General features: G+C 71.8%; 52 protein-coding genes (1 of these 52 only partly in view). 22 read left to right on the top strand and 30 right to left on the bottom strand.

Going from position 1 to position 55,983, the window contains the following annotated elements; all coding sequences use genetic code 11:
• From ACFUNE_RS36350 to ACFUNE_RS36330, 5 genes are all read right to left on the bottom strand, one after another.
• On the bottom strand, positions 1–1,988 hold the 5' portion of the coding sequence (locus ACFUNE_RS36350) for a polysaccharide pyruvyl transferase family protein (RefSeq protein ID WP_383577050.1). It extends 415 nt beyond the left edge of the window; the window shows 1,988 of its 2,403 coding nt (coding positions 1–1,988); its start codon is at positions 1,986–1,988; its stop codon lies off the left edge, out of view.
• Positions 1,985–3,274, bottom strand: a complete 1,290-nt coding sequence (locus tag ACFUNE_RS36345) for a hypothetical protein (RefSeq protein WP_383577048.1) — start codon at positions 3,272–3,274, stop codon at positions 1,985–1,987. Before ACFUNE_RS36345 ends, ACFUNE_RS36350 begins: the two co-directional genes overlap by 4 nt.
• A 58-nt stretch (positions 3,275–3,332) precedes the next feature.
• A complete protein-coding gene (locus tag ACFUNE_RS36340) occupies positions 3,333–4,679 on the bottom strand; it encodes a polysialyltransferase family glycosyltransferase (protein WP_383577046.1) in 1,347 nt (448 codons plus the stop codon).
• Between the two features lie 3 nt (positions 4,680–4,682).
• Entirely contained in the window at positions 4,683–5,648 is a 966-nt protein-coding gene (locus tag ACFUNE_RS36335; protein ID WP_383577044.1) for a glycosyltransferase family 2 protein, read from the bottom strand.
• 150 nt (positions 5,649–5,798) lie between these two features.
• Positions 5,799–6,443, bottom strand: coding sequence for a TetR/AcrR family transcriptional regulator C-terminal domain-containing protein (locus ACFUNE_RS36330; protein ID WP_383577042.1), 645 nt, complete (start codon positions 6,441–6,443; stop codon positions 5,799–5,801).
• 38 nt (positions 6,444–6,481) lie between these two features.
• On the opposite strand from ACFUNE_RS36330, the gene ACFUNE_RS36325 reads away from it, so the two are divergent.
• A complete protein-coding gene (locus ACFUNE_RS36325) occupies positions 6,482–7,906 on the top strand; it encodes an FAD-dependent monooxygenase (RefSeq protein WP_383577040.1) in 1,425 nt (474 codons plus the stop codon).
• An 18-nt stretch (positions 7,907–7,924) separates the two neighbouring features.
• Positions 7,925–8,383, top strand: coding sequence for a MarR family winged helix-turn-helix transcriptional regulator (locus ACFUNE_RS36320; RefSeq protein ID WP_383577038.1), 459 nt, complete (start codon positions 7,925–7,927; stop codon positions 8,381–8,383).
• A gap of 12 nt (positions 8,384–8,395) precedes the next feature.
• Here the strand turns inward: ACFUNE_RS36320 and leuE are convergent, their stop codons facing one another.
• Positions 8,396–9,055 (bottom strand): leucine efflux protein LeuE, encoded by a 660-nt coding sequence (leuE, locus tag ACFUNE_RS36315; RefSeq protein ID WP_383577036.1) that lies wholly within the window; start codon positions 9,053–9,055, stop codon positions 8,396–8,398.
• Positions 9,056–9,128: 73 nt separating this feature from the next.
• Entirely contained in the window at positions 9,129–10,709 is a 1,581-nt protein-coding gene (locus tag ACFUNE_RS36310) for a methylmalonyl-CoA mutase (RefSeq protein ID WP_383577034.1), read from the bottom strand.
• 252 nt (positions 10,710–10,961) lie between these two features.
• Here ACFUNE_RS36310 and ACFUNE_RS36305 point away from each other — a divergent pair, with 252 nt between their 5' ends.
• The gene (locus tag ACFUNE_RS36305; RefSeq protein ID WP_383577032.1) at positions 10,962–11,843 is read left to right on the top strand and encodes a L,D-transpeptidase family protein; all 882 of its coding nucleotides are present in this window, start codon (positions 10,962–10,964) and stop codon (positions 11,841–11,843) included.
• 178 nt (positions 11,844–12,021) lie between these two features.
• Here the strand turns inward: ACFUNE_RS36305 and ACFUNE_RS36300 are convergent, their stop codons facing one another.
• The 6 genes from ACFUNE_RS36300 to ACFUNE_RS36275 form a co-directional block, all read right to left on the bottom strand.
• Positions 12,022–13,098, bottom strand: a complete 1,077-nt coding sequence (locus ACFUNE_RS36300) for a hypothetical protein (RefSeq protein ID WP_383577030.1) — start codon at positions 13,096–13,098, stop codon at positions 12,022–12,024.
• Positions 13,098–13,781 carry an RNA polymerase sigma factor gene (locus tag ACFUNE_RS36295; protein ID WP_383577028.1) on the bottom strand — a complete coding sequence of 228 codons (684 nt, stop codon included), beginning with the start codon at positions 13,779–13,781 and terminating at the stop codon, positions 13,098–13,100. The genes ACFUNE_RS36300 and ACFUNE_RS36295 overlap by 1 nt, the downstream gene beginning before the upstream one ends.
• Positions 13,782–14,053: 272 nt before the next feature.
• Positions 14,054–14,629 carry a hypothetical protein gene (locus ACFUNE_RS36290; protein WP_383577026.1) on the bottom strand — a complete coding sequence of 192 codons (576 nt, stop codon included), beginning with the start codon at positions 14,627–14,629 and terminating at the stop codon, positions 14,054–14,056.
• Between the two features lie 117 nt (positions 14,630–14,746).
• Complete coding sequence (locus tag ACFUNE_RS36285) at positions 14,747–15,253, bottom strand: hypothetical protein (protein WP_383577024.1); 507 nt, start codon at positions 15,251–15,253, stop codon at positions 14,747–14,749.
• Between the two features lie 74 nt (positions 15,254–15,327).
• On the bottom strand, positions 15,328–16,077 hold the full coding sequence (locus ACFUNE_RS36280; RefSeq protein WP_383577022.1) for a DUF4328 domain-containing protein: 750 nt from the start codon (positions 16,075–16,077) through the stop codon (positions 15,328–15,330).
• 182 nt (positions 16,078–16,259) lie between these two features.
• Entirely contained in the window at positions 16,260–17,855 is a 1,596-nt protein-coding gene (locus tag ACFUNE_RS36275) for a family 20 glycosylhydrolase (protein WP_383577020.1), read from the bottom strand.
• Between the two features lie 372 nt (positions 17,856–18,227).
• On the opposite strand from ACFUNE_RS36275, the gene ACFUNE_RS36270 reads away from it, so the two are divergent.
• The 7 genes from ACFUNE_RS36270 (at position 18,228) to ACFUNE_RS36240 (ending at position 24,046) form a co-directional block, all read left to right on the top strand.
• Positions 18,228–18,788, top strand: coding sequence for a 2-oxo-4-hydroxy-4-carboxy-5-ureidoimidazoline decarboxylase (locus ACFUNE_RS36270; protein ID WP_383577086.1), 561 nt, complete (start codon positions 18,228–18,230; stop codon positions 18,786–18,788).
• A gap of 166 nt (positions 18,789–18,954) precedes the next feature.
• Positions 18,955–19,335, top strand: a complete 381-nt coding sequence (gene sdhC / locus ACFUNE_RS36265) for a succinate dehydrogenase, cytochrome b556 subunit (protein ID WP_383577018.1) — start codon at positions 18,955–18,957, stop codon at positions 19,333–19,335.
• Between the two features lie 5 nt (positions 19,336–19,340).
• On the top strand, positions 19,341–19,823 hold the full coding sequence (locus tag ACFUNE_RS36260; protein WP_383577016.1) for a succinate dehydrogenase hydrophobic membrane anchor subunit: 483 nt from the start codon (positions 19,341–19,343) through the stop codon (positions 19,821–19,823).
• A 30-nt stretch (positions 19,824–19,853) separates the two neighbouring features.
• Positions 19,854–21,608: a succinate dehydrogenase flavoprotein subunit gene (sdhA, locus tag ACFUNE_RS36255; protein ID WP_383577014.1), complete on the top strand. Its 1,755-nt coding sequence runs from the start codon at positions 19,854–19,856 to the stop codon at positions 21,606–21,608.
• The gene (locus ACFUNE_RS36250) at positions 21,608–22,375 is read left to right on the top strand and encodes a succinate dehydrogenase iron-sulfur subunit (protein ID WP_383577012.1); all 768 of its coding nucleotides are present in this window, start codon (positions 21,608–21,610) and stop codon (positions 22,373–22,375) included. Before sdhA ends, ACFUNE_RS36250 begins: the two co-directional genes overlap by 1 nt.
• A gap of 173 nt (positions 22,376–22,548) precedes the next feature.
• A complete protein-coding gene (locus ACFUNE_RS36245) occupies positions 22,549–23,139 on the top strand; it encodes a hypothetical protein (protein ID WP_383577010.1) in 591 nt (196 codons plus the stop codon).
• Positions 23,140–23,275: 136 nt separating this feature from the next.
• Positions 23,276–24,046 carry a TetR family transcriptional regulator gene (locus ACFUNE_RS36240; RefSeq protein ID WP_383577008.1) on the top strand — a complete coding sequence of 257 codons (771 nt, stop codon included), beginning with the start codon at positions 23,276–23,278 and terminating at the stop codon, positions 24,044–24,046.
• On the opposite strand, the gene ACFUNE_RS36235 is transcribed toward ACFUNE_RS36240, so the two are convergent.
• From ACFUNE_RS36235 to ACFUNE_RS36225, 3 genes are all read right to left on the bottom strand, one after another.
• On the bottom strand, positions 24,033–25,586 hold the full coding sequence (locus tag ACFUNE_RS36235; protein WP_383577006.1) for an ABC transporter substrate-binding protein: 1,554 nt from the start codon (positions 25,584–25,586) through the stop codon (positions 24,033–24,035). The two genes, ACFUNE_RS36240 and ACFUNE_RS36235, sit on opposite strands and share 14 nt — an antisense overlap.
• A 141-nt stretch (positions 25,587–25,727) precedes the next feature.
• On the bottom strand, positions 25,728–27,056 hold the full coding sequence (locus tag ACFUNE_RS36230; RefSeq protein ID WP_383577004.1) for a metallophosphoesterase: 1,329 nt from the start codon (positions 27,054–27,056) through the stop codon (positions 25,728–25,730).
• Positions 27,057–27,110: 54 nt separating this feature from the next.
• On the bottom strand, positions 27,111–27,356 hold the full coding sequence (locus ACFUNE_RS36225) for an SCO4848 family membrane protein (protein WP_383577002.1): 246 nt from the start codon (positions 27,354–27,356) through the stop codon (positions 27,111–27,113).
• Positions 27,357–27,477: 121 nt separating this feature from the next.
• On the opposite strand from ACFUNE_RS36225, the gene ACFUNE_RS36220 reads away from it, so the two are divergent.
• Complete coding sequence (locus tag ACFUNE_RS36220; RefSeq protein ID WP_383577000.1) at positions 27,478–28,722, top strand: D-alanyl-D-alanine carboxypeptidase family protein; 1,245 nt, start codon at positions 27,478–27,480, stop codon at positions 28,720–28,722.
• Here ACFUNE_RS36220 and ACFUNE_RS36215 read toward each other — a convergent pair.
• Positions 28,670–29,605: a YihY/virulence factor BrkB family protein gene (locus ACFUNE_RS36215; protein ID WP_383577084.1), complete on the bottom strand. Its 936-nt coding sequence runs from the start codon at positions 29,603–29,605 to the stop codon at positions 28,670–28,672. The genes ACFUNE_RS36220 and ACFUNE_RS36215 overlap by 53 nt on opposite strands.
• Positions 29,606–29,733: 128 nt before the next feature.
• Here ACFUNE_RS36215 and ACFUNE_RS36210 point away from each other — a divergent pair, with 128 nt between their 5' ends.
• The gene (locus ACFUNE_RS36210; protein WP_383576998.1) at positions 29,734–31,080 is read left to right on the top strand and encodes an FAD-binding protein; all 1,347 of its coding nucleotides are present in this window, start codon (positions 29,734–29,736) and stop codon (positions 31,078–31,080) included.
• Positions 31,081–31,292: 212 nt separating this feature from the next.
• Complete coding sequence (locus tag ACFUNE_RS36205; RefSeq protein WP_383576997.1) at positions 31,293–32,051, top strand: decaprenylphospho-beta-D-erythro-pentofuranosid-2-ulose 2-reductase; 759 nt, start codon at positions 31,293–31,295, stop codon at positions 32,049–32,051.
• 210 nt (positions 32,052–32,261) lie between these two features.
• Here the strand turns inward: ACFUNE_RS36205 and ACFUNE_RS36200 are convergent, their stop codons facing one another.
• Both ACFUNE_RS36200 and trpS read right to left on the bottom strand, forming a co-directional pair.
• On the bottom strand, positions 32,262–32,852 hold the full coding sequence (locus ACFUNE_RS36200) for a 2'-5' RNA ligase family protein (protein ID WP_383576995.1): 591 nt from the start codon (positions 32,850–32,852) through the stop codon (positions 32,262–32,264).
• A gap of 90 nt (positions 32,853–32,942) precedes the next feature.
• Positions 32,943–33,956, bottom strand: a complete 1,014-nt coding sequence (trpS, locus tag ACFUNE_RS36195) for a tryptophan--tRNA ligase (protein ID WP_383576993.1) — start codon at positions 33,954–33,956, stop codon at positions 32,943–32,945.
• Between the two features lie 45 nt (positions 33,957–34,001).
• Between trpS and ACFUNE_RS36190 the strand changes: the two genes are divergently transcribed.
• From ACFUNE_RS36190 to rocD, 4 genes are all read left to right on the top strand, one after another.
• Positions 34,002–34,742: an RNA polymerase sigma factor gene (locus ACFUNE_RS36190; protein WP_383576991.1), complete on the top strand. Its 741-nt coding sequence runs from the start codon at positions 34,002–34,004 to the stop codon at positions 34,740–34,742.
• Positions 34,717–35,592, top strand: coding sequence for a hypothetical protein (locus ACFUNE_RS36185; protein WP_383576989.1), 876 nt, complete (start codon positions 34,717–34,719; stop codon positions 35,590–35,592). Before ACFUNE_RS36190 ends, ACFUNE_RS36185 begins: the two co-directional genes overlap by 26 nt.
• 285 nt (positions 35,593–35,877) lie before the next feature.
• On the top strand, positions 35,878–36,543 hold the full coding sequence (locus ACFUNE_RS36180; RefSeq protein ID WP_383576987.1) for a hypothetical protein: 666 nt from the start codon (positions 35,878–35,880) through the stop codon (positions 36,541–36,543).
• 150 nt (positions 36,544–36,693) lie between these two features.
• Positions 36,694–37,899, top strand: a complete 1,206-nt coding sequence (rocD, locus tag ACFUNE_RS36175) for an ornithine--oxo-acid transaminase (RefSeq protein WP_383576985.1) — start codon at positions 36,694–36,696, stop codon at positions 37,897–37,899.
• A 39-nt stretch (positions 37,900–37,938) separates the two neighbouring features.
• On the opposite strand, the gene ACFUNE_RS36170 is transcribed toward rocD, so the two are convergent.
• The 3 genes from ACFUNE_RS36170 to ACFUNE_RS36160 form a co-directional block, all read right to left on the bottom strand.
• A complete protein-coding gene (locus tag ACFUNE_RS36170) occupies positions 37,939–39,120 on the bottom strand; it encodes a glutathionylspermidine synthase family protein (RefSeq protein WP_383576983.1) in 1,182 nt (393 codons plus the stop codon).
• Positions 39,121–39,127: 7 nt separating this feature from the next.
• Positions 39,128–39,403 carry a hypothetical protein gene (locus tag ACFUNE_RS36165; RefSeq protein WP_383576981.1) on the bottom strand — a complete coding sequence of 92 codons (276 nt, stop codon included), beginning with the start codon at positions 39,401–39,403 and terminating at the stop codon, positions 39,128–39,130.
• A gap of 128 nt (positions 39,404–39,531) precedes the next feature.
• Positions 39,532–40,932 (bottom strand): PLP-dependent aminotransferase family protein, encoded by a 1,401-nt coding sequence (locus ACFUNE_RS36160; protein ID WP_383576979.1) that lies wholly within the window; start codon positions 40,930–40,932, stop codon positions 39,532–39,534.
• A gap of 47 nt (positions 40,933–40,979) precedes the next feature.
• On the opposite strand from ACFUNE_RS36160, the gene ACFUNE_RS36155 reads away from it, so the two are divergent.
• On the top strand, positions 40,980–41,489 hold the full coding sequence (locus tag ACFUNE_RS36155) for a carboxymuconolactone decarboxylase family protein (RefSeq protein ID WP_383576977.1): 510 nt from the start codon (positions 40,980–40,982) through the stop codon (positions 41,487–41,489).
• Positions 41,490–41,627: 138 nt separating this feature from the next.
• Positions 41,628–42,365, top strand: coding sequence for an isocitrate lyase/phosphoenolpyruvate mutase family protein (locus ACFUNE_RS36150; RefSeq protein WP_383576975.1), 738 nt, complete (start codon positions 41,628–41,630; stop codon positions 42,363–42,365).
• Between the two features lie 84 nt (positions 42,366–42,449).
• Here the strand turns inward: ACFUNE_RS36150 and ACFUNE_RS36145 are convergent, their stop codons facing one another.
• From ACFUNE_RS36145 to ACFUNE_RS36130, 4 genes are all read right to left on the bottom strand, one after another.
• Entirely contained in the window at positions 42,450–43,439 is a 990-nt protein-coding gene (locus ACFUNE_RS36145; RefSeq protein WP_383576973.1) for a malate dehydrogenase, read from the bottom strand.
• Positions 43,440–43,615: 176 nt separating this feature from the next.
• Entirely contained in the window at positions 43,616–44,683 is a 1,068-nt protein-coding gene (locus tag ACFUNE_RS36140) for a DUF2690 domain-containing protein (RefSeq protein WP_383576971.1), read from the bottom strand.
• A gap of 446 nt (positions 44,684–45,129) precedes the next feature.
• Positions 45,130–45,789, bottom strand: coding sequence for a DUF3017 domain-containing protein (locus ACFUNE_RS36135; protein WP_383576969.1), 660 nt, complete (start codon positions 45,787–45,789; stop codon positions 45,130–45,132).
• A 19-nt stretch (positions 45,790–45,808) separates the two neighbouring features.
• Positions 45,809–46,687, bottom strand: coding sequence for a bifunctional methylenetetrahydrofolate dehydrogenase/methenyltetrahydrofolate cyclohydrolase (locus tag ACFUNE_RS36130; RefSeq protein ID WP_383576967.1), 879 nt, complete (start codon positions 46,685–46,687; stop codon positions 45,809–45,811).
• 235 nt (positions 46,688–46,922) lie between these two features.
• On the opposite strand from ACFUNE_RS36130, the gene ACFUNE_RS36125 reads away from it, so the two are divergent.
• Positions 46,923–47,525 (top strand): hypothetical protein, encoded by a 603-nt coding sequence (locus ACFUNE_RS36125; RefSeq protein ID WP_383576965.1) that lies wholly within the window; start codon positions 46,923–46,925, stop codon positions 47,523–47,525.
• Between the two features lie 66 nt (positions 47,526–47,591).
• Here ACFUNE_RS36125 and ACFUNE_RS36120 read toward each other — a convergent pair whose 3' ends face one another.
• From ACFUNE_RS36120 to purN, 3 genes are all read right to left on the bottom strand, one after another.
• Positions 47,592–49,052, bottom strand: a complete 1,461-nt coding sequence (locus tag ACFUNE_RS36120) for a DUF2079 domain-containing protein (RefSeq protein WP_383577082.1) — start codon at positions 49,050–49,052, stop codon at positions 47,592–47,594.
• Positions 49,053–49,249: 197 nt separating this feature from the next.
• Positions 49,250–50,803 carry a bifunctional phosphoribosylaminoimidazolecarboxamide formyltransferase/IMP cyclohydrolase gene (gene purH / locus ACFUNE_RS36115; protein ID WP_383576963.1) on the bottom strand — a complete coding sequence of 518 codons (1,554 nt, stop codon included), beginning with the start codon at positions 50,801–50,803 and terminating at the stop codon, positions 49,250–49,252.
• Complete coding sequence (gene purN / locus ACFUNE_RS36110) at positions 50,790–51,446, bottom strand: phosphoribosylglycinamide formyltransferase (RefSeq protein ID WP_329232001.1); 657 nt, start codon at positions 51,444–51,446, stop codon at positions 50,790–50,792. The genes purH and purN overlap by 14 nt, the downstream gene beginning before the upstream one ends.
• Positions 51,447–51,685: 239 nt before the next feature.
• On the opposite strand from purN, the gene ACFUNE_RS36105 reads away from it, so the two are divergent.
• The gene (locus ACFUNE_RS36105; protein WP_383576961.1) at positions 51,686–52,618 is read left to right on the top strand and encodes a hypothetical protein; all 933 of its coding nucleotides are present in this window, start codon (positions 51,686–51,688) and stop codon (positions 52,616–52,618) included.
• Between the two features lie 25 nt (positions 52,619–52,643).
• On the opposite strand, the gene ACFUNE_RS36100 is transcribed toward ACFUNE_RS36105, so the two are convergent.
• The gene (locus ACFUNE_RS36100; protein WP_383577080.1) at positions 52,644–54,521 is read right to left on the bottom strand and encodes a DUF6350 family protein; all 1,878 of its coding nucleotides are present in this window, start codon (positions 54,519–54,521) and stop codon (positions 52,644–52,646) included.
• A 149-nt stretch (positions 54,522–54,670) separates the two neighbouring features.
• Between ACFUNE_RS36100 and ACFUNE_RS36095 the strand changes: the two genes are divergently transcribed.
• Positions 54,671–55,921 carry a sigma factor-like helix-turn-helix DNA-binding protein gene (locus ACFUNE_RS36095; protein ID WP_383576959.1) on the top strand — a complete coding sequence of 417 codons (1,251 nt, stop codon included), beginning with the start codon at positions 54,671–54,673 and terminating at the stop codon, positions 55,919–55,921.
• Positions 55,922–55,983: the final 62 nt, after the last annotated feature.

Raw genomic sequence — 55,983 nt, 5'->3', positions numbered from 1 at the left:
CGGTCGTTGGAGAACAGGTACAGGGGCTCCACCGGGAGGGCCGTGCCGTGTTCGCGGCGCAGGTCGTGGACGAACTTCTCGTCGGCCGGCATGTGGGCGGCGTAGCGGACCTCGGCTCGCGCACCGATGGCGCGCACCGCGGCTGCCGTCTCGGCCAGGAAGTGTCCGTAGTCGTGGCCGAAGCGAAGACCGGCCCGGTCGTACGCGCAGTTGATCAGCACCGTGTCGTCCCGGTCGGTGCCGTCCTCCAGGCGGTCGTCCAGGGCGGGGTCGAGGTGCCGGGCCACGGTCGTCGGGCACGGCTGGTAGCGCACCCGGTCCCGCATCTCCTCCGGCAGGAGCTCCCTGACGCGGTCCACGGAACCCTGGTTGCGCAGCCCGAAGAAGGCCGACTTCCCGACGAGGGCGCGCAGGCTCTCCGCGAAGCGCTCCCGGCGGTAGCGCTGACCGTCGAAGACGTTGTAGCCGACCGCGAAGACGGCGAGCGGCGTCGTGATCCGGGCCAGGGCGTCGTCGGGGATGTTCCACTGCCAGCCGCTGTTGCTGTTGGGCGCGGTGTCCGGGAGGAACAGCCCGCCGCCCCCGACGACGATGCCGCGCCGCGCGTTCAGCTCCTCCAGCACGGACTCGTCGACCAGCCGGTGCACCGACCGCTCGTGCCAGCGGGCGGGCCCGGTGTCGGGGCCGAAGCACATCCGCACCGCTTCGGGGAGCACCTTGTCGCCGGCGTTCTCCTGACCGTCGGCGAACAGCGCGACATGGGCGAGCTGTTCGTGTGCGGGCGCCGGAGCGGCCTCGCCGTTGGGAGCGGGTCCCGGGGCGGCCTCGCCGACGGGAGCGGGCGCCGGGCGCGTACGCGCGTACCAGGCGTGGCAGTTGCCGTCGGTGGGGTCCGCGTCGAGCCCCTCGCGCGCGTAGGCGTGCGCGTCGTCCCCGCGCCCCAGCAGCCAGGCGAGCCGGGCGAGCTGTCCGTAGGCGCGGGCGGCGAAGTCGGGTGAGACGGTGGCCAGGAGGAGGTGCGCCTCGGCCTCCTCGTAGCGGGACAGGGCCATCAGGCTGATGCCCAGCGTCTCGTGGCAGCGCGGCAGGTCGGGCCGGTCCGCCACGGCCGGGGTCAGCAGGGCCACGGCCTCGTCGTAGCGGCCCTGCTGCCGGTGCACCTCGGCGACCTGGCGCACCAGGTCCACCGGCGCACGCCGCCCCTCGGGGAACGGCAGGGCGCAGTGCAGGAGCAGTTCGGGGTGCTTGGGCCCCGGCAGGGCGCAGTAGGCGGCGCGGAACGCCTCGTCGTCCATCTCGTAGCGCTCGCGCGCCTCCTGCGCCGGGGTTCCGGGCGCCGGGTCCGCACCGAAGTGGAGGACGACGGTGCTCCCGGGCACAGGGGTGTCGTCGTACGGCCGGCCCGCCGGGACGTCGTAGCGGGAGCCGAGCGGTTCGAGGAGTCCGGCCTCGGTCAGCGCACGGTCCACCGCGTCCTCGCCGCCTCCGGCCAATGCGTCCAGCAGGGTGTCCGTCACGTCCTGGCGCTGGACCACCAGCAGCCCGCCGTCCAGGACGGTCCGCCCGCCGCCCTGACCGGGCTGCGGGACCGCGGCCACCCCCGTGCGCAGGGTCAGCAGCGGGAGCAGGGATCCGAGGACGACCATGCCGGTGCCGAGCACCACGACCGTGTCGTAGTCCGCCGCCCGGAAGGCGTCGAGGCGGCTCCGCGCGTGACGCGGGACGAGCCGCGGGTGCAGCCGGCGGGCCGCGTCGAACGCGGAGTCGGGCAGGCCGGGGTGCAGCACGAGGAAGTCCTCGCAGACGGTGGGGTCGGCCAGCGCGAGGCTCCGCAGCAGCACCAGGAGACCGGGCATCCGGGCCTCGTCGGTCCAGGCGGCGAAAGCGGTCCTCCGCTTGCCGGTGACGGCGCGCCTGTCGTCGGCGTCGGGCACGGCGGCCGGTCCGCCCCCGGTGGGGTCGGTGCGTCTGTCGGCGGGGGTGGTCATCGCAGCGCGGTCCTCATCTCGGTCTCGTCCTCATGTGTCGCGCGGGCCGTGACCCACTCGCGCTCGCGCGGCTGCAGTTGCCCCGGCAGTCCGAAGCCGATGAGGTCCAGCCGGCCGGCCGCGTCCAGGAAGTCCAGGAGCCGGAGCACGGTGAACGCGGTGCCGGCGCGCGGACCCCAGCCGTCCTCGCCGAGCAGCGCCGGATCGTCCAGGGGGTGCCGCAGCGAGGCGTCCCCGATGCCGTCCTGCGCGCCGGGGACCAGGCGGGCGCGCAGCGACCGGCGCCAGTGCGGCAGCGGATCGCCGAAGACCAGCCGGGTGCCCGTCGGGCGGTGCCAGGCGGGGCCCGTCCACGGGGTGTCCCCGCGCAGGGTGACGGCGTGCAGGTCGGTGCGCGGGGCGGTGGGCGGCAGGGTGTCGCAGCGCACCACCAGGTCGTATCCGTCGATCAGTTCGGCGAGCGGGCTGCCCGGGACGCGTTCCTCGTCGGCGATCCGGGGTGCGCCGGAGACCAGGCAGACGGAGCGTCCGGCGACCAGGCGGCGCAGCGCGCCGACCCCGACCGGCTCGGCGCCCGCCAGCAGGGGGTCGACGAGCCTGTCCCGGTCGAGCAGCCGGCGGTGGGCGGCGTACAGGGCGGTGAGGCGGCGGACGTCCGGGTCGGCCATCCCGCCGCCCTCGGCGGTCCGCCGGCGGACCGCCTCGGCGAAGTCGGTGCGGACCTGTGCGGCGGGGGCGTTGTGCAGCGCCCGCAGCCGGGCGCCGTCCTCGCCGGGGAGCAGCCCGGCGGCCTCGTCCAGACAGGTGCGGAGGTCCTTCAGAGTGGCGATCCGGTGCGCGATGTCCTCGGCCGACGACGGGTTCTGCTGCAGCGCCAGATGCCGCTCGTAGGCCCCCACCGCCTCGTCGCGGTGGCCCAGTGCGTCCAGTGCGCCGCCTCGCAGCCGCCAGGCGCCCTTGGACCTGGAGCGCAGCGCGGTGGCCTCGACGGCGACGGCCAGGGCGAGCCATGCCTCGGCCTCCCCGCCGGTCTCCAGGGCGCGCCGACCGGTGCGCAGCAGGGCGTCGAACGGGTCGTCCTCGTCGGTGCCGCAGGCCGTCGTGAGGCCGCCGATGGCGGCGACGAGCCGGGCCTGCCGGGCGTCGCCCAGGGCCCCGCCCGCCGCGAGGCCCTCCAGGTAGTCACCGCACAGGCGCAGGGCGGCGGTCGGCGCGGGCCTCGCCGTGCCGCCCTGCCCGGTTCTCGCCCGTACCGCCTTGAGCAGCCCCGTGAAGGTCTGGCCCATGCTCGTTCCGCCGTTCTGTCATCAGTGGCCGGCCGGGGCACGCGCCCCGGTTCCGGGGTCAGAGGCCCAGGCTGCTGCGGGTGCGCCGTACGGTGCGGCGCAGCCGGATCGCCGCTCCTCGGGGGCCGCCGCCGGGCAGGGTGAGCTTCTGCAGGCGGCGGCGCTTGAAGTAGTGCTGCGTGGTGCTGTCCAGGTGGTCCCGCAGCCAGGCCTCGGCCTCGGCGCGCAGCGTGGGGTGGAGCCCGGACTGCATGCAGTAGCCGACCGTCCGGACCAGGGGCGCGAGGGTCTCCGGGGCGAAGGGAGGCAGTGCGGGCACCGGTTCGCCGGCCTGCTCGTCCAGGTCGGGCACGAGGTGGTCGACGATCGTCAGCGGGACGCGGTTGCTGTTCTCGTACGGGGTGATGCGGTCCAGGACGAGGCGGGTGCCGACCCGTGCGACGGGGATGCCGTAGTACACGGCGGCGGTGAACATCGCGGTCGAGAAGCAGCCGACGACGAGCGTGGGCGCGCACCGCTCGTAGAGGGTCTCGGCGAGCAGCGGGCCGTCCAGCGTGGTCAGCCGCACCCCGAGCTCGGTGGCGGCGTCGTCGAGTGCCCGGGAGTAGCGCGCCGGTGCGGTGGGGTGCGGCTTGAAGAGGACGGAGGTGTGGCCGGCCCGGGCCGCGCCGCGCAGCATGCGCAGGTGCAGGTCCTCCTCCTCCTCGGCCGTGAGGATGTTCAGGGCGGCGAGGTACTGGCCGAGGAGCACGGCCGTGGGCGCCTCGGCCACGGCCTCCGCGAGCCGGCGGTCGCCGTCCGCCGCCCCGGCGATCTCGCCGAGGACGGCGCGGAAGGCGTCGTTCGGTACGAGCTCGGGCTCGACGCCGGACTCGGCGAGGAGGAGCGGGCGCAGCCCCGGTACGAGATCCAGGTGGAGCACCCGCTGAACGCGGCAGGCGATGGAGCGCGGCACCTTGTTGCGGGTCGGGCCGTAGCTCATCAGGCCGTCCGCGTAGACGTGCACGGCGCTCTCGGAGAAGATCGCGGCCAGTGCGCGGGCCGGGTTGACCTGGATGGATTCGACGGCGAGATCGACGGGGCCGTCGGGGTCGATGTCCCAGGCGAGACGGAAGGCGCGCTGCCAGAGCTCGGTCTCCTCGGCGCGCGGGCCCCAGCCGCTCGGGTGGTGCGGGCTGATCGCGTCGTTCCAGTCGACGACCGAGTCGAAGCGGGCGGCGATGCCCCCGTAGCCCCGCATCTCCTCCAGCCGGAGGGCGGTTTCGGGGATCGCCGCGTTGTTGGAGACGAGCAGGACGCGGTGGCTGTCCTGTCCGGGACCGAACCGGCCGGCGTCCAGCGCCGCCGCGAGCGTGGCCGCCCCGTACAGGGTCGACACCTGGAAGATCTGGGTGCGCGTGGGCATGGGTCAGGCGGCCTTCTGCTTGTCACGCAGGCGGTTGAGCAGGGTGCTGCGCCTGGTGTCCATCATCGTCAGGGTGTGGTCGAGCACCTGTTGCGGCATACGGTGCAGCGCGGCTGCCGACTCGTGGCGCAGGCGCCGGAAGGTGGCGGGCTCGTAGGCGTCCGCCTTCTCGTTGTGGAAGGCGATCATCGCGCAGTAGGTGCGGACCGCCTTGGGGAGGAGGAGCTCGGCGTCCGGGTCCTCGCGGATCTCGTCGATCAGGGTGTCGTAGGCGGGGAAGAAGTCCAGCTGGCGCGAGTCCTTGATCTGCGTCAGGGACGTGGTGACGCCGCGCCGGTAGAAGACGCCGTACAGGTTGAGCGCCGCACAGGTGCGGGCCCTCAGGTGCAGCTGCCAGATCCACAGCCGGTCCTCGGCTGTTCGCAGCCGGGTGTCGAAGCGGTGGCCGCCGTCCTCGAAGAGCCGCCGGTGGTAGACGCCCGCCCAGACGAAGGGGTAGTCGACCATCGTCTCCCATTCGGGAGCGGCGATGCCTTCGCGCGGGTCCGTCACCGTGTTGCGGAGCCGGGCCGGGGCGCGCCGCACGACCCGGCTGGTCCCGGTGGCCTGGACGTGGTCGGTGCGGGCGAAGTCGCAGTCCAGCTCGGCGGCGGCGTGCAGCAGCCGGGCCAGGTGCCCGGGGGCGTACCAGTCGTCGCCGTCGAGGAAGGTGACGAAGTCACCTCGGGCCGCGTCGATGCCGCTGTTGCGGGCCGCCGCGATGCCGGCGTTCCTCTCGTGCCGGATGACCTCGGCGTGCGGGAGCCTGTCGGCCCAGCGGTCGACGACGGCCGGTGTGTCGTCCGTGGAGCAGTCGTCGACCAGCAGGAACTCGATGTCGGGGCCCGCGTTACGGGCAAGGCTGCCCAGCGTCGTGTCGGCGAAGGGGCCGACATTGTGGAACGGGACGACAACGGACAGTTTCGGCACGCGGGCCCTCGCCTTCGATCATGGTCCGGTCACGCTAGTGACGCGGGTGAAGGAGCGGGTGTCGTCCGGCCCGACGAAGGGTGAACTCTGGGCGTCCTCGGGGTGACCCAGCGCGGGGCGACCCGCGACGGGGCGGCCGGGCGGGGCTGTTCAGCCCGCCCCGTACCGCGCCTCGATGCCCGCGACGACGATCCGCAGGCCGTCCTCGAAGCGTTCGTCGTAGTTGCTGAAGATCTCGGCTCCGGCCGCCGCGGCGAGGGGATAGCGCTCCAGCCGTGCGGCCCGTTCGCCGACGTCGTAGCCTTCCCGCCGCTCGTCCGGCATCGGCTGGACGCCCTGCTCCTCGGTGACGAAGCCCATCGTGTAGGCGTTCACCGTCGTGCCCGCGCGCACGGCCTGCCACAGCTCGAAGCCTGCGTCGACCATGGTGCGGAGATGGCTTTCGAGTCCGTCGGCGTGGTCGGTGCCGGTGAACCGGGCTCCGCTGTAGACCTTGGCCCCGTCGCGGTAGCGCAGCAGCGCGCCGCGCAGCGCGCTCTGGTAGGCGACCATCTGCTCCTGCCAGCCGCGCGGGGCGGGGCCGGGCAGGTCACCCTCCAGCATGCGGCGGTACATGACCGTCGCCATCTCGTCGAGCAGCGCCTGCTTGTCCTTGAAGTGCCAGTAGAGCGCGGGCGCCTTGACGTCCAGCTCCCTGGCGATGGCGCGCAGGGTCAAGCCGTCGAGACCCACTTCGTTCAGCAGCCTCAGCGCCGTGTCGGCGACGCGCGCCCGGTCGATCTTCGTCGTTCCCACCTTGACAATTTAACAGCGTTAAGCACACACTCCCAATCATGGAACTTAACAGCGTTAAGGAAACCGACGTGCTCATCGCCGGCGCCGGCCCCAGCGGCCTCGCCCTGGCCTGCGACCTCGCCCGGCGCGGCGTGCGCGCCCTCGTCGTCGAGCAGGCCCCCTCGCTCTTCCCCGGCTCCCGGGGCAAGGGCATCCAGCCGCGCACCCGGGAGGTGCTGGACGACCTCGGCGTGGGCGACGCCGTACGGGCCCACGGCGGAGCCGCACCCGTCGGGATGACGTGGAAGGACGGTGAGCGCCAGGGCGCGTACGACATGTTCCGCCGCGCGGCACCCACCGAGGCGGAGCCGTACGGGGAGCCCTGGACGATGCCGCAGTGGCGGACCCAGGAGATCCTGCTCGCGCGCCTCCGCGAACTGGGCGGCGACGTCCTCTTCTCGGCCGCCCTCACCGGCCTCTCCCAGGACGACGACGGGGTCACCGCCCGGCTCACCACCGGCGAGGTGCGCGCCGCCCACCTGGTCGCGGCGGACGGCGGACGCTCCACCGTGCGGCGCGCGCTGGGCATCACGATGGAGGGCGAGGTCGTCGACCCCTCCCCCTCCCTGGTGGCCGACGTCCGGATCACCGAGGCCGCCCTGGACCGGCTCAACTGGCACATCTTCCTGAGCGACGCGGGCATGGTCACGCTCTGCCCGCTGCCGGGGACGGCGGACTTCCAGCTGGTCGCCCAGTTCAAGGAGGGGGCGCCCGACACCACGCCGGAGGGCGTACGGGCACTCGTCGCCGCCCGCACGCACCTGAGCGGGGACGACGTCACCGAGGTGCGCTGGTCGTCGGACTTCCGCCCGCGCGCCGCACTGGCCGACCGGTTCCGCGAGGGCCGGGTCTTCCTCACCGGCGACGCCGCGCACGTCCACTCCCCGGCCGGCGGCCAGGGGCTGAACACCAGCGTCCAGGACGCCTACAACCTCGGCTGGAAGCTCGGCCAGGTCCTGCTCCACGGTGCACCCGCCGGCCTGCTGGACACCTACGAGCAGGAGCGCCGCCCGGTCGCCGCCGAGATGCTGGGCCTGTCGACCCGCATCCACCGGGGCGAACAGGAACGGGGCACCGCGGCCCAGCAGTTGGGCCTCGGGTACCGCGAAGGCCCGCTCGCGTCGGGCCGCGCGGGGCTCCTGGAAGCCGGCGACCGCGCGCCGGACGGGCCCGCGGGCGAGGGCAGGCGCCTCTTCGAGGCCTTCGCGGGGCCGCACTTCACGCTGCTCGCGGTCGGCACGGACGCCGCGCTCCCCGCGCACGACGGCGCACTCCTGCGCGTCCTCCGCACCGAGGCGGCCGAGGCCTACGGCAAGGGCCTGTTCCTGGTGCGGCCCGACGGCTACATCGGGTGGGCGGGCGAGGACACTTCGGGGCTCGCGGAGTACGCCGGACGCGTGGGCCTTGACCTCAACTTTGCTTGAGGTCCTACGGTCCAGGACATGGACTACTCACATGACGACGCGGGACTCGCACGCCAGCCCATCGGCTACTGGGCCTGGGCCGCCCATGACGCGGCCGTCACCCACATCCGGGCCGCCCTGGCCGAACACACGCTGACCCAGCCGCCCTGGTGGGTCCTGAACCAGCTCACCGACGCGGACGAGAAGGGCCGTCCGCGCGCCGACGTGGTCGCGACGCTCCGCGGCTACCTGAACATGGGCGACGCATTGGAGCCCGAGATCGACACCCTGATCGTCAGGGGCCTGGTCACGCAGGACCCCGCCACCCGCCTGCGGCTGACCCCGGAGGGACACGAGCTGCACGCGGCGGCCGCCGAACGGGTGGGCCGCGCGCTCGCGGACATCCACGCCGGTGTCACGGACGAGGAGTACGTCGCCACCCTCAAGGTCCTCCAGCGGATGATCCACAACGTGGGCGGCAAGGCCTGGCACCACTGACCACCGCCGCGCTCACACGCTGCTGAACGACAGCTTCGCCGCGAACCCGAGGAACAGCACACCCGCCGCCGAAGTGGCCCCTGCCGACAGCCGCTTGCGGCGGCGGAAGGCGGCGGACAGGCGGGTGCCGCCGAATATGAGCGCCGAGAGGTAGAGGAAGCTGCCGATCTGCAGCAGGGTGCCCAGCAGCAGGAAGGACAGGCCGGGGTAGGCGTAGCCCGGATCGACGAACTGCACGAAGAAGGAGATGAGGAACAGGATCAGCTTGGGATTGAAGAGGCTGACCACGAGCGCCCGCCGGTAGGGATGCTCCGTCTCCTTCGCGGAGGCCTCCTCCTCCACTCCCAGCCCGGCCATGTGCTGGTGCCGTTCGCGCCACATCGACACGGCCGTCCGCATCATCCCGATCGCCATCCAGGTCAGATAGCCCGCGCCCGCGTACTTGACGACCGCGAACAGCAGCGGCGTCGTCTGCAGCAGGGAGGCGGCGCCGAGCGCGGACAGCGTCATCAGGATCGTGTCCCCGGTCCACACCCCGGCGGCGGCCACGTAACCCGTGCGCACCCCGCGTCTGGCGCCGACGGAAAGCACGTACAGCGAGTTCGGACCCGGCAGGAGGATGATCAGCACCAGGCCGGCGAGATAGGTCGGAAGATCGGTGACACCTAGCATGAACGGAGTGTCGCACGCGGCTACGACACTCCGTTCAGCCGTTCCACATCGCGGAGAGCCGCGAAAGGGGTCCTCAGAACGCGTCCGTCGGGACGTACGCGCCCCAGACCTCCCGCAGGGCGTCGCAGACCTCGCCCACCGTGGCCCGCGCCGCGAGGGCGTCCTTCATCGGGTGGAGCACGTTGTCCGTACCCTCCGCCGCCTTCTTCAGTTCCACGAGCGCCGCGTCCACCGCTCCCTGGTCGCGCTCCGCGCGGAGCTTCGCCAGCCGGGCCGCCTGCCGGGCCTCGATCGCCGGGTCGACGCGGAGCGGCTCGTACGGCTCCTCCTCGTCCAGGCGGAAGCGGTTGACGCCGACGACCACGCGCTCGCCGCTGTCCGTCTCCTGCGCGATGCGGTAGGCGCTGCGCTCGATCTCGCTCTTCTGGAAGCCGCGCTCGATGGCGCCGACCGCGCCGCCCATGTCCTCGACCCTGGCCATCAGCTCCAGGGCCGCGGCCTCGACGTCGTCGGTCATCCTCTCGACGACGTAGCTGCCGGCGAAGGGGTCGACGGTGGCCGTCACGTCCGTCTCGTACGCCAGGACCTGCTGGGTGCGCAGCGCGAGTCGCGCCGACTTGTCCGTCGGCAGGGCGATGGCCTCGTCGAAGGAGTTGGTGTGGAGCGACTGCGTGCCTCCGAGGACCGCGCCCAGGCCCTGCACGGCGACCCGGACGAGGTTGACCTCCGGCTGCTGGGCGGTGAGCTGGACGCCCGCGGTCTGGGTGTGGAAGCGCAGCATCAGCGACTTGGGGTTCTCCGCACCGAACTCCTCCCGCATCACCCGCGCCCAGATCCGGCGCGCGGCACGGAATTTGGCGACCTCTTCGAGGATCGTCGTACGGGCGACGAAGAAGAAGGAGAGCCTCGGCGCGAAGTCGTCCACGTCCATGCCGGCCGCCACGGCGGTGCGGAGGTACTCGATGCCGTCCGCGAGGGTGAAAGCGATCTCCTGCGCGGGCGAGGCACCCGCCTCGGCCATGTGGTAGCCGGAGATCGAGATGGTGTTCCACTTCGGGATCTCGGCCCGGCAGTACTTGAAGATGTCGGCGATGAGCCGCAGCGACGGCTTCGGCGGGAAGATGTAGGTGCCCCGGGCGATGTACTCCTTGAGCACGTCGTTCTGGACGGTGCCCGTCAGCCGGTCGGCCGGCACTCCCTGCTCCTCTGCCACCAGTTGGTAGAGCAGCAGGAGGAGCGCGGCGGGGGCGTTGATGGTCATCGAGGTCGAGACCTCGCCCAGCGGGATCCCGTCGAAGAGGACGCGCATGTCGTCGACCGAGTCGATCGCCACCCCGACCTTGCCGACCTCGCCGGAGGCGATGGGGGCGTCCGAGTCGTGCCCCATCTGGGTCGGCAGGTCGAACGCGACGGACAGACCGGCCGTGCCGTTGGCGATCAGCTGCTTGTAGCGGGCGTTGGACTCGGTGGCGGTGCCGAATCCCGCGTACTGCCGCATCGTCCACGGGCGGCCCGTGTACATCGTGGGGTAGACACCACGCGTGAAGGGGTAGGCGCCCGGCGCGCCCAGCTTCTCCTCGGCCGACCAGCCGTCGAGGGCCTCCGGCCCGTACACCGGCTCGATGGGCAGTCCCGACTCGGACTCACGCGTCATGTGCTGTGCCTCCCGCTCAAGCTGCTTGTCGGTAACACATCGTGCGACGGACTCGGCGACGGCGCCACGGCCCGCGCGAGCACCCGCCGGGACCTTGCTCACGGCTCGTCCCCGAGGACCCGGACGCACGTCTCCCATCATGCGCAGGATTCGGCAACCGGGCAGAGCGGGAATCCGTCTCATGAGATGCCCGTCCACGCGCGACGGGTCACGCGCGACCGGCGCCGCGACGGCGAGCCAGGGGGCAGAGAAATGGGACGCGTACGGGAGAACAGCCACGCGCGCAGCGTGCGTGCGGCGGCCGCGGCGGCTGTCGGCGTGCTCGCGCTGGCCGCACTGACGACCGGCTGCAAGGTCGAGAAGGTGGGGGCGGCGGAACCCACCGCCGCCGTGACGGAGCCGGGCCCGCGCCCCACGGACGACGCCAAGCCGGGCGGCGACCCGGCACCCCCCACGGCCACCGGCTCACGGAGCCCGAGCGCGCGCCCCACCCCGGAGCCCAGGACCCTGATGTCCGTCGGCGACCGGAGCGGGCGCGTACGGGAGCTCCAGGCCCGGCTGCGCCAGATCGGGCACTTCGACCGCAGTCCGACCGGGTACTACGGCACCGTCACCGTGGCCGCCGTGCAGTCCTTCCAGGGCAAACGGCACCTGTCCCGGACGGGCAGGACCGACACGGTCACCTGGGAGCGGCTGCTCGCGATGACCCGGAAGCCGACGGCGAAGGAACTCGACCCGCCCGCCGCCGGGCCGGCGGTCGCGAAGCCCGACGCCCGCTGTCTGAAGGGCCGCGTCCTGTGCATCAGCAAGAACAGCCGCACGCTGTCGTGGATGATCGACGGCAGGGTCGTCTCCTCGATGGACGTGCGGTTCGGCTCCCAGTACACGCCCACCCGTGACGGCGTCTTCTCGGTGTACTGGAAGTCCCGCCACCACGTGTCGACGCTCTACGACTCCCCCATGCCGTACGCCATGTTCTTCAGCGGCGGCCAGGCGGTGCACTACTCGTCGGACTTCGCGGCGCGCGGCTACAGCGGCGCCTCGCACGGATGTGTGAACGTGCGGGACGAGGGGAAGATCGCGTCGCTCTTCGCCCAGGTGCGGGACGGCGACAAGGTCGTCATCTACTGGTAGCGCGCACTCGGCGGATCAGGGGCGCGGGCGGGACCGGGGGAACGTGTCCCGCCCGCGCCGGATGCGCTGAGCCGAAGGTACGGGGGGAACCCCGGCTCGTCGCGCGGCCGATGACCAGTCGGCACTCACTACTGCGCCGGAACACCGAAGAACGTTACAGCTGGCGCGTTCGTGCAGGTCAGCGCGTTGCCCGGGAGAGGGGCGAGGAGCCCGCGGCGGGCGCCGGCTGCCGGTCGGGGCCGCCCTGCTCCACGCCGTCCTGCTCGCTCTCCGCGGCCTGTGTGCGGAAGGTGATGGAGGGAAGAGAGCCCTCGCCGTCCCCGGCGCCCGTTCCGCCGTCGTCCCCGCCGTCGCCCCGGCCGTCCTCGTCCCGCCCGCCGGTGCGGCCGTCCGCGTCCAGGAGGCGGTCGCAGAAGCGGTCCAGGTTCGCCGCTCCGTCGGCCAGTTCGAGGAGCCGGTGCTCGTCCTGCCGGCTCAGGGAGTCCGCGCGGTAGTCACGGCAGGCCCTGACCGACTTCTTGTAGACCTCGGCCGGGGATCTTCCCGGAGTCTCCCGGCCGCCCGTGCCGTCCTGGGGGGCGTCGCCACTGTCCCGGGCCTCGTCCCCGCCGTCCTGACTGCCGCCGTCCTGCCCGGTCGGCCCATCGCTCCCGGCCGTCCCGCCGTCCGCGCCGTCGGGCACGTCCGGCACCTCCGAGGGCGGCGGAGGGGCGGGCACACCGGCGGTGACGGAGGGCAGCGGCGAAGGCCCACCCGCGTCGGGCACCTCCGCGCCGAGCTCCTCGGGAGAGGCCCCCGCCGAGACGGACGTGGCCGGAACCGGCGAGCCGTGGCCCCCGAACGGCGCGGGAAGCACACCCGTGCCCGCGGCGACCGCGACCCCTCCGAGCGCGCACCCGACGAGCGAGACGGCGAGGCCGTAGCGCACCGGGCGGGTCCAGCGCGGACGCCGGACCGGGGCCGCGGGCTTCCCGATCCGTACCGTGTGCAGAGCGTCCTGCTGCCCCGCACGTCCTGCGGGGCTCGCCGCAGCCGCTCTCCTCCCGCCCCGGGACGCCTCACGGAAAGCGGCCAGAACAGCGGCCTCACCGGGCAGTTCGTCACCGGACGGGGCCGCGGTCCGCAGCGCGACCAGCGCGTCCTGGAGCCGCCGGGCCTCGGGTTCCGCATGATCGTCGACGGGCCCGACGGGCTCGCCGCGGAGCAACTTCTCCGCCACGTCCGCGTCGAGCCACTCGTGCTGCTCGTCGGCCATCACATGTCCTTCTGCGTCCACGGACGCGAATGCGTCACACCGGCCGGCGCCGCCGCACCCTGCCTGCCCGGGCGCTGCGCGGGTACGGCACCGAGCTCCGGGCCGGGCGCCGGAATCTCGTCCTCCGGGCCGGGGTCGGCACCGACCAGCTCCGCCAGCCGCTTCAGTCCGCGGTGGGCGGCGGTGCGCACCGCTCCGGGCCTCTTGCCCAGGGTCCGGGCCGCGCTCTTGGCATCGAGCCCGATCACCACGCGGAGCACGACCGCCTCGGCCTGGTCCTGCGGCAGCTGCGCGATGAGCGACATGGTGCGTCCGGTGGCCAGCGATTCCAGCGCCTCGCCCGCCGTGTCGGACTCGGCGGGTTCACCGGCCAGTTCGCTCTCGTCACCGCCGATCGCCGGGCGCCTGCCTCGCATCCGCAGGTGATCGAGCGAGCGGTTGCGCGCTATCCGGGCCGCCCAGCCGCGGAACCGGTCGGCGTCGCCGCTGAACCGGTCGAGGTCGCGCGCTATCTGCAGCCAGGACTCGGACGCCACGTCCTCGGCGTCCGGTTCACCGACCAGCGTCCGTATGTAGCCCACAAGCCGCGGGTGCACAGCGCGGTACACAGTCCGGAAGGCGTCCTCGTCCCCGTCCTGTGCCGCGAGCACCGCGGCGGTCAGCTCCGCGTCGTCCCCCAGCACTCCCTCAACCCGCCCTGCTGATCCGAATCGTAGCTGGTCACCACTACTGCGCCACCCTGCGTGACTCAGCACGCTACGTGGTCGGACGGTGCCCCGTCCATGACTTGTACAACCCGCAACTGTCTCCTGACGCAGTGCGGTGTGACAGAAAACGCACCTGTGGCGCTGAGATGAGTACGGGGCCGCTCTGCGGCCCTGTGGAAGACGGCCGGGGCCTCTCCTGTGGGGGGTGGCGGCCCCGGTCGTCGTCCCCTCCCTCCCGTGACGCCACTTCAGGGAGACGACACGGACCGGCCGCGGCCCCGGGCACGGCGGGACATCACCGCGCGCAGCACCCGGCGGCCCTCGGTCGACAGGTCCAGGACACGGCGCAGGCCGGCGCCGCCGCCCGGCGTGCCGGCGGTCTCGGCGAGGGTCTCCAGGATCAGGGCCTGCCGGCGGAGTTCACCCGCGACGAGCGGACCGCCGTCCGCGGGGCCGGAGCGCCCGGGCGTCTCCGTGCCGCCGGCCGGGACGTCGCACTCCCGGTGGACGTCCAGGGCGAGGTGCGAGCAGGCGTCCGCCCACGCGCGCAGCGGCCCCGCGGCGAAGTCCCGGGGCGCGGCGCCGAGCAGCGCGCGGACGCGGGCCGCGACGGCGTCGCTCTCCGCGGCGGCCTCCAGCGCCGCGTGCACGCCGTCGAGCCGGGCCGCCCATTCCGCTCCGCTCTCGCAGCTCGCCCAGAGCGGGCGCAGCGGCTCCGGGTCGCCCCCGGCCTCGGGCGGAGGGAGGCAGCGGTCCAGGCAGGCGAGCCCGCTCGCCGCCAGACCTCGTCCGTCGGCACCGGCGATCAGCTCCACAAGACTCATCGTCGCCTCCCCCATCGGTCCATCGGTTCCCGGGAGCTCACCGCTTCCCGCTTACCGCGTACTGCGCCAGATGGCTGAAAAGCGTCACTCTCCCGACACGGAAGATCACAACGGGACTCAGCCGGACAGGCTCTCGATGCCCAGACGGTCCAGAAAAGCGAAGAAAAGTTCCTCTGCGGACCATGCGGGCTGCTCGATACGGAGCAGTTCGAGCAAGGGCCCTTCGAGGACACCCCGACCGGTTTCGGCCGCCCACTCCACCGCCCGGGCCGCCGCGTCCTCGGGTGGCAGGAAGAAGTCCTCGATCGTCGTGCCGTCGCGGTCCAGATGCGCCGCCATCGGCGCCCTGCCGAGGCAGGCGTACCAGGACCCGCTGTGCGGCGCCGCCGCCTCGACGGCCACGCAGACGCCGTCCATGACGAAGCCGAGGAGGACGGGCGCACGCGCGGCGTCGGCGAGTGCGGTCATACTGCCGAGCGAGGGCTCCGTGGGGTGGGACCAGACCTGCCAGCCGTCCGCGCGGTACTCCCGCAACGTCAGCCGCTCGCGCGCGTCACGCAGCGCGGGGTGGCCGATGAGCGGCTCCCCGCTGCGGCCCACCAGATACAAGCCCCAGAAGCCCACGTCGTGCTCCCCCCGCGGTCCGGGCTGCCATTCTTCCCGCCCGGCACCGCGGGGAAGCGCGAAATCGGGTCAACTCAGACCGGCGCCGGTCCGGTCTGCACGGGGGCGGAGAGCGGGGTCACGCCGAGGGCTGCGCGCTCACCCTGCATCCGGGTCAGCTTCCGCACGAAGAGGATCGCGAGGACGGCGGCGGCGATGTCGAGGCCGTCGGCCGCCATGACCAGGGTCACGGCGCCTGCGACCTCGGACAGCTCGGCCTGGTCATAGGTCTTGGAGGCGAACCGGGTGAAGAGGGTCGACACGACCCACAGCGTCCACCAGAGATCGAGCGGGACCTTGGAGACCGTGCGCCAACTGCCGTCCGGGTGCGTCTGCGCGCTCGCCGCCCAGACCCCGGCGGCGACCCGGCGCGGCAGCCAGAAGTTGGCGAAGGGGATGAACCAGCCGCCGATCGCCCAGCCCGGGCGCATGGGTTGCAGACCCGCGTCGAACACCTCGGCGTTGATCCGTACCCGGTGGAACCAGATGATGAAGACGACGGCAGTGGCGAGCACCGCCAGCAGCTGGAGACCGCCGGCGACGCCGTGGAGGATCTCGGCGCGATCGGCCGTGGCGGGGTCGAACGGCGCCGATTCCCCGAGGCCGGCGAACTCGTTCCGGACGTTCAGTCCCGCCACGAGCGCCGACACGTCGGTGGCGACGACGGCGCCGAGCAGCACGACCACCGCCCTGGCGAGCCCTACGGGTGACCGCAGCCGGTACCCCGCTACCGCGGGCGGGGCCGGAGTCGCGGCCGTCGGTCCGTTCGGCGGTGAGGGATACATGGCCGCGCAGCGGGTGCAGCGCCCCCCGGCCGACGCGATCGGTCTCAGTCCGCATCTGGTGCACATCATGATGTGGAGCCCCCCGGGCTTCGTCGGTGACGCATGAGCCGCGCACCCCTCCCCGGGGTGCGCGGCTCGCGGAACCTAGCCCTTCGCCGTGATCATGTCCACGGAGATACGCGTCAGTCCGACGAATCGACCTCGTCGGCCAGTGTCTTGAATTCGGCCCAGCTCAACTCGGGCTTGCCCGGGTCCCACAGCTTCTGGGAGACCGCGTTGAGCGGCATCCGGATGCCGGCCGCCACCTGGGCCTGGGTCTGCGCGTTCGGGAAGTCGCCCCAGACCGCGAACCGGCCGCCCAGGATCTGCTTCGACCAGCGCTCGGCCACCGGCTCGGTGCCGCGCAGGACGAACGGGGTCCACTGCTCGTAGATGCGCTCCCCCGTCGGGTACGTGAAGTCGTTGGGCTCGCCCAGCACGTAGTAGAGGTACTCGTCGTTGAGGTTGATCACCTTGCGGCCCTCGGCCAGGTAGTCCTGGGGCGGCCGGGCGCCGATCTCCTTGCCCGTCCAGTACTCGACCTCGATGCCCTTGTTCCCGGTGACCGTCCCGCCGCTGAAGAAGCCGTCGTTCCACGCCTTCGGGGTCTTCTCCGCCTTGCGGATGACCGCGGCCCGGTCGTTCAGCCAGCCCTCCGCCAGGTCCTGGATCGAGGCGTCGTCGCCGTACTTCTCCCGCGCGGCCGCGGCCAGCTGCGGGAAGGAGGCCGCCGGGTCGCTCACGGTCAGCGCCTGGTACTCGTCCGCGCCGACGTGGAACCAGTCGCCGGGGAAGAGCGCCGCGTACTCGCCGAGCAGGTCGTCGACGATCTTTGCCGACTCCGCCTTCGAGATGTCGACGGCGCCCTTCCGTGCGACGCCCTGCGTGTCGGTCAGCTGGAGGTCGGGGTGGGCACGCAGCACGGCGCCCAGGTGTCCCGGGGAGTCGATCTCACCGACGACGGTGATGTGGAGGCTCTGGGCGAGCTTCACGATCCGTCGCACCTCGGCCTTGCTGAGGTGGTCCTCGGAGACCACCTCGGGATGCGTGTCGGACTCGATCCGGAAGGCCTGGTCGTCGGAGAAGTGGAGGCCGAGCTGGTTGAGCTTGAGGTCGGCCATCTCGTGCAGCCGGTCCTCGATCCATTCCGCGCTGTAGTGCTTGCGGGCGATGTCGATGTTGAGTCCGCGCTGCGGCCGGTCCGGGGTGTCCCGCACCGTGCCCTCGGGCATGGAGCCGTCGGCGTTCAGGGACTGCTTGAGGGTGCGGGTCCCGTAGAACACCCCCGCCTGGCCGGGGCCGCTGATCGTGACCCGGTCGCCCGCGGTCCTCAGGGTGTACGACTCCGGGCCGCCCTTGCCCGAGGCCGCGAGCGCCAGCTCGACGTCGCCGGAGCGGGGTGACTTCTCACCCCGATAGCCGATCCTCAGCTCCTTGGCGAGCAGCTTCGCCTCGTCGGCGAGCTCGGGGTCGGCTGCGACGACCGTGCTGTCCTTGTCCGGTTTCCAGCCGGGCCCGCGTGCGGCGGTGTGCTCACGCACCGCGGGTATGGTCCGCGGCGTCGTGGAGAGCGGGTAGCTCCGGGTGGGGGACGGTGAGGCGGAGGTGCGGGACGAGGCCGACGCGCCGTTCCCGGCGCCGGAACCGGAGTCCTCGGGCCAGACGACGACGGTCAGGGTGACTGCGGCGGCTACCGCGACGGCCGCACCGGCCACCAGGGGTGCACGTGAGGGCGACATCGGTCAGAAACCTCCGGATCGGGGGAGAAACAGTTCAAAGAAGATGAGAAAGCCGGGCATTTCACCCACTGATTCGTCCATCAAGCGTTCCGAAACTCTCCCGTCCGGGTGAATTTCTCGCATCCTTCGGCTGTGCGTCGCCGGGCCTCGCTAGCGTGAGGACACACAGGAATCAGTCCTCACTCCCGCCTCCGCACAACCTCGTCGCTCTCCGACCCCTCTCCAGGGTCACAGATGTCATTCATTCGAGGAGTCCCGCTGTCCAGGTCCAGCGAGTCCCACGCCGACCTGCCGAATCCACCGCAGCAGGCAGGCCGGACGGCCGTTCCCGTCCAGTGCCGGGGCACAGCCCCGGCCCTTCGCGAGGCCCCGGTGGAGGCCCCCGTTCCGGATCCAGTGTCCGCGAGTACACGCGGGTATGCCCACTCGAAGGGCCTCGCCCGCTTCAACGCCTGGCCCCGCGACCTGGCCGAAGCCGCTCTGCTGGAGTGCTGCGGCAGCAGCCGCTGGGCGCAGCGGATGGCGGCCCACCGCCCCTACCCGGACCTGGAGACGCTGCTGGCCGCCGCCGACGAGGCGGGCTACGACCTGGCGCCCCCGGACCTCGCGGAGGCCCTCGCCGCGGAGAGCGCGCCCTGCCTGCACCACGACGCTCCCCGCGCCGCCCACCTGGCTCTGCACGCCGCGCACGCCGCGTACGAGAGCCGGTTCGGCCACGCCTTCGTGATCTGCCTCGACGGCCTGCGCCCCTCCCAGCACGTCGACCAGGTGCTGGCCGCGATCCGGACCCGGCTGGCGCACGATCCGGACGAGGAGCGCTGCCTCGCCGCGGAGGAGATGCGCCGACTCGCCCGGGGCCACATCATCGAGCTGGTGACGGAGGCGGGCATGGCGCCCGACCCGTTCCCCCCGGTGGCATATGACCCCAGGTAGCCCGTCCGTGCCTGTTTGACTGCAGCTTTGATCACACCAGAGGCCCCGCCGCCATGGAACCGACAAAGCGTCGCTACGATGGCCAGGGCCGGTGGACCGTACCCGGCCGGGTCAGACCGACAGTCAAGCCGGCCGACCCCAATCCCCGCTCCCGGAGGGTTCTTCCGTGCCGGCTGGAACGCTGTACCGCGGCCGGGAAGGCATGTGGTCCTGGGTGGCTCATCGAGTCACCGGTGTCCTCATTTTCTTCTTCCTGTTCGTACACGTCCTTGACACGTCACTCGTACGTGTCTCCCCCGAGGCGTACGACGAGGTCGTGGCCACCTACAAGACCCCGATCGTCGCGCTGCTCGAGTACGGCCTGGTGGCCGCGATCCTCTTCCACGCGCTGAACGGTCTCCGCATCGTCGCCGTGGACTTCTGGGCCAAGGGCCCGCGCTACCAGAAGCAGATGCTCTGGACCGTTCTGGGTATCTGGATCGTGCTGATGGTCGGGGCCCTGTACCCCGTCCTCGGCCACGCCGTACGCGAAGTCTTCGGGAGCTGAGGCCAATGTCCACCGAGACTCCTTCGTCGTCGGCGATCGGTGACGTCGAGGCCGTGAGCCTCTACGACATCGACAACCCGGCCCCGGTGATCGAGCCCCCGCGCAAGCGCACGGGCAAGACCCCCAAGGGCTCGCGCACGAACTTCGAGATGTACGCCTGGCTCTTCATGCGCCTGTCGGGCATCGTGCTGGTCGTCCTGGTCATCGGCCACCTGCTGATCCAGCTGGTGCTCGACGGCGGCGTGTCCAAGATCGGCTTCGCCTTCGTCGCAGGCCGCTGGGCCTCGCCGTTCTGGCAGGTCTGGGACCTGGCGATGCTGTGGCTCGCCATGCTGCACGGCGCCAACGGCCTCCGTACGGTCATCAACGACTACGCCGAACGGGACAACACCCGCTTCTGGCTGAAGATGCTCCTGTACACCGCCACGGTGTTCACCGTCCTGCTGGGCACGCTGGTGATCTTCACCTTCGACCCGAACATCCGCTAGGCGCCGGGACAGAGGGACCAGAGGAAAACCATGCAGATCCACAAGTACGACACCGTCATCGTCGGCGCCGGCGGCGCCGGCATGCGCGCGGCCATCGAGTCGACGAAGCGCAGCCGCACCGCCGTGCTGACGAAGCTCTACCCCACCCGCTCCCACACGGGCGCGGCGCAGGGCGGCATGGCCGCCGCGCTCGCCAACGTGGAGGAGGACAACTGGGAGTGGCACACCTTCGACACGATCAAGGGCGGCGACTACCTGGTCGACCAGGACGCCGCCGAGATCCTCGCGAAGGAGGCCATCGACGCCGTCCTCGACCTGGAGAAGATGGGCCTGCCGTTCGGCCGTACGCCCGAGGGCAAGATCGACCAGCGCCGCTTCGGCGGTCACTCCCGCAACCACGGTGAGGCCCCGGTCCGTCGCGCCTGCTACTCGGGCGACCGCACCGGCCACATGATCCTCCAGACGCTGTACCAGAACTGCGTCAAGGAGGGCGTGGAGTTCTTCAACGAGTTCTACGTCCTGGACCAGCTGGTCGTCGAGGAGGACGGCGTCAAGAAGTCCGCCGGCGTCGTCGCCTACGAGCTGGCCACCGGCGAGATCCACGTCTTCCAGGCGAAGTCGGTCATCTACGCCTCGGGCGGCACCGGCAAGTTCTTCAAGGTGACGTCGAACGCGCACACCCTGACCGGTGACGGCCAGGCCGCCTGCTACCGCCGGGGTCTGCCGCTGGAGGACATGGAGTTCTTCCAGTTCCACCCGACGGGCATCTGGCGCATGGGCATCCTGCTGACGGAGGGCGCCCGCGGTGAGGGCGGCATCCTCCGCAACAAGGACGGCGAGCGCTTCATGGAGAAGTACGCGCCTGTCATGAAGGACCTCGCGTCCCGTGACGTCGTGTCCCGCTCCATCTACACGGAGATCCGTGAGGGCCGCGGCTGCGGCCCCGAGGGCGACCACGTCTACCTCGACCTCACGCACCTCCCGCCGGAGCAGCTGGACGCGAAGCTCCCGGACATCACCGAGTTCGCGCGCACGTACCTCGGCATCGAGCCCTACACGGACCCGATCCCGATCCAGCCGACCGCGCACTACGCCATGGGCGGCATCCCGACCAACGTCCAGGGTGAGGTGCTGGCCGACAACACCACCGTCGTCCCGGGCCTGTACGCCGCCGGCGAGGTCGCGTGTGTCTCCGTGCACGGCGCCAACCGCCTGGGCACCAACTCGCTGCTCGACATCAACGTCTTCGGGCGCCGTTCGGGCATCGCCGCCGCCGAGTACTCCGCGAAGCACGACTTCGTCGAGCTTCCCGAGAACCCGGCGCAGCTGGTCCAGGAGCAGGTCGAGCGGCTGCGCAACTCGACGGGCACCGAGCGGGTCCACGCGCTCCGCACGGAGCTGCAGGAGTGCATGGACGCCAACGTGATGGTGTTCCGCACCGAGCAGACCATCAAGACCGCGGTCGACAAGATCGCCGAGCTGCGGGCGCGCTACCTCAACGTGTCCGTCCAGGACAAGGGCAGGCGGTTCAACACCGACCTGCTGGAGGCCATCGAGCTGGGCAACCTGCTCGACCTGGCCGAGGTCATGGCGACCTCCGCGCTGGCACGCAAGGAGTCCCGCGGCGGTCACTACCGCGAGGACTACCCGAACCGCGACGACGTCAACTTCATGCGCCACACCATGGCGTACCGCGAGGTCGCGGACGACGGCTCCGAGTCGATCCGGCTCGACTACAAGCCGGTCGTCACGACCCGCTACCAGCCGATGGAGCGTAAGTACTGATGGCAACCCCGACCCTGGAAAAGAGCGACAAGGCCGAGGCCGGCTTCGCCGACACCCCGTACATCACGGCCACGTTCCGGATCCGGCGCTTCAACCCCGAGGTCTCCGAAGAGGCCCAGTGGCAGGACTTCCAGATCTCGATCGACCCGAAGGAGCGTGTACTCGACGCCCTTCACAAGATCAAGTGGGAGCAGGACGGCACCCTGACGTTCCGCCGTTCCTGCGCGCACGGCATCTGCGGCTCCGACGCGATGCGGATCAACGGCAAGAACAGGCTCGCCTGCAAGACGCTGATCAAGGACATCAACCCGGAGAAGCCGATCACGGTCGAGGCCATCAAGGGCCTCACGGTCCTCAAGGACCTCGTGGTCGACATGGACCCGTTCTTCCAGGCCTACCGCGACGTCATGCCCTTCCTCATCACCAAGGGCAACGAACCGACGCGCGAGCGCCTGCAGTCCGCCGAGGACCGCGAGCGCTTCGACGACACCACCAAGTGCATCCTGTGCGCCGCGTGCACGTCCTCGTGCCCGGTGTTCTGGAACGACGGCCAGTACTTCGGCCCGGCGGCCATCGTCAACGCGCACCGCTTCATCTTCGACTCGCGTGACGAGGGCGGCGAGCAGCGCCTGGAGATCCTCAACGACCGTGACGGCGTGTGGCGTTGCCGCACGACGTTCAACTGCACGGACGCCTGCCCCCGTGGCATCGAGGTCACCAAGGCGATTCAGGAAGTGAAGCGCGCGCTGATCACGCGCCGCTTCTGACCCACGCGTCGCACCAAGAGGCCCCCTTCCGCACACGGACCGTGTGCGGAAGGGGGCCTCTTGGTGCATCGGGCGGGCCGGGACGGTACGGTCATGCGGAGCCGGTGACCGGCTCGCGTCTCCCGGTGCAGCACAGCACGGGAACGATGGCTTGATGGAGAACGGGGAACGTTGTGAGCGATCCGAATCCGTACGCGGACGACTCATACAAGTGGGGCCCGCCCCAGCAGCCGGGCAACCCGCCCACGATGCCGGACGGCCAGGGCTACGGCTACCCGGCGCCGGGCGCCACTCCGGCGTACGGCTATCCGCAGCCGCTGCCCGACTCCGCGGCGCAGCCCGGCCCCGGGTACGGCTACCCCGGCCCCGGTCAGCCGACCGAGCCCGGCTTCAACCTGCCGGCGCAGCAGGGCGGCGGCGGCGTGCCGATGCTCTCGCTCGGTGACATCACGGTGATGAACGACGGCATCGTGACCCCGTCCGGCACCCTGCCCCTCAAGGGCGCGGTGTGGACGGCGACCGACATGTCGCGCACCGAGGAGAAGATCCCGACGGTCGGCATCGTGCTGGCGATCGTCTTCGCGCTGTTCTGCCTCATCGGGCTGCTGTTCCTCCTGATGAAGGAGAAGCGCACGACGGGCTTCGTGCAGATCACGGTCACCAGCGGCGGGCGCCATCACCAGACGATGATCCCCGCGACGGGGCCCGAGACCTTCCAGTGGGTCATGGCCCAGGTCAACACCGCACGCTCGATGAGCGCCTGAGCCGAGGACGGGGCACTCGTCCCGCGCCTTGCCGTACCGGAGCGGGCCCTCACGGGCCCCTCGGCGTCCGGGCTCCCGCCACCGGCGTCCGGGCTCCCGGCTCCGGCGCGGGGATCTCCCGGTTAGCCTTGGGACCGTGGTGAAGCAAGAGAAGCACGTGGCGGACGCGGACCGTTCGAAGCCGGCCGGAGACGACCGGACGGCCGGCAGGTCCGGGGCGCCGAAGAGCGAGCAGACCCGCACCCGGATCCTGGAGACCGCGCTCCGGCTCTTCGAGGAGCGCGGGTACGACAGGACGACGATGCGGGCCATCGCCCAGGAGGCAGGCGTCTCCGTCGGGAACGCCTACTACTACTTCTCGTCGAAGGAACACCTGGTCCAGGGCTTCTACGACCGTCTCGCCGCCGAGCACGAGACGGCGGTGCAGCCCGTCCTGGCCGGGGACGAGGATCTCGCCGTACGCATCCGGGGGGTCCTGCTCAGCTGGCTGGACGTGGCCGGGCCGTACCACCGCTTCGCCGCGCAGTTCTTCAAGAACGCCGCGGACCCGGACAGCCCTCTCTCCCCCTTCTCGGAGGAGTCGGCCGCGGCCCGGGACGCGGTCATCTCGGTGCACGAGCGCTGCCTGGCGGGCTCCTCGGTCAAGGCGGACCCGGAACTGACCGCACTGCTGCCGCAGTTGATGTGGCTGATGCAGATGGGGCTGGTGCTGTTCTGGGTCTACGACCGCTCCGAGGGCACGGAGCGCAGCCGCCGGCTCGTCGAGCGCACCGCCCCGATCGCCGCCCGGGCGATCTCGCTCTCCCGCTTCCGGGTGCTGCGGCCGCTCGTGCGGCAGATCCACGACGTCCTGGTGGAGTTCCTGCCCGGGCGGACGTCCCGCGCGCGGGACGTCAGATCCAGCTGAGCTCCCACAGCCGCCAGATCCCGGTCCCGTCGGAGAGGTACTGGGACCCGGACACGGACTGCTTGCTGACGACGTAGTCCTTCTTCTGCCACAGCGGCACCAGCGGGACGTCCTCGCCGACCAGTTGCTGCAGTTCCTTGAAGTCGGCCGAGGTCCGGCCCCGGTCGCTGTACTGCTGCGTGGCCGCGATCAGCGCGTCCATCTTCTCGCTGGTGTAACCGTTGTGGAGCGAGTTCTCGCGGCCGACCAGAGGCTGGCTGAAGGTGTCCGGGTCCGGGAAGTCGGGGAGCCAGCCCACGGTGTACGCGTCGTAGTCGCCGGCCGCGTAGCCCTTCTGGAACGCCTGCCACTCCACGGCCTTCTCCGTGACCTCGAACAGCCCGTCCTTCTCCAGCTGGCGGACCAGCTCGGCGGACTCCTCCTTGTTGGCGTCGTCGTCGCGGTGGGCGAAGGTGATGTGCAGCGGAAGGACCACACCGGCCTCCTCCATCAGCGCCCTGGCCCGCTTCGGATCGGACTGCGGGTAGGAGTCGAAGAAGGGGGTGCTGTGCCCGATGTAGCCCTGCGGGATCAGCGAGTAGAGCGGTTCGACGGTGTTCCGGTAGACCTTGGTGACCAGCGGCCCGCGGTCGACGAGCCAGGCGATGGCCTGGCGGACCTTCTTGTCCGAGAGCGGCGAGCCGTCACGGACGTTGAAGACGAGGTTGCGGATCTCGGCGCTGTCCGCCTCGGTGACGCGCTGCTCGTCGGCGCCCGGGTCGAGCTCGGCGAGCTGCTCGGACGGAAGCTGACGGTGGGTGACATCGACGTCCCCGGCCTTCCAGGCGGCCTGGAGCGCCTCGGACCCCTCGAAGTAGCGGATGTCGACGGGCCCACCCGTCTTCTTCAACGCGCCCTTGTAGGCGGGGTTGGGCACCAGCTCCGCCCGGACACCGGGCTCGTACGACTTGAGGGTGTACGGGCCCGAGCCGTCGGCCTGGGAACCCGTACGGAGCTTGTTCTTCGGGTACAGGCTGGGATCGACGATGGACCCGGCGCCCGTCGCCAGCTTCTGCGGGAACGTCGCGTCCCGCGAGGACAGGTTGAAGGTGATCGTCCGGCCCTCGGACACGATGGTGTCGAGGCTGGGGAACAGCACCGAGGGACCTGCGTCGGCCTTGATCCTGAGCATCCGGTCGAAGGAGTACTTGACGTCCGCAGCCGTGATCTTGCGGCCGTTGGAGAAGGTCAGGTCGTCCCGCAGCTCGCACTGGTACGTCTGGAGCTTCTGACCGATGAAGCGGCAGCTCTTGGCAGCGTCCGGTTCCGGTACGACCGCGCCGGACCTGAAGGTCATCAGGGACTGGTAGAGGTTGCTGTAGATCGCCCAGGAACCGGCGTCGTAGGCGCCTGCCGGGTCGAGGGAGGTCACTTCGTCGGACGTGCCCACCGTGATCGGGGACTCGTTCACCTCGTCCGAGGGAAGCAGTTGCCAGGCGCCGACGCCTGCGATGACCAATACCGCCAGAATCGCGAGAATCCGTAGACGGATGAACCGCATTGCCGTGCTCCCTTGCCAACCCGCCCCCGGCTCGCGTGCATGGAGAGGCACCTCACCGCATCACGGCCGCATGTTCCCCGTCACTCAATCACACGATATTCACATATGGAAGGTCAGACTGGCACTTCACAGGTTTCGCACTCAGGCCTGCGGGGAAGCGAGTTGCACCACGGTGATGTCGGAGGGGGCGCCGACGCGTACGGGCGGCCCCCATGCGCCGGCACCGCGCGAGACGTACAGCTGGGTGTCGCCGTAGCGTTCGTACCCGGCGACGGTCGGGTTGGCGAGCTCGGCCACCAGATTCCCCGGCCAGAGCTGGCCCCCGTGGGTGTGGCCGGAGAGCTGGAGACCGACGCCGTACTCGACGGCGTCGTCGATGACGACGGGCTGGTGCGCGAGGAGGACCGAGGCGCGGCCGCGGTCCCGGTCACCGAGCGCGCGGGCGAAGTCGGGGCCCTGGCCCTCGCTCTCACCCGCGACGTCGTTGACACCGGCGAGGTCGAAGCCGGCGATCTCCACGCGGGCGTTCTCCAGCGGGTGCAGGCCCAGCTCGCGCACGTGGTCGACCCACTCGGCGGCACCGGAGAAGTACTCGTGGTTCCCGGTGACGAAGTAGCTGCCGTGACGCGCCTCGATCTGCGCGAGCGGCTCGGCCGCGGGGCCGAGGTCGGCGACCGATCCGTCGACGAGGTCTCCGACCACGGCGACCAGGTCGGGGCTGGTGGCGTTGATCGCGTCCACGACGCGCCGGGTGTGGGCGCGCCCCAGGATGGGGCCCAGGTGGATGTCGCTGACCATGGTGATGCGGAAGCCGTGGGCGGAGCGCGGCAGTCCGGCGAGCGGGATGGTGATCCGCTTGGTGCGGGGACCGCGCAGCACCCCGTAGGTGCCGTAGCCGACGGTGCCGAGCCCTGCGAGGGCGGCGGCTCCGCCGACCGTACGCGCGACGAACAGTCGCCGGGAGGGGTCGGCGACGGCCGGGGCCGTGACCTCGGGGCGCGGCGCCGCATCCGTACGGGTGCTGCCCGTGGCGGCTCCGGCGGCCTCGGCCGCGGCCCGGTCCACCTGCCCGGCGGCCGGATCCGCCGGCTGGTTCGCGTGCCCGTCGGCCCCGGCGCCGGACCGGTCCGTGTGCTCGGCCGCTCCGGCCCGGCGGGCGAGGAACCGGCGCAGCAGGGGCCGGGCGGCCTCTCCCACCAGCAGGGCGAGCGTCAGGTAGAGCAGGGCGGCCAGCCACAGGTAACCCGGCCAGGCGAGCACCTGCTGCAGCGGGAAGGGCACCCCCGCGCGGCTGGAGACCAGGGCCCCGACCGTCAGCAGCGGCAGCACGAAGGCGGCGACGGTGCCCACCCGGCGTGCGAGGCCGCCCTTCTCCGTCGTGTCACCGATCAGCCGGCGCCACACATACCGGTGCACTCCCGCGAGCAGCGCGAGAACCGCGGCCGCCACGAGTACGAAGACCACGATCACGTACGCTCCCCCGCTGTAACGATCTTGTCCGGACGCCCGCCCGCGCCCGGCGTGTCATCTGCCTTCGCTGCGCGAAGCCCTGACACCACGGAACCCGATGACCCCCACGGCCGTCCCCAGAAGAAACGAGGTGACGGCGAGCATGAGATGGACCCAGAAGTAGGCGGTCGGGTCGCCCGCGTCGTCGAACGCGAGCCCGCTGCCGTCCTTCCAGAGATTTTTGACAAAGGTGACCCAGATGACCCAGCTCCACGCTCCGAAGACGAGCAGGAACCAGGAGACGGGGCGGCTGAGCTTCATGGAATCAGTATCGCCGCCGCCTTCCCGCCCGAACGCCCGGGGTGGGCTGTCCCGGCGGTATGCACGGCGGGTCAGGCCATCCGTGTCCCCATCCTCGGCAACGCCCTGTACGTTTCCGACCGTGCCTGCTCTGAAAAAGACCGTAATGACGGTCCTCTCTGCCGCGTTGCTGTCCGTATGTGTCGTCAGTCCCGCGGGGGCGGCCGACAAGGACAAGACCGACGACAAACAGCCGAAGCCGACCGGTCAGATGTCGACCGTGGGCGGCAAGCGGCTGGGCGAGGTGGGCACCCAGGTCGACCTGGGACCGGGCGCCCCGGTCCTTCCCAAGGAACTCAGCGCGCGGTCCTGGATCGTCGCCGACGCGGAGGACGGGCAGGTGCTCGCGTCGCACAACGCGCACTGGCGGCTGCCGCCCGCCTCCACCCTGAAGATGCTCTTCGCCGACACGGTCCTGCCCGCCCTGCAGCCGAAGACGATGACCCACCTGGTGACCGAGGACGAGCTCTCGGGCGTCGGCGAGGGAAGCAGCCTGGTGGGGGTCAAGGAGGACTACTCCTACACGGTCCACGACCTGTGGCTCGGCGTGTTCCTGCGCTCCGGCAACGACGCGGTGCACGTGCTGTCCGAGATGTACGGCGGCGTGCCGGCGACGGTCGCCGCGATGCAGCGGCACGCGGAGGAGCTCCAGGCCCTGGACACGACGGTCGTCTCGCCGGACGGCTACGACGCGCCGAGGCAGGTCTCCAGCGCGTACGACCTGACGCTGTTCGCCCGGAGCGGCATGCAGAAGGCGGACTTCCGCGAGTACGCCGCGACGGCGACGGCGGAGTTCCCCGGCGGGAAGAAGAAGGGGAAGAAGCGGGAGTCCTTCGAGATCCAGAACACCAACCGGCTGATCACCGGTGACATCGGGGTGGATCCCTACCAGGGCATCGCGGGCGTCAAGAACGGCTACACCACGCACGCGGGCAACACCTTCACCGGCATCGCCGAACGCGACGGCAAGGTCCTCCTGGTGACGGTCATGAACCCCTCGTCCGAGGAGAGCCACGCCGTCTACAAGGAGGCCGCCCACCTGCTCGACTGGGGCTTCGCCGCCGAGGGCAAGGTGACCCCGGTGGGCGAGCTGGTGCCGCCGAAGTCCGCCGTGCCCGCGAAGGACACGACACCCGCCGCGGGGGCGGACAAGGCCGAGAAGAAGCACCCGGCAGCCGCGGCCGCCGCCGGACCGGCCGGCACCAACGGGGTATGGACGGCGCTGTCCATCGCCGGCGGAGCGCTGGTGGTCCTGGCAGGTGGGGTGTTCCTGGTCAACCGGCGCTGGCCGCTGCCCGACCTGGCTCGTCGCCTCCCCCGTCGCTGACGTCCGCACCCCTCCCGTCCACCGCCCCCTCGTCCTTGCTCGGTGTCGCCGTCCAGGCGGCACAGACCAGCAGCAGCTTCGCGCTGAAGTTGATCCACAGCAGGAGTGCGATCGGCACGCCGAAGGCGCCGTACATGCTCTTCGACGCGACATCCCGCATGTAGCTGCCCAGCAGCAGCTTGAGCAGCTCGAAGCCGACCGCGCCGACCAGCCCGGCCACGATCAGCCGGCGGCGCGGCGGCTCCACTCCGGGCAGGAGGGTCAGCAGGTAGAGCAGGATCAGGAAGTCGGCGAAGACCGCCACGACGACCGCGGCCAGCTGGAGCAGCACCCCGCCCACACCGTTCTCGGGGATGCCCAGGCGGTCGACCGTCCAGCCGATGGCCGTGGAGGCGACGGTCGAGACGGCGAGCGTCACGAGCACCGCGCCGCCGAGGCCGAGCAGCAGCCCGCCGTCCTTGAGCTTGCGGACGATCGGATTGCCCTCGTCCAGGTCGTCCTTCTCCCAGACGGCGCGCAGGCAGTCCCGCATCGAGCCGACCCAGCCGATGCCGGTGAAGAGCAGCAGCAGACCGGCGACCAGCCCGACCGTGCCCGCGTGGGCGACGAGGTTGTCGATACCGAGCTGGTCCGAGATACCCGGGACCTGGTCGGCCAGCTTGTCCTCGATCTTGTCGAGCTGCTCGGTGGAGAGCAGCGCGGCGCCGATGGCGGCGCCGACCGCGATCAGCGGGAAGAGCGCCAGGAAGCTGAGGAAGGTGATCGCCGCCGCGAGCCGGGCCCAGTGGACCCGGTCCAGCGTCTCGTAGGAGCGCCAGGCGTGCGTCTCCATGAGCCGTACGACGAACGGCCCGACGACGGGTAGTTTCTTCAGCCAGTCCATGACGTACGCGTACCCGTCCGGGCGCAGAAAACCGTTGTCCGGAGCCTCCCGGGACACCAATCACCCATTTCGGTGAGTGCTGTAACAAATCCACCAAAAGGGTTTTCTCGGGCGATACGGTCACAACCATGTCTGTCGACACGGTGTCCTTGACCGGCTGGGGCCGCACCGCCCCGACGACCGCGCTGCGGTTCCGCCCCCGTACGTACGAAGACGCCGCGGTCGCCGTACGGGGCCGCGGGCCCCGCGGGGTCGTCGCCCGGGGCCTCGGCCGCGCCCACGGTGACGCCGCGCAGAACGCGGGCGGATCAGTGGTCGACATGACCGCGCTGGACAGGATCCGCGCGGTTGACGCCGTCGCCGGGACGGTGGTCTGCGACGCCGGGGTGAGCCTGCACCGCCTGATGGAGACAGTGCTCCCCCTCGGCTGGTTCCTCCCCGTCACCCCGGCGACCCGCCAGGTCACCGTCGGCGGCGCCATCGGTTCCGACGTGCACGGCAGGAACCACCGGACGGCGGGCTCCTTCGCCCGGCACGTGCGGTCCCTGGAGCTGCTGACCGCCGACGGGGAGGTCCGCACGGTCCTGCCGGGCACCGACCTGTTCGCCGCGACGACGGGCGGCCTGGGGCTGACCGGAGTCATCCTCTCCGCCACGCTCGGGCTGCGCCCCGTCGCCACCTCACTGATGTCGGTCGACACCGCGCGGGCGGCCGATCTGGACGGTGCGCTCGCCCGGCTCGGCGCCTGTGGCGACCGCACCCCGTACGCCGCGGCCTGGATCGACCTCCTGGCACGTGGCAGGTCCACGGGACGGGCGGTCGTCACCCGTGGGGAGCACGCACCCCTGGACGCGCTTCCGGCGCGCGCCCGGCGCGCAGCGCTCGCCTTCCGTCCGGGGCAGCTGCCCGGAGCAGCCGCCCTCATGCCTGAAGGGCTGCTCGGCCGAACCCCGGCGGCGCTCCTGAACGAGCTCCGCTACCGGGGCTCCCCCGCCTCGCGGACCGGGGAGCTCCAGAGGATCTCCACCTTCTTCCACCCCATGGACGCCCCCCACTGGGTTCGTGTCCCCGGCAGATCCGGCTCCGTGCAGTACCAGTTCACCGTCGGAGCCGGCCATGAGGAGGCCCTGCACCGCATCGTCCGGCAGCTCACTCTGCGCCGGGCCCCCGCCTTCCACGCCGTGCTCAAGCGGTTCGGGGAAGGCGGTCCCGGGTGGCTCTCGTTCCCGGCGCCCGGCTGGACGCTATCCTTCGGGCTGCCGGCCGGTCTGCCCGGTCTGGCACGCCTCCTGGACGGGCTCGACGAGGAGGTGGCGGCTGCCGGCGGCCGAGTCTGCCTGGCGAAGGACGCGCGGATGAGACCCGGCCTGCTGGCCGCGATGTACCCGCGGCTGCCGGAGTTCCGGGCCCTGCGGGAGACGCTGGACCCGACGGGCGCCTTCCGCTCGGACCTGTCCCGCCGTCTCGCGCTCTGATCCGCCGCCCCTGTGTGCGGCCGTCCCCGGGGAGCCGTGCCGCTCCAGGGACCTGTCCGGTGCGTGTGTCATAGCCCTGTCCGGTGCGCGTGTCCCCCTTTCCGTTCACGGCCCGGGCCCGCCGCTTCTCCGCTCCCACCGGTGCCGCTCCATTCCCCTGCCATTCCTCCGTTCGCTTCGTGCTCTCCGTCATCCCCGCTAGGAGTTATCCCGTGAAGGACGCCTTCGGTGCCCCGCAGTCCCTGCTCGTTCTCGGCGGCACCTCGGAGATCGGCCTGGCCACCGCGCGGCGGCTGATCGCCCGCCGCACCAGGATCGTCCGGCTGGCCGGACGGCCCTCCCCCGCCCTGGAGCGAGCTGCTGCCGGGCTCCGCGAGCTGGGCGCCGATGTCCGTACCGTCGCCTTCGACGCGCTCGATCCGGCCTCCCACGAGGAGGTGCTCGGGAAGCTCTTCACGGAGGGCGACATCGACATGGTGATGCTGGCCTTCGGTGTCCTGGGCGACCAGGCCCGCGACGAGGAGGAACCCCTCTCCGCGGTGCGAGTCGCGCAGACCAACTACACCGGAGCGGTCTCCGCCGGGCTGGTGTGCGCCGGCGCACTTCAGGCGCAGGGCCATGGGTCGCTGGTGGTGCTCTCGTCGGTGGCCGGGGAACGCGCCCGGCGCGCCGACTTCATCTACGGCTCGAGCAAGGCGGGCCTGGACGCCTTCGCGCAAGGGCTCGGCGACGCGCTGCACGGGACAGGGGTGCACGTGATGGTCGTGCGCCCCGGCTTCGTGCGGTCGAGGATGACGGCGGGACGCGAGGAGGCACCGCTCGCCACGACACCGGGCGCGGTCGCGGACGCCATCGTGACGGGACTGAGGCGGCGCTCGGAGACGGTCTGGGTACCCGGGGCTCTTCGGGTGGTGATGTCGGTTCTGCGGCACGTGCCACGTCCACTGTTCCGACGGCTGCCGGTGCGGTAGGCCCCGTCCCGGCTCCCTCGGGACGGGGCGCCTGCCGATGTCAGGCGGGCGGGCGCTTCCGGGTGCGGGTGCGGCGCTGGACCGGAGCAGACCTTGTGCCCGGATCAGACCGGTGCCGGATCAGACCTTGTGCCGGATCAGACCGGTGCCGGTGACGGCCGGATCAGGCCTGACCGGGCCAGGCCTGACCGGATAAGACCGGTTCCGGGCTCAGGGGCGCAGGGACGGCTGGTCAACGGAGCTGCCGCCCTGGGCCGGCACGGCGGGCGCGCCCCCGCCGGCGCCGAACGGGAACTCGTTGATCTTGCGCCAGACGCCGTCCGCACCCTGTTCGTACAGCGCGAAGGACCCGCAGGTCCAGGCCGCCTCGTACGAGGAGAGCTCCTCGTAGGCACGGTCCATCGCCTCCTCCGCGATGCCGTGCGCGACGGTCACATGCGGGTGGTACGGGAACTGGAGCTCGCGCACCAGGGGCCCGGAGGCCTCCCTGACCCGCTTCTGGAGCCAGGAGCAGGCCGAGGCGCCCTCGACGACCTGGACGTAGACGACCGGCGAGAGCGGGCGGAAGGTGCCCGTGCCCGACAGCCTCATCGGGAAGGGGCGGCCAGCCGTGGCGATCTGGGAGAGGTGGGTCTCGATCGCCGGAAGGTCGCCCGCCTCGGCCTCGGTCGGCGGGAGAAGGGTGACGTGGGTGGGGATGCCGTACGCGGCAGGGTCCCCGAAGCTCGCGCGCCGCTCCTGGAGCAGGCTGCCGTACGGCTCCGGGACCGCGATCGAAACGCCAAGCGTTACGGTCCCCACATCGTTCTCCTCAATCGTCGAAGGTCGTTCTTCGGTCGTGCCGACGTCAGTGTGGCCCCTTCGGCCCTGCTCTCGCCAGGGTCCTTGGACTCAGTGCTTCGCGGGCAGAAGACCCATCCGGTCGTAGGTCTGCGCCAGGGTCTCGGCGGCGACGGTCCTGGCCTTCTCCGCCCCCTTGGCCAGGAGGGCGTCCAGGGTCTCCGGGTCGTCCAGGTATTCCTGGGTCCGGGTCCTGAACGGGGTGACGAACTCCACCATGACCTCGGCGAGGTCGGTCTTGAGCGCGCCGTACCCCTTGCCCTCGTACTTCTGTTCCAGGTCCGTGACGGCCGTGCCGGTGAGGGTGGAGTAGATGCTCAGGAGGTTGCTGACGCCCGGCTTCTTCTCCGTGTCGTAGCGGATGACGGTGTCCGTGTCCGTCACGGCGCTCTTGACCTTCTTGGCGGTGACCTTCGGGTCGTCCAGGAGGTTGATCAGGCCCTTCGGCGTGGACGCCGACTTGCTCATCTTGATCGCCGGGTCCTGCAGGTCGAAGATCTTCGCCGTCTCCTTGAGGATGTACGGCGCCGGGATGGTGAACGTCGGGCCGAAGCGGCCGTTGAAACGCTCGGCGAGGTCCCGGGTGAGCTCGATGTGCTGGCGCTGGTCCTCGCCGACCGGGACCTGGTTGGCCTGGTACAGGAGGATGTCGGCGACCTGGAGGACCGGGTAGGTGAAGAGGCCCACGGTCGCGCGGTCGGCGCCCTGCTTGGCGGACTTGTCCTTGAACTGCGTCATGCGGGACGCCTCGCCGAAACCGGTGAGGCAGTTCATGATCCAGCCGAGCTGGGCGTGTTCGGGCACATGGCTCTGCACGAAGAGGGTGCAGCGCTCCGGATCGAGCCCGGCCGCCAGCAACTGGGCGGCGGCGAGCCGGGTGTTGGCCCGGAGCTCCTTCGGGTCCTGCGGCACGGTGATCGCGTGCAGGTCCACCACCATGTAGAAGGCGTCGTGGGACTCCTGCAGCGCCACCCACTGGCGGACCGCACCGAGATAGTTGCCGAGGTGGAACGAGCCTGCGGTGGGCTGGATTCCGGAAAGCACGCGGGGTCGATCAGAGGCCATGAACTCATTGTCTCAGGTGTGGAACCGATCTCCGGCAACCGGTGTATGAAAGATGTGAGGACGCGGGAAGGGGCTCCGGAGCCGGGCCTGGAGGAGGGCCGCACCATCGACGACGGGGGCGGGGGCGGTGCTGTCGGGCGCGCCGGAGCGCCGTCCGAGGGCGGTGCCGACGGCGACGCCGAGGTGATCGCCCGGGTGCGCGCCGGGGACGCGGAGGCATACGCGCAGCTCGTGCGCGCTCACACGGGGGTCGCGTTGCGGGCGGCGGTCGCCTTCGGAGCGGGGGCGGACGCGGAGGACGTCGTACAGGCCGCCTTCTTCAAGGCGTACCAGGCCCTGGGGCGTTTCCGGGACGGCGCGCCCTTCAGGCCGTGGCTGCTGCGCATCGTGATGAATGAGACGAGAAACACGGTCCGCTCGGCAGGGCGTGCGCGCGCGGTGGTCGGCCGTGAGGCCTGCTACCAGGGGGCGGACCCGGTGATACCCGACGCGGCGGACCCTGCTGCGGTAGCTCTCGCGCAGGAGCGCAGGACGCTCCTGACCGCAGCGTTGGACGAGCTGGGTGAGGAGCATCGCCAGGTGGTGACCTGCCGCTATCTCCTGGAGATGGGCGAGGCGGAGACGGCGCAGGCCCTCGGCTGGCCCCTGGGGACGGTGAAGTCCCGGCTGAACCGTGCGCTGAAGAAGCTGGAGCGCCGCCTCGGCGGGCAGCTGGGCCCGGAGCGGGGCGAGCGGATCGAAGGGGGAGGAGGTGGGAGCGGTGAGCAGAGTGACGGACGGGGATGAGCCCGAGCGGCCCGAGCGGCCGGAGGACGGGCGGCGGGCGAGGCTGCGGGCCGAGCTGATGGCACTGGGCGGCGGGCTGGACGTGCCGGACACCGACGGCGCCACGATGGCCGAGCGGGTCCTGGCACAGATCGTCGCGGAAGCGGTGCCCACGCCCCGGCGAGAGTCCCCGGGGCGCCTGGAGCGGATCCGCGCATGGTTCCGCCGGCACCTCCGGGTCCTGGCCGCCGCCGTCTCGGGGCTGCTCGTCGTGCTGGTGCTCACGCCGCCGGTGCGAGCGGCGGTGGTCGAGTGGTTCGACTTCGGCGGGGTCGCGGTGCGGTGGGCCCCGGAGCCGCCGGACGCTCTTCCCGGTCAGGGGGCGGGAGGGCCGGACTGCGGCGTCCCGCTGCCCCTCTCCGAAGCGGCCCGGCGCGCGGGCTTCCGGCCTGTGGTGCCCGGCAGGCTGGGGCCACCGGCCTCGGCCGCGGTGACCGGTCTGCCGGACGGCCGGACGATGGTCACACTGTGCTGGCGGGAGGACGGGCGGACGATACGCCTCGACGAATTCGCGGCAGGCCTCGATCCGTACTTCATCAAACAGGTCCGCACCCGGCCGCAGTGGCTGGAGCTGGAGCACGGCGACGGAGGAGACGGCACCGCGGTCCGGGGCCCTTCGTCCGGGGCGTGGTTCGCGGAGCCTCACCTCCTGGAATTCATGATGGTCGGGAAGGACGGCGACCGCTGGGTCAGGAGCGAACGGACCGCCGGGCCGACCCTGCTGTGGATGCGGGACGGGCGGACGACTCTTCGGCTGGAGGGCGTGGACTCCGTGCAACGGGCACGTGAGATCGCCGAGTCCACGCTCTGAGCGGTCCGGTGAGGCCGGCCGCACCGGATGGAACCTCAGGCCCCCGGCCGGTGTATTCACGGCGACGCTGTCCGGAGAGGCCGGGCGGGTCGGCGGCGGGGGGACGACATGCGAAGGCAGCAGCAGCCGGCAGCAGTGCGCGGAGAGAGGTCCGGGAGGTCGGGGCCGGTGCCCGGAGCAGAGAGGTCCGAGAGGCCGGTGGCGGGAGCAGAGAGGTCCGGGAGGCCGGTGGCGGGAGCGATGGGAAGAATGGCGCGGTGGTCGCGTCGGGTGACCGTTCTCGCGGTGGCTCTCGGTCTGGGGCTGCTGCCCACGGCCGAGGCGTCGGCCGGCGGCTCGACGAGCGTCCTGCTCACCTCACCGTCGAGCGGCGAGGCCGCGGCGCTCGCGGGCTCCGATGCGAGATACGGCGTGCTGGAGAAGCTGCTCGGTCCGGAGGGCGTGGGCGAGCGGGCGCAGCCCTCGTCCTTGGACGGCTCGGTGGGCACGCGGCAGATCAATGTGACCTGGATGGCGCTCGATCTGCGGCCGGCCAGGACCGACCGGATATTTCCCGGTGAGGATCCGGGCACCGTCTGGATCCACACCGCCACCGGGGTCCCCGACACGTACAGAGGGCTGTGGCACCGGGCTGCCGAGCCGGAGAGGCTGGTAGCGCTCTTCGACGCACTGGGCCTGATGGGCCGGCCGGACGCTTCGAAGGCGGGGCCCGCCCTCTACCCGGAGCCCTGGGAGAGCGAGGGCCTGTTCGAGCGGGGAGACGGGCAGGCGCATCCGGCGGAGCGGGCTGCGGAGTCCCCGCCGGAAGACTCCGGGGCATCCGCGCTCCTGGACCACTGGTGGTGGGCGATACCCGGTCTGGCCGTGGGATCGGCGCTCACTCTGGCGGCCTTGCGGTCCGGAGCGGGCCGGAGGGAGCCCGGCCGGCGCCAGGAGCTCCTCGACGGCTGACCTCGGGTCGGTGCGGCGGAAGCGCGAGGGCGACCCCGGAGGGGCGGCCGCGAGGCGCGCCGCGCCCTGAAGGTTTCCCGGTCGCGAATCCGACCGACGATACAAAGTGGGCACCACCCACGCCCACGCCGCACGACGAACGGAGATCCCGTGTCGACCACGGAAACCGCCATCGCCTCCGCAGAAGCGCACAGCGCGCACAACTACCACCCGTTGCCGGTCGTCGTCGCCTCGGCGGACGGCGCCTGGATGACCGATGTCGAGGGGCGCCGTTACCTCGACATGCTCGCCGGCTACTCGGCACTCAACTTCGGGCACGGCAACCGACGCCTGATCGACGCGGCCAAGGCGCAGCTCGAACGCGTGACGCTGACGTCGCGCGCTTTCCACCACGACCGGTTCGCCGAGTTCTGTACGCAGCTCGCCGAGCTCTGCGGCATGGAGATGGTCCTCCCCATGAACACGGGGGCGGAGGCGGTGGAGACAGCGGTGAAGACGGCCCGCAAATGGGGCTACCGCGTCAAGGGAGTGCCGGACGGCATGGCGAAGATCATCGTGGCCGCGGACAACTTCCACGGCAGGACGACCACGATCGTGAGCTTCTCCACGGACGCCGAGGCGCGGGCGGACTTCGGCCCGTACACACCGGGGTTCGAGATCGTGCCGTACGGGGACCTCACCGCGCTCGGCGAGGCGATGACGGAGAACACCGTCGCGGTGCTGATGGAGCCGATCCAGGGCGAGGCCGGGGTGCTGGTCCCGCCGGCCGGATATCTCGCCGGAGTGCGGGAGATGACCCGGGACCGGAATGTGCTGTTCATCGCGGACGAGATCCAGTCGGGCCTGGGGCGCACCGGCCGGACGTTCGCGTGCGAGCACGAGGGCGTCGTGCCCGACATGTACGTCCTGGGCAAGGCGCTGGGCGGCGGGGTGGTGCCCGTCTCCGCCGTGGTGTCGTCCGCCGCGGTCCTCGGTGTCTTCGAGCCGGGCGAGCACGGGTCCACGTTCGGCGGCAATCCGCTGGCCTGTGCGGTCGCCCTGGAGGTGGTCGCGATGCTCCGCACCGGTGAGTTCCAGCAGCGTGCGGCCGAGCTGGGCGATCACCTCCACCACGAGCTGGGCCTGCTGACCGGCGGCGGTGCGGTGGAGGCCGTGCGGGGCCGAGGGCTGTGGGCGGGGATCGACATCGTCCCGGCCCTCGGGACCGGCCGGGAGATCTCGGAGAAGCTGATGGACCGGGGCGTGCTGGTCAAGGACACCCACGGCTCCACGATCCGGATCGCCCCGCCCCTGGTGATCAGCAAGGAGGACCTGGACTGGGGCCTGGACCAGCTGCGCGGCGTGCTGGCCGGCTGATCCCGGACGGGCCGGGGGTCAGCTCGGCCGGCTACCGGCTCAGAGGATGACGTGGGGCAGGAAGCGGGCGTACTCGTCCGTGATCAGCCCCGCCGATTCCCGGATGCCGAGCCCGGCGGACTCGTTCTCCACCACCCAGGCACCGAGCACTACACGATTGCCCGAGAAATCGGGAAGCGGTGCCAGCTCCTGGTAGCAGCAGGGTTCATCGCGCAGCACCGGGGCGCTGCCCGGTTCGTGGACGGTGACCCCGGCGCCCTCACGGCCGAGCAGCGGCTTGGCGACGTACCCCGCGGCCCCGGCCAGTTCGCGGGGGCCGTCGAGATAGGCGGGCAGGAGGTTGGGGTGGTCCGGGTAGAGCTCCCAGAGGATGGCCAGCAGTGCCTTGTTGGAGAGGAGCATCTTCCAGGCGGGTTCGATCCAGCAGGTGCTGCCGGTGCCTCCGCCGTTGTCGAGGGTGTCCAGCACATGGGGTCCGAAGCGGTCCGTCGCCAGCCATTCCCACGGGTACAGCTTGAAGCAGCTGCGGATGAAGCGGAGCCTCTCGTCGACGAAGCGGCCGGACAGCCGGTCCCAGCCGATCCGTTCGACGGAGAGCGCCTCGGTGGCGATCCCCGCCTGCGCGGCGGTCTCCCGCAGGTAGGCCACCGTCATCAGGTCCTCGCCCAGCTCGTCGCCGTCGGAGTGGGCGAAGTGCAGGGGGCCCGGCGGCAGCAGCGGGGCCTGGCGCCTCCACGCGTCGACGAGACGCTCGTGCAGGGAGTTCCACTGGTCCGCCCCGGGGAAGCGGTCCTCCATCCAGAACCACTGCGGGCTGGCGGCCTCCACCAGCGACGTGGGGGTGTCGGCGTTGTACTCCAGCATCTTGGCCGGGCTGGTGCCGTCGTAGCGCAGGTCGAACCTGCCGTACAGGGAGGGCAGTTCGGCACGGCGTCGCCAGGACTCGGCTATCAGGCGTGCCAGCCGTGGATCCGTGATGCCGAGATCGGCGAAGCGGTCGTGTTCGACGATGTGCGCGGCTGCGGCGAGGCACATCGCATGGAGCTCCTCCACGACCTCCTCCAGCGCCTCGACCTCGGGCAGGGAGAAGACGTAGCAGGCGCTCTCGTCCCAGTACGGGCGCAGAGATCCGTCCGGGTAGCGGGTGAGGGGGTAGATCAGCCCCTGCTCCTCGACGGTCTCCTGCCAGCCGGGGCGCGGCTCCATGGTGCGGCGTTCCATGAGAGCCTCAGCCGCCGCTGGAGCCGGAGGAGCCGAATCCGTCGCGTTCGACCGCGGACTTGTTGAAACTGCCGCCGGAGACCCGGTTGTTGTGGCTGCTGCCGCCGTAGTAGTAGGTGCCGTGGCCGCTGCTGTCCTCGCACTCGTAGTTCGGCAGGATCTCCTGGGTCACCCGATCGACGCATCGCTCGTCCGGTTCCGAACTGCACGCGGTGAGTGTCGCCGCGAGTACCCCCATGCCGCCGAGTACGACGGTGCTCGACCTGAGCCTGCGCTTGTCCATGTTGATCTCCCCGTGGTACCCACGCGCCGGCGTCTGCCCACCCGCGAACTGCCAGTCAGATTAGATGCACCGTGCTTGAGGCTGAAACCCGGTGTCGGCAGGTCCCTCCACGTGTTTCGGCACCCCGCCTACGGGAGCACCCGGCAGAGCGCGTCCAGTGCGCCTGCCCAACCACTGTGCGACGGCGTGCCGTAGCCGATGACCAGTCCGTCGCGCCCGGGCTCCGCGTCCTGGTGCCGGAAGCGCGAGAGCCTCTCCAGCGCGAGCCCTTGCCAGGTGGCCGCCTGGACGACCGCCTGCTCGGACCCCTCGGGGAGTTCGAGCACGGCGTGCAGCCCGGCCGCGATGCCGCTCACCCGGAATTCCGGTGCCCGCTCGGCGAGCGCCTCGACGAGCTGGTCGCGGCGCCGCCGGTAGTGCAGCCGCATGGCCCGCACATGCCGGTCGTACGCTCCTGACGTGATGAACTCGGCGAGGGTCAGCTGGTCCGGCACGCCGGACATCCAGTCGAAGCCGCCCTTCGCCTCGCACACCTCCTCCACCAGCCCCTCGGGCAGCACCATCCAGGCCAGCCGCAGGCCGGGCGCCAGCGACTTGCTCGCCGTCCCCATGTAGACGACCCGTTCCGGATCGAGGCCCTGCAGCGCGCCCACCGGCTGGCGGTCGTAGCGGAACTCGCCGTCGTAGTCGTCCTCCAGGATCAGTCCGCCCGAGGAACGCGCCCAGTCGACCGCCGCCGCCCGGCGGTCGGGGTGGAGCGGGACGCCGGTGGGGAACTGGTGGGCGGGGGTCAGCAGCACCGCGCCCACGCCCGGCGCCTCCCCCAGCGTCCCCGTCCTGGCTCCCAGCCCGTCCACCGGGATGCACGGGGTGGCCAGCCCCGCCTCGGCCAGGAGGTTCCAGTGGATGTCCAGCCCGTAGGACTCGACGGCCGTCCCACGCACCTGGTGGCGCCGCAGCACCTTGCCCATGAGGGTGAGCCCGTGGACGAACCCGGAGCAGATCACGATGCGTTCGGGGTCCGCGTACACCCCGCGGGCCCGCGCGAGATAGTCCGCCAGCGCGGTCCGCAGCTCGACGCGTCCCCGCGGATCGTCGTATCCGAAGGCCGCGTCGGGAGCGTTCGTGACGGCGCGCCGGGCCGCCTTGAGCCATTCCGTGCGGGGGAAGGCCGAGAGGTCCGGGGACCCCGGCATCAGATTGTGGACGGGGCGCCGCCTCACCGGCCTGGTCCTGGGGCCCCGGCCGGCGGGCACGGGCGCCGTGGCCCGCCGCGCGACCCTGGTCCCCGAGCCCTGGCGTGCGGTGAGCCAGCCCTCGGCCACGAGCTCGGCATAGGCGTCGGCGACGGTGTTGCGCGCGATCCCGAGATCCGCGGCCAGCGTCCGGGAGGAGGGCAGCCGGGTGCCGGGCGTCAGTCGTCCGCTGCGCACGGCCTCCCGAAGCGCGTCCATCAGCCCGCTGCGGAGGCCCGAGCCGATCGGCTCGATATGCAGGTCGGCACCGAAAGCGGCCCAGGAATCTGTCATGGAAGTGGACCATACCGGTGCGCCACCCGGCCGTTAGCGTCGAGTGCATGACGACGCACACGCATCACACGCCCACCGCCAACGCCCCCGAACACCCCGCCCGACTGCAGTGGGCCCAGCTCGCCCCCGACGTCTACAAGGCCATGGTCCGGCTGGACGCCGCGTCCCGTAAGGGACTCGACCCGACCCTGCTCGAACTGGTGAAGATCCGCGCCTCGCAGCTCAACCACTGCGCCTTCTGCCTGGACATGCACACGAAGGACGCCCTGGCGGCGGGCGAGTCCGTCGAGCGGATCATCCAGCTCAGCGCCTGGGAGGAGTCGCAGCACTTCTACACGGAGAAGGAGCTGGCGGCGATCCAGCTGACGGAGGCGGTGACCGTCCTCACCGACGGTTTCGTGCCCGACGAGGTCTACGCGAGGGCCGCCAAGCAGTTCGAGGAGGCCGAGCTCGCCCAGCTGATCGCCGCGATCACGGTGATCAACGCCTGGAACCGGTTCGGCGTGACCGCCCGGCTGACCCCGGGGCACTACACGCCCGGCGACATCAAGCACTGAGCCCCGGCCGCCCGCCCCTGCCGCCGGACCGGCGGCACCGAGCGCGAGCCGCCGGACCCGGGACGCCGGGCGCGGGCAGGATGAACGCCTTGCTCGCGCCGGCCGTGCCGCCCCGCACCCTTCCGCACCGGAGTCCTGATGAACGAGCCCGCATCCGTGTTCCGCGCCCTGCACCACGACCGTCCCCCGGGCGATCCGCTCGTCCTGCCCGGCCCGTGGGACGCCTCGAGTGCCCGCGCGTTCGAGGACGCCGGATTCCCCGCGCTGGCCACACCGAGCGCGGGTGTCGCCGCCTCCCTCGGCTACGACGACGGGCGGACACCCGCCGCCGAGATGTTCGCGGCGGTGGCCCGGATCGCCCGGGCCGTGTCCGTCCCCGTCTCGGCGGACATCGAGGGCGGCTACGGCCTGGCCCCGGACGAGCTCGTCGAACGCCTCCTGGAGGCAGGAGCGGTCGGCTGCAATCTGGAGGACTCGGCCGACGGTGTGCTCGTCGACCCGCACCGGCAGGCCGACCGGCTCACAGCGGTGTGCGCCGCCGCGGGCGGGCGACTCTTCGTCAACGCCCGCGTCGATACGTACATTCACGGGGACCCCGCCGTCACGGACGTGGTCGCGGAGACGATCGCCCGCGCCCGCCTCTACGCCGAGGCAGGCGCGGACTGCGTCTACCCGATCATGGCCCCGGCGGACACCCTTCCCGGTCTGGCCGCCGCCGTCCCGGTCCCGCTCAACGCCCTCGGCACGCCCGAGGGCCCGTCCGCCACCCGGCGGCTCGGCGAGCTGGGCGCGGCACGGATCACCTTCGGTCCCCAGCTGCAGCGCAGGTCCGCTGAAGCCGTGCGAGGCCTCGCGGACCGGCTGCTCGGTCACTGAGCGCACGCAGGGCGCCCCCCGCAGCAGGTGGCTGCGGGGGGCGCCCTCGTACGGCTACGGGGCCGGCCGGTGGCCGGACTCCGGTCAGATCAGGCCGAGCTCGCGGACCGCGTCGCGCTCCTCGGTGAGCTCCTTCACCGACGCGTCGATGCGCGCACGGGAGAACTCGTTGATGTCCAGGCCCTGGACGATCTCGAACTTTCCGTCCTTCGTGGTGACCGGGAAGGAGGAGATGATGCCCTCGGGCACGCCGTAGGAGCCGTCCGACGGGATACCCATCGAGGTCCAGTCGCCCTCGGCGGTGCCGTTGACCCAGGTGTGCACGTGGTCGATGGCGGCGTTGGCGGCCGAGGCGGCCGAGGACGCGCCACGGGCCTCGATGATCGCGGCGCCGCGCTTGGCGACGGTCGGGATGAAGGTGTCGGCCAGCCATGCCTCGTCGTTGACGACCTCGGCGGCGTTCTTGCCGGCGATCTCCGCGTGGAAGATGTCCGGGTACTGGGTCGCCGAGTGGTTACCCCAGATCGTCAGCCGCTTGATGTCGGAGACGGCGGCACCGGTCCTGGCGGCCAGCTGCGAGATCGCGCGGTTGTGGTCCAGGCGGGTCATCGCGGTGAAGCGCTCGGCCGGTACGTCCGGGGCGGCGGCCTGGGCGATGAGGGCGTTGGTGTTGGCCGGGTTGCCGACGACGAGGACCTTGATGTCGTCCGCGGCGTTGTCGTTGATGGCCTTGCCCTGCGGCTTGAAGATGCCGCCGTTGGCGGACAGCAGGTCGCCGCGCTCCATGCCCTTGGTGCGCGGGCGGGCGCCGACCAGGAGGGCGACGTTGGCGCCGGCGAAGCCGACGTTGGCGTCGTCCGTGATCTCGATGTTGCGCAGCAGCGGGAAGGCGCAGTCGTCGAGCTCCATGGCGGTGCCCTCGGCGGCCTTCAGGCCCTGCGGGATCTCGAGGAGTCGCAGGTTGACCGGCACATCCGGGCCGAGCAGGTGGCCGGAGGCGATGCGGAAGAGCAGCGCGTAGCCGATCTGGCCGGCTGCGCCGGTCACGGTGACATTCACGGGAGTGCGGGTCATGGCGATCTCCGTTAGACAGCTGGCGGTGGGGGTCCCTGCCCCTGATGCTGGATACCTCTGAATCTTGACGTGAAGAGATATCCAGCGGTCAGGCTATCCGACCCTCGTCCCCCCGGCCGCCCGCCCCCCTGTGGGACCGCACACAGTCGATTACGCAGCGCAGCAGCCCCGTCGCGTCACTCCGGGGTGGTGCAGCCGGTCGCTCCGGAGGCGAGGGTGGCGCAGGCCTCGGCGTCGGAGGCCTTCTTCACGGCGACCATCGGGGTGTAGGCGTCCGCGTCGGCGCCGGCGTCCACGGTGCCGTCCTGCTCGGACGAACCGGCGGTGATCCGGACGGTGTCCCCCGGCGACGCCTGGACGATACGGGCCCACGCGGCCCCGCAGGTCCTGCTGTAGCGGACCTCTACGAGACCGCCACCGACCGTGGCCCTGGCGACGGTGCCGGCGAACCGGCCGCCGCAGCCCATGGCTTCCGGGTCCTGCCCGGCGCAGTCGGCGCCGCTGCACCCGACCCCGGCGGGGAGTCGCGGTGCGCTGGTGGCGGGCTCCGCGGGCGGGGACGCCGCCACCGCACCGGCGCCGTCGTCCCCGCCCGGGTCCGTGACCAGCACGGCCCCGGCCATCAGCAGGAGCGCGCCCACAGCCCCGGCGAGGAACAGGGTCTTCCGGCCGCGGCCGCTGCCCTGCCGCTCTGCCCGGCCGCCGTCCGCGGGGGTCGGGTTTCCGTGGGCATCCGGCGCCCGGCCCGGCTGTGGCTGCTGCGGGATCCGCGGCACCGTGCCGCGCTGGACGGGCACGGAGGGCGTACGTGCGATGCCTTGCCCCTCTCCCCCGGGAGCAGCGGCGGTGGAGACTCCCGTACCGCCGCCCGCACGCCTGCCCGCGGCGGGGGCCGCGGCCACGCCCGCCTCGCCGAGCGCCGCACGCGCCTGGGAGATCCTGATGGCCTCCATCGTCATGTCGTGGCGCATCTCGGAGCGGCTCCAGGCCCGCTCGGCCAGCTCCCACATGGTCGTCAGGTGGTGCTGCGGAGTGTCCGTCACCTCGGCGAGCGCCACGATCGCTCCTTTGGGGGCGAGCAGCCTGCCGTTGAGGTAACGCTCCCACGACGTCTTGCTGTAGCCGGTGCGGTCGGCGACCGCGGCCAGGCTCAGGCCGGTGCGGTCCACCAGTCCGCGTAACTGCCCCGCGAACTCCCGCATCTGCGGATCGAGTTCTTGCGGTAGCGCCTTCCAACGAGGCATTGCTTCCCCCCAGTCGAGTCCCCCGGACGACCCCGGCGCACCCCCGCCCCCGGCACGCCCTTCCCCCTGCTGCCGAAGCGGCCGTCAACGCGCTCCGATCCCCCAGAAGGATGCACGGACCCAGGATGCCGGTTCCGGACGAAGAGGCGCACGGGTGCATGAGGGAGGAGCGCGGGCTCCGTCGTACGCCGTAGGACGTACCGAGCCGGCTTCCTGCCGTTGGGTGACGATCACGGCGTGGCGGAATGGTCACCTCCGTGCCACAGGCACCAGGCGCCCCTTGTACCCGACACCTCATGTCCATGACGCTTGAGTCAGGACAGGGCAAGGCCGCTCAAGTCACCGCGTTCCGGTGCTTCTTGAACCGGCACCCGGTCCGGGGTCCGTCCCTTCTCGGGGGAGGGGACGGACACCCTTCGCTCACGGAGCGGCAGGGCCGGGGAGCCCTAGCGGATCGTGAAGTGGACCACGTCCTGCAGGATCGGCACCTGCAGCCACGGGCTGGGCTGCGCCATCAGCGCGAGCAGCACGATCAGCGTGCCCATCAGCCCGTACGTGACCAGGTCGGTGAACCGGGAGCGCACGGCGAGCATGCCGACGGAGGGGACCACCCAGCGCAGCACCGCCCCGGCGAGCAGGGCGATGCCCATCAGCATCGCTCCGATCCTGAACGCCTGGTCGAAGGCGTTGGTCCCCACGATCAGCAGCCCGATCCCGGCGGTGCAGAGCACCGAGAGCAACGGCCACTGCCGCGCGGGGGCGGGCGCGTCCCCCGGTGCCGCCCGGCCGCCGCCCTCGGGGCGGGCGGTGTCGCGGGTCAGCGAGAAACGGCGCGGGGGCGCCCAGGTCGAGCCGCCGCCCTCGGCTTCCGCCGCGGCCCCTTCCGCCGCGGCCCCTTCCGCCGCGGTTCCTTCCGCCTCGGTTCCTTCCGCTGCGGTTCCTTCTGCCGCGGCGACGGGTTCCCCGGAGGTCCCGGCCGCCCCGGGCTCCTGTGCCGCGACGGCCTCCCCGGCCCCCTCGGACACCCGGTCCTCCTCGCGGCTGCCCGCCTCCGCGGCCGGCCCGTCCGCGTGCGTACCGTCCGCCGGACTCGTACCAGCACCCATGACGCTCCTCAGGTCCGGGTCAGCCGGCGGACGTGGCGGAGGCCTCGGCGGCAGCGCGTTCGGCCGCCTCGACCACGTTGACGAGGAGCTGGGCACGGGTCATGGGGCCGACGCCGCCCGGATTCGGGGCGACCCAGGCGGCCACCTCGGCGACACCGGGGTGGACGTCGCCGACGATCTTGCCGTTCTCGTCGCGGCTGACGCCGACGTCGAGGACGGCGGCGCCCGGCTTGACGTCCTCGGGCTTGATCAGGTGGGGCACACCGGCGGCCGCGACGATGATGTCGGCCTGCCTGAGGTGCGCCGAGAGGTCACGGGTGCCGGTGTGGCACTGGGTGACGGTGGCGTTCTCGGACCTGCGCGTCAGCAGCAGCGGGAGGGGGCGGCCGATGGTGACGCCTCGGCCGACCACGACCACGTGGGCGCCGTTGATCTCCACGCCGTGCCGGCGGAGCAGGGTGACGACACCCTGCGGGGTGCAGGGGAGAGGGCCGGTCTCGTTCAGCACGAGCTTGCCCAGGCTCATGGGGTGCAGCCCGTCCGCGTCCTTCGCCGGGTCCATCAGCTCCAGGATGCGGTTGGTGTCGATCCCCTTGGGGAGGGGGAGCTGCACGATGTAGCCCGTGCACTCCGGGTTGGCGTTGAGCTCCCGTACGACCTCCTCGATCTCCTCCTGGGTGGCGGTGTCGGGGAGTTCGCGCTGGATGGAGCCCATGCCGACCTGGGCACAGTCACGGTGCTTGCCGTTCACGTACCAGCGGCTGCCCGGATCGTCGCCGACGAGCAGGGTCCCCAGGCCGGGTGTGATGCCCTGTGCCTTGAGGGCCGCCACGCGGACGGTCAGATCGGACTTGATCGCAGCTGCGGTGGCCTTGCCATCGAGAATCTGGGCAGTCATGGCACCCATCCTCGCGGATGACCCCGCCCGCGTACCAATCCTGGTCTGCCACGTGGACACGAGATTGCACTTGCACAACGCATTCGGCAATCAGCTGGACAAAACGCGGATGTCACGACGACGATAAGGCCCGCATCACTGCGGACAGTGTCGGGGGGACCACCGTTCAGATTGCACACGATTCCTCCGCCCGGGCCGCATCGTCCCCGCATATTCACAACGGAGGAATCTCGCCATGAGCTTCGGCGACCCCAACAACCCTTACGGCCAGCAGCAGGGCGGCGGGCAGCCGGGCGGGCAGCAGCCGGGCTACGGCTACCCCCAGCAGGCCCCCCAGGGTGTTCCCCAGCAGGGCTACGGATACCCGCAGGCACCGCCGGTCCAGGGCGGCTACGGCTACCCGGGCGGCCCCACCGAGATGCCCGGCGGCGTGAAGGCCGCCCGCGTCATGCTCTTCGTGATAGCCGGTCTCCAGGTCATCGGCGCGATCTTCGTCGCTCTCGCCGCGGCGGCCGTGAGCGCGGCCAAGGAGGACCCGACGCTGAAGGACGACGTCCAGTTCCAGCAGCTCGCCGACTACTCGGGCGCCGCACTCTGGGGCATCGTCGTCTTCGCCGTGCTCTGGGGCGTCCTCGCCGTCTTCCTCGGCGCCAAGTTCGGCAAGGGCGGCAACGGAATCCGCATCACCGCCATCGTCTTCGGCGTGATCACCGCGATCCTCGGCATCTACCCCTTCGTCGTGATGGGCCTCGTCCACACGGTTCTCGCGATCCTGGTCGTCGTCTTCGTGGCGAAGTCCGACGGCGGCGCGTGGTTCAACCGCCAGCAGCAGCCGTAGTACTGACGTCCCTGCGCACTCGCGCGTGAAGGCCGCGACACCCGCTCATCCGCGGGTGTGCGGCCTTCAGCCGTTCCGGGGCGCCGGCGTGGTCCGCTCCATGACGACGAACGAGCCCGCCTCCCGGGTGACCCGGTACCGCGCCTCCGGATGCAGCTGCTCGGCGTACTTCACCGGGTCGTCGATCGGCCGCGACCAGCCGAAGTCCAGGTTGATCGCGACGACGTCGGGTGCGGTGCCGGGGGCACCCCCGACCCAGTAGACCGTGCGGTCGCCGGTCAGGTGCGCCATCAGCGTGATGTCCGTCTCGACCCGCGCGCCCACCGGGATGGCCTCCAGCGCCTGCTCGGCGGCGTGGGTGCGGGCGTCGGAGCGGTACGTCTCCGGGCGCAGCAGGTCGCGGAGGGGCAGGTGCTGGGTGAGGGCGACGGCGATCGCCGCGGCCATCGGGACGGCGACGTTCGCGTAGGAGACGAGCCAGGGCCGCTTCGAACCCCGGCTGCGGCGGATGCCGTCGGCCATCGCCAGGAAGACCACGGGCATCAGGATCGCGCTGTAGTGCCAGACCATGCCCCAGTGATTGGAGTCCTGGGACAGCAGGCGCCAGCCGAGCGTGGGCACGACGAGCAGGATCAGCGGCGAGCGCAGCGCCATGAAGGCGGTGATGCCGACCAGGAAGACCAGCATCTCCAGCTTGACGGAGGAGTTGAACACGCCGAGGACGGAGTCGAGCAGGGAGACCTGCTGCCCACCGTTCTCCTCGATCTTCTTCCAGTAGTCGTACTGCCCCGCGCTGCTGGCCGCCGGTATGAGCACGAGAACGGTCAGGGCGAACGCGACGACGCCGAAGGCCGCCAGCAGGAATCCCTGGAGCCGCCGTCCGTACAGGGCGAGGAGTCCGCCGACCACGGCGACGGTGACCCCCAGGTCCTCCTTGACCAGGACGAGCGGCAGCGACCACAGGACGACCGCCCGCCAGCGCTCCATGAGAAGGGCCCGGCAGACCAGGGCCAGCAGCGGGACGGCGAGGGCTATCTCGTGGAAGTCGGCCTTCACCGCTTCCTGGAGCCCCCAGGACAGTCCGTACGCGACGGTGACGCAGAGGCCGGAGCGCCCTCCCAGCATCTGCTGGACGGTGCGCCCGACGACGACCGCGGAGGCGGCGAACAGCGCGGCCTGGGCGAACAGCAGCGCGAGGGCGGACGGCCAGATCCAGTAGAGCGGGACGAGGAGCGCCACCACGGGGCTGAAGTGGTCGCCGAGTATCAGGAAGCCCGGACCCTTGATGTCGACGACCGGGGCGTCGAACCCGGCGTACGCCCGCACCTCCTGCTCGAAGATACCCAGGTCCCAGGAGGGCGACTGGAAGTGGCTGAACCGCAGGTACCCGTAGAGGAAGTAGAGCGCGCACAGGACCGCGGCAGCGATCAGGTACGGGCGCAGGGGTGCCGGGTGCGGCGTGCCTCCGGCCGGGCCGGGCGCCTGCTCCCCGGGCACGTCGGTCTCACTCTGGTTCAGGTCGAGCACGGTGCCCCCGCAACGGAATCCCACACTGGTCACTGCCGGTCGCACCGGTACCGCTCGCTACAGCCCCGACAAGGCCAACCATTAGAACAGAGGAACGACCCGTCTTTGTACGCCGGGACGGGCCGCGGGCCGCACCCGGACGCGCCGCAGGCCGCACCGGGTCGGGTGCGGCCTGCGGCGGTGCTACGACCTGGCTGTCAGTGGAAGAAGTGGCGCGTGCCCGTGAAGTACATGGTCACGCCCGCCTTCTTCGCGGCCTCGACGACGAGCTCGTCACGGACGGAGCCCCCCGGCTGGGCGACGGCCTTGACGCCGGCGGCGGTCAGGATCTCCAGGCCGTCGGGGAAGGGGAAGAACGCGTCGGAGGCGGCGTACGAGCCCTGCGCACGCTCCTCGCCGGCCCGCTCGACGGCGAGCTTCGCGGAGTCGACGCGGTTGACCTGGCCCATGCCCACGCCGACCGAGGCGCCGTCCTTGGCGAGCAGGATGGCGTTGGACTTGACCGCACGGCAGGCCTTCCACGCGAACTCGAGCTCCCTGAGCTCGTCCGCGGAGAGCGCCTCACCGGTGGCGAGGGTCCAGTTGGCCGGGTCGTCGCCGTCGGCCTGGAGCCGGTCGGTGACCTGGAGGAGCGCCCCGCCGTCGATCGGCTTGACCTCGACCGTGGAGGCCGGGGCGTCGGGGCAGCGCAGGACGCGGATGTTCTTCTTGCGGGCGAGGACCTCGACCGCGCCGTCCTCGTACGACGGGGCGACGATGACCTCGGTGAAGATCTCCGCGACCTGCTCGGCCATCGCGACGGTCACCGGACGGTTGACGGCGATGACGCCGCCGAACGCGGACAGCGGGTCGCAGGCGTGCGCGTTGCGGTGCGCCGTCGCGACATCGTCCGCGATGGCGATGCCGCACGGGTTGGCGTGCTTGATGATCGCGACGCACGGCTCGGCGTGGTCGTAGGCGGCACGGCGCGCGGCGTCGGTGTCCGTGTAGTTGTTGTAGGACATCTCCTTGCCGTGCAGCTGCTCGGCCTCGGCGAGGCCGCCCTCGCCGGAGGTGTAGAGCGCCGCGGGCTGGTGCGGGTTCTCGCCGTAGCGCAGGACGTTCTTGCGCGCGTACGTCGCACCGGAGAAGTCCGGGAAGCCCGAGTCGTCGGCGGCCGCGTAGCCGTCGGCGAACCAGGAGGCTACGGCCACGTCGTACGCGGCGGTGTGCTGGAAGGCCTCGGCGGCGAGCCGCTTGCGGGCGGTCAGGTCGAAGCCGCCCTCCTTGACCGCGGCGAGGACGTCGGCGTAGCGCTCCGGGCTGGTGACGACCGCCACGGACGGGTGGTTCTTGGCGGCGGCGCGGACCATCGACGGACCGCCGATGTCGATCTGCTCCACGCACTCGTCGTCGGACGCGCCGGAGGCGACGGTGGCCTTGAACGGGTACAGGTTGACGACCACGAGGTCGAACGGCTCGACGCCGAGCTCGGCGAGCTGCTCGCGGTGGGCGTCCAGGCGCAGGTCGGCGAGGATGCCGGCGTGCACACGGGGGTGCAGCGTCTTGACACGGCCGTCGAGGCACTCGGGGAAGCCGGTGAGCTCCTCGACCTTGGTGACCGGCACTCCGGCGGCTGCGATCTTCCCGGCGGTGGAGCCGGTGGACACCAGCTCGACACCCGCCTCGTGCAGACCGCGGGCGAGGTCTTCGAGCCCTGTCTTGTCGTAGACACTGACCAGGGCGCGGCGGATGGGCTTATTCACCGACATGACCGAGATGAACCTTTCGTCCCTCAATGCGATAGCCGTCGCGGGCGAGCCGCCCCACGGCCTCGACGAGCAGCTTGCGCTCGACTTCCTTGATGCGTTCGTGGAGGGCGGCTTCGCCCTCCACCGTTTCCTCTTCGGTCACCTCGACCACGCCCTGCGCGATGATCGGACCGGTGTCGACGCCGTCGTCGACGAAGTGGACGGTGCACCCGGTGACCTTCACGCCGTACGCGAGCGCGTCGCGGACGCCGTGGGCACCGGGAAAGCTGGGGAGCAGGGCGGGGTGGGTGTTGACGACGCGGCCGCCGAACTCGGCGAGGAAGCCCTTTCCCACGATCTTCATGAACCCCGCCGAGACCACGAGGTCCGGGCGGTGCTCCGCCACGGCCGCGGTCAGGGCCTCGTCCCAGGCGTCACGGCTCGCGTACTCGCCGAGCTTGCGGACGAAGGTGGGGAGCCCGGCGCGCTCCGCGCGCTCGATGCCGACGGTGCCGTAGCGGTCCGCGCCGACCGCGACGATCCGGGCGCCGTAGCCCTCGGGGTCGTCGCCGATCGCGTCGAGGAGTGCCTGGAGGTTCGTGCCTGAGCCGGAGACGAGCACGACCACACGGGCCGGAGCGGCGGAGGGGGGCGGCGAGGCCACAACAGGGCCCTTTCTCGCGTGATGAAGCCGGTACGCGATGTACAGGAGGTGCGTTTGTATGGTCGTACGAAAGAAGCTCGCTCCGGGATACGGGGAACTCTACGAACGGTCCGACCGTCAGCAACGATACCGGCACACCCGGCGGCCCCCACGGGACGGGGGCGTGACCGGGAGGTAGCGTCAGGGGACAGGGAACCGCCCCCGGGCGGAAATGACGAGATGGGGAAGACGTTCACCACATGCCGGACCGCCTCCGCACCGCCCTTGGCCACCCACTGCCCGAGCGGGCATCCACGCTGATGCGGGAACGCCAGTCCTCATCACCGGACTCCTCGTCGGGCTCGGGTTCCCCTTCGGGATCAGGCTCCTCGTCCGGATCTTCCGGCTCCTCGTCCGGGTCGTCCGGCTCCTCCTCCGGGTCGTCCGACGACAATCCGTTCGCGGCCCCGCCCGAGGACCGTCCCGACCAGCCCTGGCAGCCCCGCCACCCTTCCCACGCGCCGGGGAACCAGAACAACGGCGGGAGCGGTGACAGCGGCGAGGGACAGTCCGACGACCGCCCGGTCTGGGGCAGTCAGTGGAGTGATCAGCAGCCCGGCCGTCAGGGCGGCGGCTTCGGCGGCCGTCCGGCCGGGACCGGTGGCCCGGGCGGCCAGAGCGGCGGGCCCGAGGGCAATCCCGGCGGGCTGCGCTGGGACCCGACCGACCCCGCCCAGCGGCGCGCCCGCTACGCGGTCCTCGGCGGCATGTGGGCGTTCTTCTTCGCCCTCTTCGACTTCCCCGAGATCGCGATGCTGCTCGGCGCCCTCTCCGTGTACTGGTCGATCAGCGCCCTCCGCGGCGGCCCGCGCAAGCCTCAGGCGTCCGGCACCGGATCGCCCGCGGCGGCGGGCACACCCGACCGGACGACCACTCCCCCGCCGCCGGGCACGCCCCCCGGAGCGGCCCCGGGCGCCGCGCAGATCAGCAGCCGGCAGCAGACGACAGCGGCCGTGAGCGGCCTGGTGACGGCGCTGCTGGCCCTGGCGATCGTGGCCACCGGCTACACGGTCCAGCTGGTCTACCGCGACTACTACACCTGCGTGAACGACGCGCTCACCAAGTCCGGCGCGCTCGCCTGCAACGAAAAGCTGCCCGACCCGCTGGAGCCCTTCTTCGGCGTGAAGAAGTAGCCCACCGGCACCACCGGAACGCTCGCTACGCGGTGCCTTCCCGGCCGGGTTCCGAGTGCCTCTGGGCCTCCGGAACCCGGCCGGACGTCGTATCGGGCAGGGGGCCGGACTCGGCTGCCGATGTCGGCACGTCCGCGGGCGCCGAAGCGGGCTCGGGTACGGGCTCCGGGACGGGCACTTCACCGGAAGCGGGTGCCGGTTCCGGGGCAGGCACTTCGGCGGAGGCGGAGACAGGCTCCGGGGCGGGCGCAGGCTCCGGGTCAGGCACAGGCTCCGCAGCGGGCACGGAGACAGGAACGTTCTCCGGAGAAGGCCCGGGCTCCGGGTCAGGCACAGGCTCCGCAGCGGGCACGGAGACAGGAACGTTCTCCGGAGAAGGCCCGGGCTCCGGAGAAGGCGGCGGTGCCTGTACGGGCTCCGGGGCCGCGGGGAAGGCCGCCATCAACCCGCCCGAGTTCTTCTTCAGCGCGGCCCAGCGGGTCCGCCTCGCACCGTCCTCGTGCCAGGGGCCGGCCGACAGGAAGTCGTACGGCTCCGCGTCGCCGCCCGCACTCCCGGACCCCTTCTCCGTGTCCGGCCCCGGCTTCTGATCCGGTTTCTGCTCCGTCTCCGCGGTCCGCGCCTCCCCCTTCACCGCGTCCCATCGCCACCCCCAGCGCCGCTCCCTCAGCCGCCACGCCCTGAGCAGCAGCGCCACCGGTACGCCGACGAGAGCCGCCCACGCGAGGGCTGCCGGACCCACCAGCCACCAGACGGGGCCGAATTCCGCGAGCGCCCTGGTGCCCAGCGGGCCGCCGGAAGCCGCCGCCAGCGCTGCCGCGCCCGCCCCGCAGCCGACGGCCGCGACTCCGGCCACCAAGGCCGTCGCCCCCTGTCCCCACGCCCCCTCGCGCGCCCCGGGCACCGGGGCCGCACCCCGTGCGACGAACCGGGCCACCGCCAGACCGGCCACGACCGGCACCGCGGCCGCCGCCCAGTTCGCCGCCGTGCCCGGGCCGTGGGACGGCACCGCGGCCAGCAGCGGGAAGTCCGGCAGCGCCGGCGGCCCGGTGAAGGCGAGCGGGGTGGCCAGGGAGGCCGTGCCGAGCGCGAATCCCGGCCCGAGGCCGTAGGCCGCGCCCCACATGGCCGCGTTCGGTACGAGCGCCGTCGCCAGCAGGAGCACGGAGACCCGGCCCGCCCAGTCGCCCGACAGCCCGAGGAACGACTCCCGCGCCGCTCCCGAATGCCACACCAGGGCCACCGCGACGAGCAGCGCACCGCCACCGAGCAGCGTCAGGACACCGGCGGCGGCAGACCGCAGCGCCACACCGGCCCCGGAGCGGAAGCGGGACCGGGCAGCCGCCTCCTGAAGTCTCAACGGCGCCCACACCAGCAGCGGGGTCAGCGGACGCCCGCGCCCCGCCCACACCCCCGCGGCGGCCGCGCCGGTCACCACGGCGGCGAGCGGAAAGGCGATCGAGGCCCGGTCGGCGGGCAGCGCGCCTCCACGCGCGTACGCGGACGCGGCCAGCACCACCAGCAGGTAGCCGGCGCTCACCGCGCAGAACGCCCCGGCCGCCGAGTGGCTCCTCTCACCCTTCCCGACGGGCTCGGCGGACTCACGGGCGGCCCGGTGCACCAGCCACACGGGCAGCACACCGAGCAGCAGCGGAACGGTCGCCACGGGTGCGGGGTGTCCTCCCACGGTGTCGGCCCTGACGAGCTCCGCCCCGTGGGCGAGCAGCCAGAGCCCGGTCGCCACGTGGAGGGCCTCACCCGGCCCGCTGTCCGGGTACGGGGAGCTGATCCACAGCACCGTGACCAGGACGGCCAGCGAGCCGAGGCCGAGCCCCGCCGCGAGGACTCCGCGCACGAAGGCGGAGGCCAGAGCGGCGGACCTGCTCCGCTCGGCAGGCAACATCGGGCTGCACTCGGTCACTTGGGTCACACGGCCATGCTGCCAACGACACGCGCTTATTTCGTGTAACGGGCGAATGGCCGCTGTGTCGCCCAATATACGTTTATGTACTTTTTCACCCAGTGCAGTGCCACCAGGGACGGAGGCCGGGCATGACACGGAGCACCACCGGTCCCGTCCCCGCCGACCCGTTGCCCTCCCCCGTGGAGCGCCGCAGGCTGCGCGAGGCCAGGGCACTGAGTGAGGAACAGGTCGCGACGGCCGTGGGCGTCACGCCCGCTGACGTCCGCGCCTGGGAAACAGGCGCCGCCGGCCCGCGGGGGCGCCGCCGCCGCAAGGCCTACGCCAGGCTGATCGGCTGCGCCGAGGACCGTCCTGCGCCGCACCTCTCCGTCGAAGCCACCGGGAGCAGCACGATGTCCCCGACCGAGCCCGGCACCAGCCCCGCCACCCGGACCGCGCCCGGCAGCCCGTCGGCGCCCGGCACCCCCGCACCCGCCGAGGGCACGCCCGCCCGGGAGGCCCCTGCCCCCGCGCCGCCCGGGCAGGACGGACACGGGACGCTCCCGCAGCCCCGGGAGGGCCTGACGGCCCAGAAGGCGTTCGACGCGCTGTACGACCACGCGGCCCCCGGACTCACCCGCCAGATGTATCTGCTGACGGGTCGTAGGGGACTCTCCCGGGAAGCGGTCGAGCACGCGTTCAGGATCGTGTGGCAGCGCTGGCCGGAGGTGGCCAGGGACCGCGATCCGGCGGGCTGGGCACGGGCGGCGGCGTACGAGTACGCGATGTCGCCCTGGCACCGGCTTCGCCGCGCCCACCGCCGGGCCGACTCGCTGCCCGAGGACCCGGCACGGCGGGCGCTGCTCGACGCGCTGCTCGGCCTGCCCCCCTCGTACCGTCGCACGCTGCTGCTCCACGACGGCGTGGGGCTGGGGCTGCCGGAGACGGCCGCCGAGACGGAGGCGAGCACCCGTGCCGCGGCGAACCGGCTGGTGCACGCGCGGGCGGCTGTCGTCGAACAGCTGGCCGATCCGCCGGAACCCGCGGACGCGGGCGAGGGGGGCCCGGATCTCCACGGGCGACTGAGCGCACTCGCCCTCGCCGAGGAGGTGCCCGCGCCTCCGCCGGCCCCGACGGTGCGGGCGGGCAGCGAGCGCATCGCGGAGCTCTGGACCCGGGCGGCGCTCTGCTTCGGCGTACTGCTCGTCAGCGCGACGGCCTTCACCCTGCACACCGCTCCGACCCGGTACGAGCAGCCGTTGTCACCCGCCCAGCGGGTGGGCGGCGTCCCGCCCCGGGGCGGGCCGGAGCAGCTGACGCCCCAGGACCTGAAGCTGCAGAAAGCCCTCCGGGGCGAGCTCGCGCACGGCCCGGAGCGCCTGGTTCCGCGCATTCCCTGACGCACTCCCGGACGCACGGGAACGGCGCGGGTCCGCACCCCCTCATCGATGGGGTGCGGACC

The sequence above is a fragment of the Streptomyces sp. NPDC057287 genome, assembly GCF_042667905.1.
In the GTDB taxonomy this organism is placed as follows: domain Bacteria; phylum Actinomycetota; class Actinomycetes; order Streptomycetales; family Streptomycetaceae; genus Streptomyces.
This window is presented reverse-complemented; position numbering and strand designations above follow the sequence as displayed.

Coding starts and splice junctions, on each gene's coding strand:
- purH (WP_383576963.1), bottom strand. CDS start 50,803: ATGTCGGTGAATAAGCCCATCCGCCGCGCCCTGGTCAGTGTCTACGAC.
- ACFUNE_RS36100 (WP_383577080.1), bottom strand. CDS start 54,521: ATGTTGCCTGCCGAGCGGAGCAGGTCCGCCGCTCTGGCCTCCGCCTTC.
- ACFUNE_RS36150 (WP_383576975.1), top strand. CDS start 41,628: ATGAACGAGCCCGCATCCGTGTTCCGCGCCCTGCACCACGACCGTCCC.
- ACFUNE_RS36095 (WP_383576959.1), top strand. CDS start 54,671: ATGACACGGAGCACCACCGGTCCCGTCCCCGCCGACCCGTTGCCCTCC.
- ACFUNE_RS36300 (WP_383577030.1), bottom strand. CDS start 13,098: ATGGCCGACGAGCAGCACGAGTGGCTCGACGCGGACGTGGCGGAGAAG.
- ACFUNE_RS36215 (WP_383577084.1), bottom strand. CDS start 29,605: ATGGACTGGCTGAAGAAACTACCCGTCGTCGGGCCGTTCGTCGTACGG.
- ACFUNE_RS36130 (WP_383576967.1), bottom strand. CDS start 46,687: ATGACTGCCCAGATTCTCGATGGCAAGGCCACCGCAGCTGCGATCAAG.
- ACFUNE_RS36160 (WP_383576979.1), bottom strand. CDS start 40,932: ATGACAGATTCCTGGGCCGCTTTCGGTGCCGACCTGCATATCGAGCCG.
- ACFUNE_RS36105 (WP_383576961.1), top strand. CDS start 51,686: ATGCCGGACCGCCTCCGCACCGCCCTTGGCCACCCACTGCCCGAGCGG.
- leuE (WP_383577036.1), bottom strand. CDS start 9,055: ATGCTAGGTGTCACCGATCTTCCGACCTATCTCGCCGGCCTGGTGCTG.
- ACFUNE_RS36170 (WP_383576983.1), bottom strand. CDS start 39,120: ATGGAACGCCGCACCATGGAGCCGCGCCCCGGCTGGCAGGAGACCGTC.
- ACFUNE_RS36190 (WP_383576991.1), top strand. CDS start 34,002: ATGAAAGATGTGAGGACGCGGGAAGGGGCTCCGGAGCCGGGCCTGGAG.
- sdhA (WP_383577014.1), top strand. CDS start 19,854: ATGCAGATCCACAAGTACGACACCGTCATCGTCGGCGCCGGCGGCGCC.
- ACFUNE_RS36135 (WP_383576969.1), bottom strand. CDS start 45,789: ATGGGTGCTGGTACGAGTCCGGCGGACGGTACGCACGCGGACGGGCCG.
- ACFUNE_RS36275 (WP_383577020.1), bottom strand. CDS start 17,855: ATGTCGCCCTCACGTGCACCCCTGGTGGCCGGTGCGGCCGTCGCGGTA.
- ACFUNE_RS36165 (WP_383576981.1), bottom strand. CDS start 39,403: ATGGACAAGCGCAGGCTCAGGTCGAGCACCGTCGTACTCGGCGGCATG.
- ACFUNE_RS36250 (WP_383577012.1), top strand. CDS start 21,608: ATGGCAACCCCGACCCTGGAAAAGAGCGACAAGGCCGAGGCCGGCTTC.
- ACFUNE_RS36140 (WP_383576971.1), bottom strand. CDS start 44,683: ATGCCTCGTTGGAAGGCGCTACCGCAAGAACTCGATCCGCAGATGCGG.
- ACFUNE_RS36290 (WP_383577026.1), bottom strand. CDS start 14,629: ATGAGTCTTGTGGAGCTGATCGCCGGTGCCGACGGACGAGGTCTGGCG.
- ACFUNE_RS36345 (WP_383577048.1), bottom strand. CDS start 3,274: ATGGGCCAGACCTTCACGGGGCTGCTCAAGGCGGTACGGGCGAGAACC.
- ACFUNE_RS36155 (WP_383576977.1), top strand. CDS start 40,980: ATGACGACGCACACGCATCACACGCCCACCGCCAACGCCCCCGAACAC.
- ACFUNE_RS36210 (WP_383576998.1), top strand. CDS start 29,734: ATGTCTGTCGACACGGTGTCCTTGACCGGCTGGGGCCGCACCGCCCCG.
- ACFUNE_RS36310 (WP_383577034.1), bottom strand. CDS start 10,709: ATGACGCGTGAGTCCGAGTCGGGACTGCCCATCGAGCCGGTGTACGGG.
- trpS (WP_383576993.1), bottom strand. CDS start 33,956: ATGGCCTCTGATCGACCCCGCGTGCTTTCCGGAATCCAGCCCACCGCA.
- ACFUNE_RS36325 (WP_383577040.1), top strand. CDS start 6,482: ATGGAACTTAACAGCGTTAAGGAAACCGACGTGCTCATCGCCGGCGCC.
- ACFUNE_RS36260 (WP_383577016.1), top strand. CDS start 19,341: ATGTCCACCGAGACTCCTTCGTCGTCGGCGATCGGTGACGTCGAGGCC.
- ACFUNE_RS36235 (WP_383577006.1), bottom strand. CDS start 25,586: ATGCGGTTCATCCGTCTACGGATTCTCGCGATTCTGGCGGTATTGGTC.
- ACFUNE_RS36305 (WP_383577032.1), top strand. CDS start 10,962: ATGGGACGCGTACGGGAGAACAGCCACGCGCGCAGCGTGCGTGCGGCG.
- ACFUNE_RS36225 (WP_383577002.1), bottom strand. CDS start 27,356: ATGAAGCTCAGCCGCCCCGTCTCCTGGTTCCTGCTCGTCTTCGGAGCG.
- ACFUNE_RS36280 (WP_383577022.1), bottom strand. CDS start 16,077: ATGTATCCCTCACCGCCGAACGGACCGACGGCCGCGACTCCGGCCCCG.
- ACFUNE_RS36145 (WP_383576973.1), bottom strand. CDS start 43,439: ATGACCCGCACTCCCGTGAATGTCACCGTGACCGGCGCAGCCGGCCAG.
- ACFUNE_RS36125 (WP_383576965.1), top strand. CDS start 46,923: ATGAGCTTCGGCGACCCCAACAACCCTTACGGCCAGCAGCAGGGCGGC.
- ACFUNE_RS36320 (WP_383577038.1), top strand. CDS start 7,925: ATGGACTACTCACATGACGACGCGGGACTCGCACGCCAGCCCATCGGC.
- ACFUNE_RS36340 (WP_383577046.1), bottom strand. CDS start 4,679: ATGCCCACGCGCACCCAGATCTTCCAGGTGTCGACCCTGTACGGGGCG.